We start from the raw sequence: 54,976 nt of genomic DNA on the forward strand, positions 1-54,976 counted from the left end.
AAGACGTTCGCGGGAAATACTGGCGACTTTGTCCAGAGGATCTTTACTGTCAGGTCGTGGCAAGTAGCCGAGACGAACTGGATCAGTTGGCAAAGGACCAAGAGTTCTTAAGGGACTGGTATATGCGAGGTGTGGTAGATCAGGCTTTCCAACGGCTCGGAGCACTCGCTCCCGGGCGAAAGTATTATCTCAAGATTCCCGGTGCACTTGGAGGTGAGTACGGTGGGGATAATCTTGGGACGATATCGTTTGACGAACTCATCAGGGCCTCCGGCCATATTGCTCAGCAGATTGCAGAGCTTCCAGATGGGGCGTCGGTTAAGTTATCCGTTACTGACTAAGGTCCGCAGGTCTTCCACCGCAGGGCTGCTATCGGTCAGATCAGGTCCTTCGTGACAGTCCGCGATTTTTCGGCCCTACCTACCTGCTATGCTGAGCTCAAGGGCCGGGTTCGGCCAGAAGTGGTCCTTCTCTAGCCTGAGCCGCCTCATGAGGAGCAATGTGATTCCCAAGAGCTGTCTGCTTATTGAAAGCAAAAAGTTTCCTGTCTTACCTGGTGAAGATCAGGAGATCACCAACGAGCATATGTATGGAAAGGCTCTCTGCCAGCACCTGCAGTCCGAACTGCCGCTCGTCGGTATCAACGTGCCGACTTATTGTAGCGAAGACTGGGGTTGGTGGCTGGACGTTGAGCGCGGTAACTTTAAGATGGGGCTTTGCATTTATTCTGACCCCGGCGCGACCGGAGACCCAGAAAGGTACGCACTGCTTCCGTCCATACATAAAGCGAAGAAGTGGTCGTGGGCAAAGTTCAAAAAGGTCGACCTCTCCAAAGATGTGTTGGGCGTTATTGATATCGTCGAGCGAGTCCTGAAGAGCGATAAAGGCATTCCAGTTGTATCGCGACACGATGACTATCCGTTTGATTGAACCCGAGACCGGCGTTCGATTTCAGCAATCCGCTTAAAAGATCTTAACTGCGAGCGTCTGCAATGGGTCGTAAGCAGACGCTACAACAGGTCTGCAATCGGCCAAAAGCAGACATATCCAACTTACTCGATAGTCTCAGCAGGGGCTTATCACACCGGCGCTCCTTCGGCGACTGCTCGCCACCCAAGCTTGGCTCATTCGTAGTAGATCGCAATTGCCTTTCCATTGATGTGCTGGACCGGTATGGTCATGCCGTAAATTTTGTGCAAGACGTTGGGACGGACCGTTTCCTCTGGCGTTCCTTGGTGGACGACCTTCCCGTCACGCATTGCGACGATGAAGTCGGAGTAGCAGGACGCAAAGTTGATATCGTGGAGCACGACGACGACGGTTTTTCCCAAGACATGGACGGCATGGCGAAGCTGCTTCATCATCGATTGTGCATGTTTCATATCCAGGTTGTTCAGCGGCTCATCCAGCAGCACGTAATCGGTATCCTGGCACAGGACCATGGCGACGAAAGCCCGCTGGCGCTGGCCACCGGAGAGTTCATCGATGAAGCGGTCCTGCAACTGCTCGAGCCCCATGTAGGTTACTGCCCGGTCGATATGGTCGACGTCATTTGAAGACAGGCGTCCCTCAGAATGCGGGTAGCGGCCGAACGCGACCAGATCCCGTACCGTAAGGCGCGAAACGAGCTGATTGTCCTGGCGTAGGATAGCTAGATGCCTCGATAACAGCCTGGTCGGCGTAGTAGCGACGTCCATGCCATCGACCTGCACCGAGCCGGCGCTCATGGGCATGAGCCGGCTGATCATCGTCAACAGGCTGGACTTGCCTGCGCCGTTGGGCCCGATGATGGAGACGATGCCACTTGCGGGCAGGGTCAGGGTGACATCGTCGACGACTAGCTGGTCGCCGTGTCGCTTGCTGAGTTTCTTTACCTCGATCATCGTGTGGCTCCGCGAATGAGTAGAACAAGAAGGGTCAGGCCGCCCAGAAACTCGACCACGACTCGCAGGCTCGCACCGAATGCGAAGACGTGTTCGAGAACGATCTGGCCAAATGTCAGGCAAATGAATCCCAGCAATGCGGAGGCCGGAAGCAGGAGCGCGTGCCGGTGCGTAGGCATCAGCTGGTAGCTCAGGTGTGCTACCAATAAACCAAAGAACGTCACGGGACCCACTAGCGCGGTCGAGACGGAGACGAGCGCTGCGACAAGCACGAGAATATGCGACACCAGGCGTTGGTAACCGGCGCCGAGGTTGACCGCGATGTCGCGCCCCAGCGCGAGCACGTCGCAGGCCCGTGCGAGGCGCACGACGCACGCCATCGCCAGTACGCTGGCGATGATGGCCATGCCCAGCACGCCGCGGTCGGGATGATTGAAGCTGGCGAAGAAGCGATCTTGGAGGAACGCGAATTCGCTTGGTTGGAGAATGCGTTCGATAAAGCTCGACAGGCTGCGAAACAGGAGGCCGATGACCACGCCTGCCAGCACCAGTTGGTGCAGGCTGCGTCGTCCGGCCGAGAACAAGACCCGATACAAAAGCACCGAGATGAGCATCATCACAGCAACCTGCACGACAAAGAGCCAGCGCGCATCAAGGGCGGCGCTCACGGTGCGACCCCAGGCGAAGGCAATACAAGTGTGGATCAAGAGGTATAGCGAATCGAAACCCATCAGCCCCGGCGTCAGGATGCGATTGCCGGTCGCTGTCTGGAACAAAACGGTCGACATCCCGATCGCGCCGCCGACAAGGAGCAAGGTGGCGAGCTTGCGTGCGCGCAGCTCCAGGATGAATACCGAGGATTCGCTAGCCCCGGCCGTCATGAACAGATAGGCGCACACAGCAGCGATAGCGGCCATCGCAGCCAGGCACAACTGCGGCCCAGTGAGAAGCGGGATATGTGCAGTCGGCCGGGCCCGGCCATTCAGGGAGGTTTCGTGCTTAACCATGCCGGGCTCCGCTCCGCAGCAGCAGGAACAAGAAAAGTGCGCATCCCAAGACACCGGCAACGGTTCCTGCCGGAATTTCGTACGGATACCGGATAGTCCGGCCGATCACGTCGCACGCCAGCACGAACACAGCTCCGGTAACGGCTACCCACGGCATGGTCCGGCGTGCGTTGTCGCCCAGGACTGCCGAAACCAGGTTCGGCACGATCAAGCCGAGGAAGGGCACCATGCCGACCGTGCTTACGACGATGGCGGTGATCATCGCTACCATGCCGAGGCCGAGCGCCATTACGCGGTGATAGTGCAGGCCAAGATTGCGCGAGAACGCTTCGCCCATCCCGGCCACCGTCAGGCGGGCTGCGAGCAGGTAGGCGGCCACCGTCAGGGCCAAACCGATCCACAGCAGCTCGTAACGGCCTTCGAGCACTGCGGAGAAGTCCCCGTTGCTCCAGGCGCCGAGCGATTGCAGCAGGTCGAAGCGGTATGCTAGGAAACTGTTGACGGAATCGATCACGCTGCCCAGCATGATCCCGATGAGTGGGACGATGAGAATCGATTGCAGGCGGATATGGCGCAGGATCTGCAGGAACAGCAAGGTCCCGACCAATGCGAACACTGTGGACACCAGCATCTTCCCCACCACGGGCAGACCGGGTGCGAGCAGTGTGGCGGCCAGCATTCCCAATCCGGCTGATTCGGTGGTGCCTGCCGTGGACGGCTCGGTGAAGCGGTTACGTGCGAGCGCCTGCATGATCAATCCCGCCACACCGAGGGCGGAGCCCGCAAGCACCAGGGAGAGCGTGCGCGGCAGACGGCTTTCGAGCAGGACGATGCGTGCCTGCGAAGCCAGGTCGGGATCGTCCGACACCAGGGCCCTCCAGGAAGCCCCGCTCGATCCGATGAGCAGGCTGAGCAGGCCAAGCCCGCCAAGCATCAGCAGCGCGGCGCCGAAACATGCGGGGTGGGCAAGCTGCCATCGACGGCCGCTCGGGCCGGGGAGGGTGCGCGGCCCCTGGTGGGCGCGCGCAAGGGAACTATCGAACATGGTCGTAAGCCAGGCTGATCTCGCGTACCAGCGCTTCAATGGACTGGATGCCGTTACCGACCAAATAGATATTGACCGGGTCAAGGTAGAGCACCTGCCCCTTGGTCCAGGCCGTTGTCCGGCGGACCAGGGCATTGTCCAGCACCTGTCGTGCCGCTCCCCGCTCGCCGATGGCGGCGTCACGGTCGATGACGAAGAGCCAGTCGGGATTGACTTTCATGATGAATTCCGCGCTGATTGCTTCGCCGTGGAGGCTCTTGGCGAGCGTCGTTACCGCAGGCGGCACGCCGAAGTCGGTATGGATCATCCCGAACCGGGAGCCGGGGCCATACGCACTCATCCTGCCGCCTGAAACAAGCACGATCAGACCCGTGCCACGGCTGTGGGTCTTGGCGTGCAGTGCGGCAACGTTACGCGTGAGCCGGGCCACCAACTCCTGCGCTGCAGTCTCCCGCTTGAATACCGATCCCAGCATGAGCACGTTCGAGACAATGCCTTGCAGCGGTTGCGCGTCGTTCTCGCGCATGTCGATTGTAGGCGCGATCGCCGACACGGCCTGGAATTTCGCACTTGAGCGGCCGCCGGTGATCACAAGGTCGAATCCCATGGCATGGATCTGCTCGAAATCCGGTTCGAACAGGGTCCCCAGCCTTGGGTACTCGGTGCCTGCGTACTTCGCCAGGTGCCCCGGAAAGGCGTCGCCTGCAACGCCGGCAGGCTTTATACCGAGCGCGTCCGCGATGTCGAGCGCGGACGGGTCGAGCACCGCCACCTTGACGGGCTCGTGCGGAATCAGGGTGACCCCTTGTGCATGGGCGATACGCCGCCCATTCAGGTCAGGTTTGTCGCTGTGCGCTGCTGGGCCGGTCGGCGCCGCATGCATTGCCAGCCAGGCTGATCCAACGGCGCCAGTTACCATGGCTGCGAACAGGACGCCCAGTGCAATCTGGAGGCCCCGCTTCATGGTGCGTCGCCACCGGCTTCAGCGGGGGTGCGCTGCCATGCAAACGCCAGGTGCTCTCCCGCGGGCACGAAGCGGAGCAGGTGTTCCTCGACGACGGTTTCGAGTTCGGCGGAGGCCTCATTGTCGGAAATAAGGGTGATGCCGAGGGTGGTCGCCGTCGCGGCAAGGCGGCATTGGGCGTCTCCAAAATCAATAAAACCCTGTTGCTCGTCGAAATCGACATGGAAACGGTGACCCCAATGCTTGCACAGGCGGGTGATATAGCGGCTTGCCGTCGGCGTCGCTATCATGGTGTGTGATTGCAGCATATATATCCTCATGTAGAAAAACTAACTCGTGGTTGTCGCAGGGCTCGGGAACGGAGACCGGGTTATTGGAATGTGGTGGACAATGCTGCGAAGTAGCGGCGTCCCGGCGTGTAGAAATTATTTCCCTCGTCCACACTGCCATTCGGATTGCGGTCGAACACGTTCTTCACGCCGCCCGACAGACGCATCCGCTTGCTCAATTTGTAGTTGAACCCCGCGTCGAACAGCGCGAAGCCATGCGCGATCCGTTGTTCCCCAAATCGCTCGTCATTATTGGCGTTGCGCCAGTCGAGATTGACTTGCTTGCCGGTGAACTCGGCGAGCAGGTAGGCGTCGAGGTTGTCGGAGACCTGCCAGTCCAGGGTCGAGTTGGCCGACCAGCGGGGAACCACGCTCAAGGGCTCGCCTGTCGCCGTGTTCTCGGCTTTGAGCATGTGGGTGAGATTGGTACGCAAGGTGAGGCTCTTGAGCAAGGGCCATGTAACGCCCATTTCGATCCCGCGCGTTTGCGCATTGGCCACGTTTACATATTCCTGCCAGTACATCGGGTTGCCCGGCAGGTAGCCCAGCGCGCGTTCCTGGATCTTGTCTTGGAAGCGGGTGCTGAAGTAGCCGATGTTCGCTTGCCGGCCATCGCTTTCCCAGCTGGCGCCGAATTCCCAGTTGCGCGAGGTTTCAGGCGCCAGTGCTGCACTACCGCGGGTGTAGCATCCACCGCCCTGGTAACCGGACAGGCAGCCGGCGCCAGCTGACTGGCTTACGAAATTCGGGTTCGACTGCCGGAGAGTGGGTGCGCGGAAGGCCTCGGACAATCCTCCCCGCAGCGTCCATGCCTTGGTCGGGTGATACACCATGTAGGCGCGGGCACTCGAGTTGCCGCCGTACCTGTCGTGCTGGTCGCGGCGCAGCCCCAGTGTCAGGCTCAGTTGTTCGAGCAGGAAGATCTGGTCTTCCGCAAATAGTGCGGAAGAGCGCGTTTCCTTGTAAGAAAGCCCGGCGATTCCGTCGGCATTCGGCAAGGATCCGACCGAGTTGGGATTGTCCAGTTGCGAGCGCTGCCATTGCGTGCCGACCGTGAGCATATGCTTGAAGCCATATTGAAGCGGCGCCGACAGGCTGGCGTCGAAAACCAGGTCACCTGCAATCGCCGCGGTGTCGAAACGCTGGTACAAGGGATTACCACGTCGGTCGGTAGCGGGAAGGCCGGCGGTGTCGAGCTCCGGTACCAGGCGGCCATCACGTACCACGGGCGCATCGGTAGCGTTCTGGTAACGCGTCCGACTGAGCGCGACTTTCGAGGACACGTCGCCATGCTGCCCTGCATAGCTGACCGTCGTTGCTTCGCGCCGCATGTTGGCCGGACCGCGCGTGTAGTCCAGGAAGCCCCCAGGATTGCTCCTGTCAGCCGCCGGCCCAGGCAGGGTGCGCCAGGTACCCGCCTGGACGTCGAGCGTCAGCCTGTGTCCGCGAACAGGAAGCCATGTCATTTGTCCACCATACGATTGCAGCTTGCTCCCCTCCCGGCCTCCACCCCAGCGAAACGCGTCGACCCCATGCGGAAGGCGCGTATCGGCCTGCCGGTAACGCTGCTCGCCTTGCGCCCGGATGCGCACGGTTTCGGAGGCCGGCCCGTTCACCGAAAAACCGAGCTTGTAATCATTCCCACGGTACCCGTCTTCGTTGAGCTCGGCTGCAGCCGTCACGCTGCCAGCCCATTTCCGGCTGTTCTGCTTGGTAATGATATTGATGACGCCGCCCATCGCATCGGACCCGTAGACCGATGACATCGGGCCCCGAACGATTTCGATGCGTTCGATCGACTCAACAGGAATCCAGTTCAGCTCGTTGCGGCTGTAACGGTCGAAGGTATCGCTCGCGCTACCCATGCGCTGGCCGTCCACGAGCAGGAGTGTGTACTGCTGGGGCATGCCACGGATCTGCAGACTCGTGCCGCCATCCGGCGTAGTGGCCTGGGACAGGCCGACGGAACGACGCAGGACGTCGTTCAGGTCGGTTGTCGGCATGCGCGCGAGCTCGGCAGCGGTGATCACGGACACGCTTGCCGGTGCATCGTTGACCGACACTTCGGTGGCATTGGCTGCGGCAGTTACCAGCACGACAGGTATCGCCGGCGCTGCGGCCGCATCCGGCTGCGCTTGCGCGTAGCTGGCGAGCATTGCGGTAAGGAGCACGGAAAGGCGGATTTGTGGTGCACGGCAACAGGTCTTGTATGTCATGGTTGGCGTATAGGGGTTACGGAGACCATGCGGGTAGCACGGGCCCGTCCGACCGATCGGACGGATAAGTAAGCGCACTTTAGCATCAACAGACGCGCTTTGTAAATGAGAATCGTTCTTGTTGGGGCGTCTTGCGACGCATGCGCCCTACCGATCACCCGGTCGAGCAGCAAGCACGTCGACGATGAGAAGCTTCACAGGCGGGAGTGTGGCCAGGACGGCCGGACTTCGACAGGGATCAGGTAGGTTCGACTGCGGCCTCGAACACCATCCAGATCGCGTGCAGCCTGCGACGGTATTTCTCGGGACCGCCATACAGGAACTCGGTTTGGAGGCTGTCGATCATGCTCATGTACATCTTGGCGAGCACGTCCGCAGTGAGCCGATGCCTGTTCGGTACCAACGAAGAATTCTCGACCGCACGCCTGATGATGTCTTCCAGGTCATCCATAAAAACGTGCATCGGTTCGAGGACAACATCCAGTAAGTGATTGGGGGGAGCCGTCAACGCGCGTATCCAGAATTGCACACGATAGGAAGCATCGAAACGTTCCTGTATTCCTGCCAGATAGCCGTGCAACTGTTGCTTGATCTGATCTCCGCCTTGCAGCATCGATGCCGCATAGTCGAGTTCCGCGGTAATCAACAGCGGGATAAGTGACAGGTATAGCTCATCCTTATTACGGAAATGCGTATAGACCGAAGGTTTTTTGATACCAACGTCAGAGGCGATTTCGCTTAACGAAGCCGCGTCGAAACCTTGTATCGCAAAGCGGGTAAGCGCGGCTTCCTGCAGACGTAATAATGTTGTATTGGCCACGGTTGAGTAAAGGAAAGGAACTTGACCAGCATCTTAACACCTGAGCCACGTGCAGATCGTTGGACAGAAATGGAACAACGAAGCTCTTGTTCCGACCGACCGGTCGGACGGACTGTGATATGATCTGCTTCCTTATAGACATATTCAGCTCACAAGGCCGGACAGGTATAGCAATGCTTAAAACAATTCATCCTCTTTCTTCGGCATGGCAGGCAGGTGACGCATGACAATACGCAAACCTGTTACCGGGCCGCTGCATTTCGGTCTGATACTTCCTTTAGCACTGGTGACGGCACTGGACGCGATGGCGATCGACATGTACCTGCCAGGCATGCCCGCTATTGCTGCCGGGTTTTCCGTCTCGCCCGGCCGTGTCCAACAAACTCTCGCCGTGTTCTTGGCCGGATTAGCTATCGGACAAGCGATCTATGGTCCACTTCTTGACCGTTTCGGAAGGCGCAAACCACTTTTGATCGGCATTGGCATTTTCGTCCTGGGTTCGGTCGTGGGAGCCCTGGCGCCTTCAGTTGAGTGGTTACTCGCGGCGCGCTTTATCCAGGCACTTGGAGCAGCTGCCGGGCTAGTAGCGCCAAGGGCAATCATCGCCGACACTTGTGACCTTGCCGCGTCCGCACGTGTATTCTCACTTCTAATGCAGGTCATGATGGTCGCGCCTGTCCTGGCGCCCGTGCTTGGCGGATATCTTCTCGGTTTCGGTAGCTGGAGGCTGATCTTCTGGATGCTCGCTGGTCTTGGACTGGCTGGCCTAGTCTGGGCCTACATGGTTATTCCAGACACGCTGGCCGTACGTGAGCGTACTCCCCTGAGTCTACGTGCAGTCGCGAAGGCTTATAAAAAACAGATGCAAGAGCGGGTCTATGTCGCATATGTGTTAGCCGGCGGCTTTGTGCTAGGTTCGCTGTTCCTATACATCAGCGGCTCCGCGTTCGTCCTTACCGGTCACTTCGGCATGAGTCCTGCACAATTCAGCTATGTGTTTGCGGCAAACTCGGTCGCGCTTATTTTTGGAGGTATAGTAAGCGATCAACTGTGCCGCAGCGGGGCAAGTCCGTACCGCGTCATGCTGGGTAGCCTCGCAATTCACATTACGGCCGCTGTTGTCTTGTCTGTTTTCGCGCTGGGAGTGTCAACTGACCCATTCATCTACCTGGCACTACTGGCTTTGGCAGTCGGCGCACTCGGGGGGATATTCGGCAACCTGACGGCGTTGACCATGAATACGGTCAGGCAGCAGGCCGGCATCGCATCTGCCTTGCTGGGAACCTTGCAGTACCTGATCTCGGCAATTGTTGGCTATGGTGCCAGCCTTGGATCACAAGGACCCGCACAGCTACCGTTCGCGCTTGCTCTTTGCGGTGTGATGGCTGCCCTTATATGCCTGCTTGCCAAGAGAATTGAACTGCGATTCGCGCTGCGCGAACAAGCGATTCCGCATTCGCCTCGGAACACAGGTGCTTCTCGTTGAATTCTTGAACAAGTGACACAGTGTCCGATTTCCGGAATCGGCCAAGCCGATGCAGGCTTCGTTTTGCGTCGTAATCGGCTTGGTTGAGTGGATACAAGTTGTCCAGGAAGCACACATAAGTTGGCAGACGCCTGCCCATCCTCTACAACGTCCGCTCCGCGTTGGATCCGGCCCCTCGTGACAGTCTGCGTTTTTTTGGCCGTGGTGCCCTGCTATGCTGAGCTCAGCGGCCGCCTTCGGCCAAGAGCAGGCTCATACTTCCTCACCTAACTTCGTACTGAACAGAGTTATGTTATCTATCGAACAATTCTTTACGTTCCTTGCCGCTGCGCTTCTCATCACCGCTACGCCCGGACCCGACAATCTAATGGTTCTTGGAATGGGTATATCGAAAGGGCAGCGGCGCGGAATCGTGTTCGGTCTAGGCTGTGCTTTTGGTTGCCTCAGTCATACGATTTTAGCAGTGGTTGGCGTTAGTGCATTGATTGCGGCCTCGCCCGCAGCATTTACGCTGCTGAAGATTGCAGGAGGCTTATATCTGATTTGGCTCGGTTACAACGCTCTGCGCAGTTCGGGTTCGGTGAAGATCGAAGCTGTACAGTCCGTAGATGAGTCATTAACCAAGCTATTCTTCAAAGGTTGTTTGGCAAATGCGATCAATCCTAAGGTCGTCCTCTTTTTCTTATCCTTTTTGCCCCAGTTCGTCATTCCCGCGAACGGCCCTGTTGGCCTGCAGCTTGCTAGCCTAGGACTAACTTTTACACTCCAGGCAGCTGTACTGTTCGGACTACTCGGCTACTTTTCCGGCGCAATTGGCCAATGGCTGAGTAAGCGCCCAAAAGCTGGTGTTATCCTCGATCGTATCGCTGGCACAGTGTTCGTGGGCTTGGGCTTGAAGCTCATCGTTTCCCGCTGAGCTTTAGGTCCGCTTCGGGTCGATAGCGGACATACACAGCCGTGCTTCGGCAGCTAAGATGGCGGCCGTGTTCTCAGACGGACTGATGCCATGGCCCAAGCACTTCTCCCCGAAGACCTTTGGTCGCTTGTAGCAGCGCATCTCCCGACCCACAGCAGGTCGCCGAAAGGCGGACGGCCACGTCTCAACGATCGCGCGACCCTGACTGGCATCCTGTGTGCTTAAGACCGGGATACCATGGGAATATTTGCCGCGTGAACTCGGCTGCGGCAGTGGCATGACTTGTTGGCGCCGGCTCCACGAATGGATGAAAGCTGGCGTTTGGCAGCGCGTCCACGAGGCAGTCCTGCGACGGCTGCGCGAGCACGAGCAAATCACGTGGGATCGAGCTTGCGTCGACGCTGCCAGCGTACCCGCCCCTGCGGGTGGCGAGCATACGGGCAGAAATCCCACTGATCGTGGCAAGCTCGGCTGCAAACACCACCTGCTCGTAGATCAACGCGGGTTGCCGCTGGTAGCCAAGATATCGGGCGCCCAAGTACACGACTCGCGTTTACTTGTTCCACTCGTCGAAGCCATCCCAGCGGCGAAAGGGCTTTGCGGCCGTGCGCGTAAACGTCCAGGTAAGCTGCACGCCGATCGGGCATACGCTTCGCGAGCACATCGGGCCTGGCTGCGCCGACGAGGTATCGCAGCACGTATCGCGCGAAATGGTGTGGAGTCGCGAGAAAGGCTCGGCCGATGGCGTTGGGTCGTGAGCGCACCCACCGCTTTCGCAGGTTGCGCATCCGGCAGGAGCGGCGAGCAGACATCCATCAGGCGTTCCTTTCGCTCGCTTGCTCGCTCATCTGTTGGCGGTATGTCGAACGGTCTTGTTAGGCGCTCTAAGCCTACTCATGAAAAACAAAAAGCGCGCCGTGCTCACGCAGGCGCGCTTCTTTCATTCCAGCGTCCAGCTTATTTGGTCGCCAGCACCCATTTCACCAGGCTGCGGGCTTCGGCCTCGCTCACCTGCGGATTGGCCGGCATCGGCACCGGACCCCAGGCGCCTGCGCCGCCCTTGAGCACTTTCTGCACCAGCTTGTCCTCGGCGCCCTTCTGGCCCGCGTATTTTTCGGCGACATCCTTGTAGGACGGACCGACCAGCTTGTTGGAGACTGCGTGGCAAGCCATGCAGTTCTTGGCTTTCGCCAGGTCGGCTTGTGCGAACGCGCCGCTGGACGCGAAGGCCGACATCACCACACACAACAACAACGAGCGTTTCATTTGTTTCTCCTGGTTTATAACAACTGCATTCTACCGTGGATTTTGTGCGCCATCATGCAGCGATACACTCTGTAACGACAGTAACAGCGGATGTTGATGAATTCCGACAATGAAGAAAGTTTTTCCACACAGAAATAATTTTTCTTTGTAATATGCATGTGGAAGGAGTCTCTCATGCCGCTCATCCTCTTGATCGCCGCCCTCTGCGGGCTGCGCATTTTCGAAGTCTGGCGTTTCGCCGACCTGTCGTGGTGGTATGTCGTCGCCCTCATGGTGTTTGCCTTTGTCTGGTTCGAGTTCATCGAAAAGGCACTCGGGCTCGACAGGAAGAAGGAACACAATGTCCTCGACAGCCACCGCCAGGCGCGGGTGAAACAGGCTTTCGGCAAGCGCACGAAGACCTGACAATCCCTTCCCTTCCCTTCCCAGATACGCCCCGCGTAGGTCGATATGTTTGTGTGATATGTTTTGCATATCACCGAGTCCAATCCATACACCGCGCGTATCAATGAACCTCGAACTCCGCCAGCTCCGCCATTTCGTCACGGTTGCCGAAGAACTGCACTTCGGCCGTGCCGCCGAGCGCCTGCACATGACGCAGCCACCGCTCTCGCAGAGCATCGCCGGACTGGAAGAGCTGCTCGGCGCCCCACTGTTCCTGCGCAACCGCCGCCAGGTGACGCTTACCGCCGCCGGCGCCGCCCTGCTGCCAGAGGCGCGCCGCATCCTGATTGATGCCGGCGCCCTGCCCGACCTGGTGCGCCGGGTGGCCGAAGGCAGGGCGGGACGCCTGATACTGGCCTTCGTCTCGACCGCCGACTACAGCGTGCTGCCCGCGATCCTGCAGCGCTACCGCGCCGCCTTCCCGGATGTGCAGCTGGTGCTGCGCGAAGCGACTTCCGACGTGCAGGCCGAGGAATTGCTGGACGGCCGGATCGACGCCGGTTTCGTGATCCCGCCCCTGCCGGGGCCGGCGGGCACGACGCTCGACTACATCAAAGTGCTCGAAGAACCGCTGATCCTGTGCGCGCCCGCAGGGCTCGATGCGCTGCGCAAGAAAGGGCCGGTACGCCTGCGCGACCTGCCGCCGCTGCCGCTCGTGATCTTCCCGCGCGCCGCGGCCCCGGCCCTGCATGACGCCATCCTTTCCTGCTTCCGCGCGGCCGGCGTCACCCCCGTCATCGGACAGGAAGCGCTGCAGATGCAGACCATCGTCAGCCTGGTCTCCGGCGGCATGGGATTGGCACTTGTGCCACAATCCGTGTCGAACCTGATGCGCGCAGGCGTAGAATACCGTGCCCTCGCCGACCCCACGCCGCTGACCGAGCTGGGGGCGGCCTGGCGCCGCGACAACGCCTCGCCGGTGCTCAGGGGCTTCCTGGATTTAATCGAGAAAGAGTAGAACGATGCTAGTACACCCGCAGCCGGATCCCATCGCCTTTGCCATCGGACCGGTGCAGATCCACTGGTATGGCCTGATGTACGTGGTGGCCTTCGCCCTGTTCCTGCTCCTGGGCCGCGTGCGCATCCGCCAGCCGCACATCGCCGCGCAGGGCTGGAAGGCCGAGGACCTGGACGACATGCTGTTCTACGGCATGCTCGGTGTGGTGCTGGGCGGACGCCTGGGCGAAGTGCTGTTCTACCAGCCGCTCTACTTCCTCCAGCATCCGCTCGAGATCTTCATGGTCTGGCGCGGCGGCATGTCCTTCCACGGCGGCTTCCTGGGCGTCCTGATCGCCATGGCGCTGTGGGCGCGCAAGTCCAGGCGCAACCTGCTCGACGTCTACGACTTCATCGCGCCGATGGTGCCGCTCGGGTATGCCGCGGGCCGCCTGGGCAACTTCATCAACGCCGAGCTGCCGGGCCGCCTGGCCGACCCGAGCCTGCCCTGGGCCATGCTGTGGCCGGGCGTCGAAGGCCCGCGCCATCCCTCGCCGCTGTACCAGATGCTGCTCGACGGGATCGTCGTCTTCCTGATCCTGTGGCCCTACGCGCGCAAGCAGCGCCCGCGCCTGGCCGTTGGCGCCATGTTCACCCTGCTGTATGGCTGCGCGCGCTTCACTACCGAGTACTTCCGCGTGCCGGACTGGGAAACCACCGTGCTCGGGATGCCGATCACCTCGGGCCAGGTGCTGTCGCTGCCGATGATCGTCGGCGCACTGATCATGCTGGCCTGGGCTTACCGCCAGCCGGACGGCCGCCCGGCGCACGCCTGATCATCGAGCGTCCAACGCCCGCTGCAGGTCTTCCAGCGTAGCTGGTTTGGTCAGGTGCAGGTCGAAGCCTGCACCGAGCGCCTGGGCCACGTCCGCGCGCTGGCCGTAACCTGTCAGCGCCACCAGCCGCAAGCCCGGCTCCCGCGCGCGCAGGATCGCTGCCAGAGCGTAACCATCCATGTCGGGCAGGCCGATGTCCAGGATCGCGACATCCGGCGGCTGCCTTCTTACCTCGTCCACCGCCTTCATCGCCGTGCCCGCGATGCGCACCCTGTGCCCGAGATGGGCGAGCACCGCGGCCGTCGCGCCTGCGGCATCCAGGTTGTCGTCCACCACCAGCACGTCCAGGGCCTGCGCCGGCGACGCATCGGCGGCCTTGCCTTCCTGCGTTGCCGCCACCCCGAGCGGCAGCACCACCTCGAAGCAGCTACCCTTGCCCGGTCCCTCGCTATGGGCCGATACCGTCCCGCCGTGCAGCTCGACGATGCGACGCACGATCGCCAGGCCAAGCCCGAGCCCGCCGGTATGGCGCGCCAGCGGCTGCGGCGCCTGGAAAAAGGGATCGAAAACGCGTTCCAGCATCTCCCGGTCCATGCCGACGCCGTCATCGCTCACGGCCAGGCGCGCAGCGCCACCCTCGACGCCGAGCCGGACGCGCGTCGTCTCCTTGCCGAATCGCGCCGCGTTCGACAGCAGGTTGTTCAGCACCTGCGTCAGGCGGCTTTCGTCGCCCATGACCCATGCGGCCTCGGGTACCGTCGCCTCCACCGGCCTGCCGGGAAAGGACGCCACGACGTGGCGCACGACTTCGGCCAGGTTGACAGGACGCAGCTCGATCTGCAGTTTGCCGCTGGCGATGCGCGAGACGTCGAGCAGGTCGTCGACCAGGCGCCGGAGGTGGTTGACCTGGCGGCGCATGATGGTCCGCTCGCGCTGGCTCGATGCCTCGTTGCGCATGTCCATCAAATCGAGCGAGGCGACGATGGGACTGAGCGGATTGCGCAACTCATGACCGAGCATGGCCAGGAATTCATCCTTCACCCGGCTGGCATCCCGGCTGTCCTCGAGCGCGCGCTCGAGCGATGCCAGTAGTTGCGAGCGTTCCGCTTCGTGCGCATCGCGCTGCACGGCGGCTGCCTGGAGGGACTGCTGCATCTGGACGATCTCGGTCACACGGGAAGGAGCCACCGTTACCGCCTGTCCCGCTCCGAGGGCCGCGGTACCTCGTTGAAGGTGGCGGAACGAGCGCACGATGCGTCCGGCGAGCAGGCTGGCGACCAGCGCGCACACCAGCAGCGAAGCCGCCAGGCCGGATGCGTAGAACGCGATCCCGTGCAGCGAGGCTGGCGCCAGCGCCGCGCGCGGAACGCCGATCGCCACCGACCAGCCATAGCGCGACCGGATGACGGCGCTCGAGACCGGGTCGCCTTCGAGTGTGACGGTTTCGCCGACGGCCTCCGGCCGGGCGCGCTGCCACAATTCCGCGAGCGAAGGACTGGGCGGCGCGCCGACGGCCTGCTGCTGGCGTTTCGAACGGGCGACGACCCTGCCGGCACTGTCCATGATGGCGATCACGGAACTCGACGGTAGTTTCTGGCGTTCGATCACACGCAGCATGCGGCCAGGCTCGATCACGGCGCTCAGGACATAGTCGCGGCCAGCACCATCCTCGACCGGAATCCGCACCGGGAAGGCGAAGCGCCCACCCTGCCCCCGGATGACGCGGCCTGCAACCGGCGTGCGTCTTTCCGTCGCCAGTCGCAGGCTGTCCGGATCGACGATACGCACTCCCTGCGTGCCAAAAGGATCTGCGGTACGAAACAGCACCGCACCGCTGGCGTCGGTCAGGACGGCTGCCAGCCACTCGGGCTGGGCGGCCACCTGGGTGCGTGCGACTTCATAAAAGGCACGCAGCTCGCCGGACGTCATGGCAGGCATGCGCGCCATGCTGTTGAGCGCGGCCACCGAGCCATCCAGCTCGGCATCGACGGCACTGGACAGCGCGCGGGCGAGGTCGAGCAGGTAGCCCTCCTGCTCGCGCTGCTGGGATTCGCTGACCAGGTGCAGGCCCCATACGCCCAGCAGCGCCAGCGGCAGCAGGCCGAGGGCGGTCAGCAGCACGAGCAGGCGCCGAAGCGAAACGGTGGAGCTTGCAGCGGCCATAACTTGCCTTAAGTCAAAAAGACATTATAGGCATAGTTATGTGACGGCTTCCCGCAAGCTTCGGAAAACCGCGGGACAATTATTCGTCGAAGTCTTCGGCCAGGTTCTTCCAGCCGCGGCTCTTGGCGAAGGCCGCGAATTCCTCGGGCGCCTCGAGCACGATCACCTGGCTCTCCTGCAGACCGGGGTCGCTGTGGCCGAAGTCCGGGCCACGATAGCCGAGCGCGCGCAAGCGGTCGACGAGCTGGCGCACCAGCACCGTGTCCTTGTACGCGCCGGGGTCCAGCCGGGCCTTGAAATCGACATACACGTCGATGATCCCGTAGCCCTCGTCGAAAATGCGGATCGCCTTGACGTCGAGGGTACGGCCGTTGCCGTCCTTGGCCTGGAAGGGGCCGGACAGCTCGATGTCGGAATTGGTCGTCATGGCGCCAGCATACCACCGCCCCGGCCGGGTGGCGTTCAGGACGTGCGCGCCGCCAGGTGATGGGCGACCAGGGCATTCGCATGGCCATGGCCGAGACCGTGTTCGGCCTTGAGCCAGCCCACCAGTTCCATATGCTTCATGCCCGGCTTTCCCTCCAGCAGGCCCAGCCAGTGCGCCACAGGCTGCCCGTATCTTTTCTCGATCGAGGGGAAGTAGGAAGCCGGACCTTGCGGCCTTGTCTTTTCGGTCATAATGCTCTCCGTGCATTGTTGAAGGGTGCCTGCCTTGTCACGACGAACGGCAGGGGCGGGTTTCGACATGCGCCGCACGATATCAATGGGGAGACGATAAGGACATGGAGCGGCCAGGACGCGCGCGGCGCAATCGACGGTGGCTGGCGCTGGCCGCGCTGGCCCTGCTGGCGCTGGCCGCGTTCTTCACCATGTGGCGCCCCGCCCTGCCCGCGCAGGCAGCGCCCGCCCGCTTCGACACCGCGATGGTGGCGCGCGGCGCCAAGCTGTCCAGGCTCGGGATGTGCGCGGCCTGCCACACCGTCGACCCGAGCAAACCCTTCGCCGGCGGCCTGGCCTTGAAGACACCCTTCGGCACCGTCCACAGCACCAACATCACGCCGCACGCAGGCACCGGCATCGGCGGCTGGAGCCTGGAAGCTTTCGACCGCTCGATGCGCCAGGGCGTCTCGCGCGACGGCCGCCTGCTCTACCCGGCCTTTCCCTACAACCACTACACGAAGCTGGCACCGAGCGACATGCGCGCCCTGTACGCCTACTTCATGACGCGTCCGGCCCTCGCCGCCCCGGCGCGCGAGAACCGGATGCGCTTTCCCTTCGGCTTCCGTCCCCTGGTCGCCTTCTGGAACCTGCTTTACCTTGACGAATCCCCCTGGCAGCCGGACGCGCGCCAATCGGCCGAATGGAACCGCGGCGCCTACGTCGCCAACGTGCTGGCCCACTGCAGCGCGTGCCACACGCCGCGCACCCTGCTCGGCGGCCCGGACCTGGAGCGCCGGTTCGACGGCGGCGATGCCGGGGGCTGGTACGCACCCGCGCTCAATGCGCGTTCTCCGTCGCCGCTGCCGTGGACGCGCGAGCACCTGCTGGCCTACCTGCGCACCGGCATCGCCCCCGAGCACGCCGTGGCCGGGGGGCCGATGCAGAACGTGGTCGTCAACCTCGGCCAGGCCGATCCCGCCGACGTCGCCGCCCTCGCCACCTACATCCACGGTTACCTGGCACAAGCCCCGGCCCGCGCGACGCCCGCGCGGCAGGCCGGCCCGCTGCCCCAGCCTGCCGACAATGATCCCGAATTGGCGCGCATGCGCCTCGGCTACGAGACCTATACGATGGCCTGCGCCAGCTGCCACGATGCCGGGCGCGGCCCCAGTTCCGGTGCTGCGCTGCAGCTGCAGAAGGCAGTGGCCCTGTACGACCCGGACCCGCGCAGCCTGGTCCGCATCATCCGCAAAGGCATCGTGCCGCCCGAGGGCGAACCGGGGCGCTGGATGCCGGGTTTTGCCGCGCTGCTGGGCGACGAGCAGGTAACGGCGCTGGCGGCCTACCTGCGCCGCTACGGCGCAGGGGCCGAGCCCTGGCCGGAGCTGGACGATACGGTGAAAGAAACGAGGTAAGAATGGCTAGCTTCACGCTGCAGGTCAACGGCAAGCCGCACGAGGTCGACGTCGACGCCGACACGCCGCTGCTCTACGTGCTGCGCAACGACCTGAAACTCAATGGCGCCAAGTTCGGCTGCGGCCTCGGGCAGTGCGGCTCCTGCACCGTCATGCTCGACAAGGAGCCCGTTATGTCCTGCCTGCTGCCGGTATCGATGGTCGGCAAGCGCGCCGTGCGCACCGTGGAATCCGGCGGCACGCGCTGGGTGCCGAGCGTGGTGCTGCAGCAGGCCTTCATCGAGGAGCAGGCGGCGCAGTGCGGCTACTGCATCGCCGGCATGATCATGCGCGCCACCGCCCTGTTCGAGCAGGTGGCCTCGCCCACCGATGCCCAGATCAAGGCCTGGATGCAGCCGCATTTGTGCCGCTGCGGCACCCACCTGCGCATCCTGCGCGCGGTGCGCCGCGCCGCCGACGTGCTCAAGGCCCAGCCGATCCGGAACTACTGATGACGGCGAACGATCCCACTACGCGCCCGGGCCGGCGCCGCTTCCTGGCCGGCGGCGGCGCCCTGACGCTGTCCTTCGCGCTGCCGCTGCGCGCGGCGCCGGACGCACTGCCGGACGCACTGCCGGGCAGCCTGGAGCGCGAACCCTGGCTCGACGCCTGGATCCGCGTGGGCGCCGACAACCGCGTCACGGTCTTCACCGGCAAGGTCGAGCTGGGCCAGGGCATCAAGACCGCGCTGCTGCAGGTGGCCGCCCACGAACTGCAGATCGATCCCGGGCGCCTGGTGCTGGAAACCGCCGACACCGCGCGCTCGCCCGACGAGGGCTACACGGCAGGCAGCCACTCGATGCAGGACAGCGCCACCGCCATTCGCCACGCGGCCGCACAGGTGCGCGCCCTGCTGCACGAGCGAGCCGCCGCGCGTCTCAAGGTGCCGGCCGCCACGCTGGTGCAGGACAACAGCGTGTTCCGCACCCCCGACGGCCGGCGCGTGAGCTTCAGCGAACTGGTGGCCGGCAGCGATCAGCACGTGCGCGCCGCCAACGCCCTGCCGCCGCGCAGTCCCGAGGCGCGGCGCCACATCGGCGTGACGCTGCCGCGGGTCGACATCCCGGGCAAGCTGAAGGGATATGTGGCCTACGTGCAGGACCTGCGCCTGCCCGGCATGATGCATGGCCGCGTGGTGCGCCCGCCCTCCCCGCATGCGCGCCTGCTGGGCCTCGACAAGGCCGCGGTGGCGCGCCTTCCCGGCGTGCTGGAAATCGTGCACGACGGCCGCTTCCTGGCCGTGATCGCCGACGAGGAATACCGCGCGGTGAAGGCCGCCAGGGCGCTGGCGCGCGCCGCGCGCTGGGAAGTCCCGGCCAGCCTGCCCGCCGGACGCGACCTGGCCGCAACGGTGCGCAGCCTGCCCTCGACACCGCAGCAGGTCCTGGCCCAGGGCAAGCCCGGCGCGTCCGGCAGGCGCGTACGCGCCAGCTACACCCGCCCCTTCCAGCTGCATGCCTCGATCGGCCCCTCATGCGCGATCGCACTGCTGGAGGAAGGCCGTTACACGGTATGGACGCACTCGCAGGGCGTGTTCCCGCTGCGCGGCGCGCTGGCCGAGCTGCTGGGGGCGCCCGTCGAGGCAGTACGCTGCATCCACGCCGAGGGTTCCGGCTGCTACGGCCACAACGGGGCCGACGACGTCGCCGCCGACGCGGTGCTGATGGCGCGCGCCTTTCCCGGCCTGCCGATCCGGGTGCAGTGGATGCGCGAGGACGAACACGCCTGGGAACCCTTCGGCCCGGCCATGGTGGCGGACGTCGCGGCCACGCTCGATGCGGCGGGCGCCATCGTCGACTGGCAGTACGAAGTCTGGAGCCAGCCGCACAACACCCGGCCCGGCAAGGCCGGCAACCTGCTGGCGGCCACCCTGCTGGCAAAGCCCTTCGCGCCGCCCACGCCGACGCCGATCCCGCAACCCCAGGGCAGCGGCGACCGCAATGCCATCCCTTATTACGTGCTGCCGAACGCGCGCGTGACCCACCGCTTCCAGCCGGCCGGGCCCTTCCGCACCTCGGCGCTGCGCTCGCTGGGCGCCTATTGCAACGTGTTCGCGATCGAAAGTTTCATGGACGAGCTGGCACATGCGGCCGGCCTGGACCCGGTGGCCTTCCGCCTGCGTCACCTGGCCGATCCGCGCGCCATCGAGGTGGTCAAGCTGGCCGCGGCGAAGTTCGGCTGGAACGGCTACAGGAAGACCGCCCGGCGCGGGCGCGGCTTTGCGTTTGCGCGCTACAAGAACCTGGCCGCCTTCTGCGCCATCGCGCTGGAAGTCGAGGTGGCGCTGGACACCGGCTTCGTGCGCATCGTGCGCGCGGACGCCGCCGTCGATTGCGGCGAAGTGGTGAGTCCCGACGGAGTGCGCAACCAGATCGAGGGCGGCATCATCCAATCAAGCAGCTGGACCCTGCTGGAGCAGGTCCGCTTCGATGCCGGCCAGGTCCTCAGCCAGGACTGGGCCGGCTATCCGATCCTGCGCTTCAACGGCGTGCCGGACCGCGTCAGCGTGCACCTGGTCGACCGTCCGGGCCAGCCTTTCCTCGGCACCGGCGAGGCGGCCCAGGGGCCGGCCGCGGCGGCCTTGGCCAATGCGGTGGCGGATGCCTGCGGCAAAAGGGTGCGCGATTTGCCGCTCAATCGTGAGCGCATGCGCCGGCTGGCTACGTAGACATGGATTTTCGTAGGGTGGGCGGCTTTGCCGCCCACGCGGCGATCGTTTTCGGGCAAGAAGTCGTGCGCGGTGATCTTGCAGCTGCTTGAACGCGCGGGCGGGAGACCGTGATCTGGTCCACTGGACCGTGATCTAGTCCACCGGACTAGATCACCCCCTACGGGTTGACCGCCTTCCAGAACATGTAGGCCGCAAGCAGGTACAGGATCACCGCGAACACCTTCTGCAACTGGCGCACCGGCATCTTGTGCGCGGTGCGCGCCCCGACCGGCGCCATCGTCACGCTGGCCAGCACGATGATGGCCAGCGCCGGCAGGTAGATGAAGCCGAGCGAGTAGGCCGGCAGTCCCGGCTCGCCCCAGCCGAACCAGATGTTCGACAGCGTTCCCGACAGCGCGATCGGAAAGCCCAGCGCCGCACTGGTGGCCACCGCATTGTGGATGCGCACCCCGCACCAGGTCATGAAGGGCACCGACACGAAGCCGCCGCCCGCGCCGACGATGCCCGACAGGGTGCCGATCAGGCCACCGGCCGCGAACATGCCCGGCGTGCCCGGCAGCTCGCGCGCCGCGGCGGGCTTTTTCCCGATCAGCATCTGGGTCGCCGAGAAGGCGACGAACAGGCCGAAGAAGGCTGCCAGCACGGTGGAATCCATCTGCTTGCCGATCCAGGGCCCGATCCAGGAACCGATCAGGATGCCGGGCGCCAGCAGCTTCACCACCGGCCACAGGACCGCGCCATGCTTGTGGTGGGCGCGCACCGAGGAGAGCGACGTGAACAGGATGGTCGCGAGCGAGGTGGCGATCGCCATGTGGATGGTCAGTTCCGGCGCAAAACCGCGCGCGGTGAAGATCATCGTGATGAAGGGGACCAGCACCATGCCGCCGCCGATGCCGAGCAATCCGGCCGCGAAGCCGCCGAAGGTGCCCATCGCCAGCAGGGCCAGGATCATCATCGGGTCCATCAGCGCTTCTCCCCGCGAATCAGGGCGACGATGGCGTTCCATTGCCCCGGCGTCACCGGCGACACCGACAGCCGGCTGCCCTTCTGCAGCAGCACCATGTCTTCCAGCGCCGCAATGGTGCGCAGCTCGCCCAGGGGCAGGTAGCGTCCCGCTTCGAGGGCACGCACGTCGACCGAGATCCAGCGCGGGTTTTCCTGCGTGGCTTTCGGGTCGTGGTAGGGAGAGGAAGCGTCGAACTGGGTCGCATCCGGATACGGACCGCTTGCCACTTCGGCGATGCCGGCCACGCCGGGCACCGCGCAGCTGGAGTGGTAGAACAGGATGCCGTCGCCGACCGACATCGCGTCGCGCATGAAGTTGCGCGCCTGGTAGTTGCGCACGCCGAACCAGGACACGGTTCCCTGCGGCGCGGCCAGCACATCGTCGAAGCTGACTTCGTCCGGCTCCGATTTCATTAACCAGTATCGCATCCGATCTCCATCGACGTAGGGCGGTCGGCGGAGCCGACCACCCTGCAAAACCATGAACAATAAAAAAGCGGCTGCGTACCGAAGTGCGCAACCGCTCGTGTATGTAGCCCCGCCTGTGTCGTTATTGCCGGCATCCCGAACCAAAAGGCTCAAGGTGGTCGCAGTCAGCTCGATTTCGGGTTCGTCAGACTAGTGACGCTCGCGCCCACCAAGCATGTCCCACAACCTATGCGAATGAATGGTTCAAGGAATATATGACAAATCTCGAACACCGCAGGGTAGTGCGCAGTTTACTCCGTTGGCCGAGCATGTCAACCCAATCCAGACTTCAGGACAAATTTTCCTGCGGCGACAGGGCCTTGTCGAGAACGGTGTGCATCGCCTCCAGTTTCTGCTTGACTTCCAGGATCGACATGTCGGACAGCGGTCCCTGGGGCGATTTCACCGACAGGAATTCCGCGGCCACGCTCAGCGCCGCCATCACCGCGATGCGGTCGGTGCCCCTGACCTTGCCCGAGTCGCGCAGCGCGCACATCTTGCCGTCAAGGTAGCTGACCGCTTCGCGCAAGGTGCGCTCTTCGCCTTCGCGGCAGGCCAGGCGGTAGGGCTGGCCCATGATGGTGCAATCGAGATGGATCATTGGCTTGCCTCGTTCGGCTCGCCGGCGTCAAGACCGGCATCGTCCCCATCGCCTGCGGGCGCGGGCAACTGCTCGAGCAGCGCCTCGACGCGGCGCTGTGCCTCGACCAGGCGCTCCTTGAATGCGATGTTCTCCGCGCTCAGCAGGGTGTTGGCCTGGCGCAGCAGGTAGTTCTCGGCACGCAGCGACTGGGTCAGCTGGGCGAGCCGGTCGATCTTGTCAGAGAGGTCTTGAAATTCGGAAATCATTCGACACTATAGGACTGAGATGGTTTTTCCGTCAACCGAATCGCACGTCCATCCGGGAGAGGACGGCGTCCGCACTGCAGAGTATAAAAACATTGGCAGCCATGCGGCATCCGTGCGGCATCCGTGCGGCGCCCCCGGCACCATCCGGTGTACCCTGCCCGGCGCTTGTCCCGAATGCCGCTACCGACAGTGTACAACCCATCCATTGAATTGTGTTTTCGCAAAAAAGTCGGTTCGGTTCCACACATTCCCGCTTGAAATGGGGTGTTATCGTCCCTATAATCATGTTCGTGTTAGCACTCGTCAGGCTAGAGTGCTAACAGACTGAAGCACCCATTTTCCCTGCCGCCGCCACCGTACGGCGGCTTTGAACAGCTAGTCAAACCACTGAAAAATAAGGAGTTTTGCATGAACCTTCGTCCTCTGCACGATCGCGTAATCGTGAAGCGTCTCGATCAGGAAACCAAAACTGCATCCGGCCTGATCATCCCTGATGCAGCCGCCGAGAAGCCGGACCAGGGTGAAATCCTCGCCGTGGGCAACGGCAAGGTGCAGGAAAACGGCCAAGTCCGCGCGCTGGAAGTGAAGGTCGGCGACCGCGTCCTGTTCGGCAAGTACTCGGGCCAGGCCGTCAAGGTCGATGGCCAGGAACTGCTGGTCATGCGCGAAGAAGACATCATGGCCGTTGTGGCCCTGTAATCGTCACGCATTCCTTAATACACACGAATTCATTCGGAGAACAGAACATGGCAGCTAAAGAAGTAATTTTCGGCGACGCAGCGCGCGCCAAGATGGTCGAAGGCGTCAACATCCTCGCCAACGCAGTCAAGGTCACCCTGGGCCCGAAAGGCCGCAACGTGGTGCTGGAGCGCTCGTTCGGCGCCCCGACCGTCACCAAGGACGGCGTCTCGGTCGCGAAAGAGATCGAACTGAAGGACAAGCTCCAGAACATGGGCGCGCAGATGGTCAAGGAAGTCGCGTCGAAGACCAGCGACAACGCCGGTGACGGCACCACCACCGCGACCGTGCTGGCACAAGCCATCGTCCGCGAAGGCATGAAGTTCGTCGCCGCCGGCATGAACCCGATGGACCTGAAGCGCGGCATCGACAAGGCCGTCGCCGCCACCGTCGAAGAACTGAAGAAGATCGCCAAGCCGACCACCACCTCGAAAGAGATCGCCCAGGTCGGCGCCATCTCGGCCAACTCGGAAACCTCGATCGGCGAGCGCATTGCCGAGGCGATGGAAAAAGTCGGCAAGGAAGGCGTCATCACCGTCGAAGACGGCAAGTCGCTGAACGACGAGCTGGACATCGTGGAAGGCATGCAGTTCGACCGCGGCTACCTGTCGCCGTACTTCATCAACAACCCGGACAAGCAGGTTGCCGTTCACGAGAACCCGTTCGTCCTGCTGTGCGACAAGAAGATCTCGAACATCCGTGACCTGCTGCCGGTGCTGGAGCAAGTCGCCAAGGCCGGCCGTCCGCTGGTCATCATCGCCGAAGACATCGAAGGCGAAGCGCTGGCAACCCTGGTGGTCAACAACATCCGCGGCATCCTGAAGACCGTCGCCGTCAAGGCCCCGGGCTTCGGCGACCGCCGCAAGGCCATGCTGGAAGACATCGCCATCCTGACCGGCGGCCAGGTCATCGCCGAAGAAGTCGGCCTGACCCTGGAAAAGGTCACCCTGAACGAGCTGGGCCAGGCCAAGCGCGTCGAAGTGGGCAAGGAAAACACCATCATCATCGACGGCGCAGGTTCGGCTGAAGCGATCGAAGCGCGCGTCAAGATGGTCCGCGTCCAGATCGAAGAAGCGACCTCGGACTACGACCGCGAAAAACTGCAAGAGCGCGTGGCCAAGCTGGCCGGCGGCGTTGCCGTGATCCGCGTCGGTGCAGCCACCGAAGTCGAGATGAAAGAGAAGAAGGCACGCGTGGAAGACGCGCTGCACGCAACCCGCGCTGCCGTGGAAGAAGGCATCGTCCCGGGCGGCGGCGTGGCCCTGCTGCGCGCTCGCGCCAACCTGGACATCAAGGGCGACAACCCGGACCAGGACGCAGGTATCAAGATCGTCCTGCGCGCCATGGAAGAGCCGCTGCGCATGATCGTCCAGAACGCCGGCGACGAGCCGTCGGTCGTGGTCGCCGCCGTCCTGAACGGCACCGGCAACTACGGCTACAACGCTGCCAACGGCACCTATGGCGACATGGTCGAAATGGGCGTGCTGGATCCGGCCAAGGTCACCCGTTCGGCTCTGCAAAATGCAGCCTCGATCGCCGGCCTGATGCTGACCACCGACTGCATGGTCTCGGAAGTCGTTGAAGACAAGCCGGCCGGCGGCATGGGCGGCATGGGAGGCATGGGCGGCATGGGCGGCATGGACGGCATGATGTAATAGTCCACGCCCTGCATGGGAAGGCTGGCGCCGGTTCTTCCGGCGCCGCCCTTCCCGAAAAAGCCTGTAAGGTTGACTTGCAGGCTTTTTTCTTTTTGGAGGCAAGCATGGCGACCGTGAATGCGGACGAACTCGAGAACGCGATGATCCTGGCCGACCCGCCGCGCGCCGGCAGGGCCTGGGTCTGCCCTGCCAGTGGCGCGGTGCTGGTCTATGCGGACATGGTCGGCAGCCATGCGCCGCTGCCGGAGGACATCCATGACGAAGCCCGATACATCCCGGTGCCGGGCGCGGCCCGACTCGGCCTGGGCCCGGCGCAGGTAGCCGACTTCGTGCGCCTGCACATGCCCGGCGACGAGGAAGGCGTGGCTGCGCTCTTGCGCGGCGCCGGCGGCTTCGAGCGCTTCGCCAGGCTGGCGCAGCAACGTGGCCTGCTCCCCGCCTGGCACGCCTTCCGTCAGGAGCGCACCCTGGCTGCGCTGCGCACGTGGTGCGAAGCGAAGGGCTTGCGGCTGGCTGCCTGACGCGCCGGTCCGGCCCGCAGCGCGGCGGCGCCGTCGCCAAGCCTGACATGCAGCAGCGTCGCCATCATCAGGATCGCCGGATACAGCCAGCCGCCTCCCGGAACGGCGGCGGTCCAGCCGTTGCCGGTGTGCGCGAGCAGGGCGCCGGCCAGCAGCGGCAGCAGCGCCGTCGATGCCACCCGGCCGTGGATGCCGAGGACGATCAGGATGCCGCCCGCCAGTTCCAGCAGCGCCACCGGCCAGGCCACCGGGGTCGGCATGCCTGCCGCATTGAGGAAGGCGCCAACTGCGGGCATACTGAAGGCCGCCAGCTTCAGGAAAGCGTGGGACAGCCAGGCGGCGCCGAGCGCAAGGCGCAGCAGCATGGCGGCATAAGGAACGACGCGGTACGTATTCATGATCTGCCTTTGCGGTGATGGTGGGAATGCCCTCACTCTAGCCACGCAGGGGCGCCATTAAAATAAGCAGCCATGAAAACACCCCCTGCAACACTGCCGACGAAGCTGGGCCTGCCCGACCTGGAGACCATCCTCGCCCTGCACCGCGGCCGTACCCTGGCGCGCGCCGCCGAACGCCTGCGGGTGGATGCGTCCACGGTGTTCCGCGCAGTGCGCCGCATCGAACGGGACATCGGCGACGTGCTGTTCGACCGCGGCCGCCACGGCTACACCGCCACCGCGCTCGGACGGGCGCTGGCCGCGCACGCGGAACGCATCGAGCAGCAGCTCGAGGCAGCCCGCGAGACCGCTTTCAACCAGGATGCCGCGCCGTCCGGCCTGCTGCGCATCACGCTCACCGAGACGCTGTTCCACACCGTGCTGCTGCCGGTGCTGCCCCGCTTCGCTGCCGCCTACCCGCACATCGCGCTCGAGCTGGTGACGTCGAACGCCATCGCCAACCTGGGGCAGCGCGAGGCCGACATCGCCATTCGCGTCACCAATGCGCCGCCCGAGCACCTGGTGGGCATCCGGCTCGGCACCGTGCGCTCGGCGGTGTGGGGCGGACGGGACTACCTGGCCGCGCAGCCGGCGGGCATGCAGATCGAGGAGTTGGACTGGATCTCGCTGGACGACAGCCTGCCGGAACACCCTTCCCGGATCTGGCGCCGCGACGCCCTGCCGAAGGTGGCGCCGCGCTACAAGGTCGGCAACCTGCTGGCGGTGGCGGGCGCCGTCGTGAACGGCCTGGGCGTCGGCGTCGTGCCGCTGGCAGTCATGCGCGGCCATCCGCAGGTGGAGATGATCGGGGAACCCTTGCCGGAACTGGACATCGGCCTGTGGGTGCTGGCGCATCCCGACACGCGCTACCTGGGGCGCATGAAGGCGATGTTCGATTTCCTGCGCACGGCCGTCAAATTGCCGGGAGATGCGGATTGAGTCCGGTCTTCTTTGCCGATGCCGCAGCCTTCCGCGCCTGGCTGGCGGCACATGCGGCCACGGCGACCGAGCTGCTGGTGGGCTTTCACAAGGTAGGCAGCGGGCGGCCCTGCATGAGCTGGTCGGAGTCGGTCGACGAAGCCCTGTGCTTCGGCTGGATCGACGGCGTGCGCCGGCGCATCGACGACGATACGTATTCGATCCGCTTCACGCCGCGCAAGCGCGACTCGATCTGGAGCGTGGTGAACATCGCCAGGATGGACAAGCTGCGTGCCGACGGAAGAATGACGCCAGCCGGCGAGGCCGCCTTCGCCCACCGGTCGGCGGCGAAGTCCGGCGTCTATTCGCACGAGCGGCTCGATGCGCCCGAACTGACAGACGAAGAGCTGGCCCGCTTCCGGCAGGACGCGGCCGCATGGGCTTATTTCGAGGCCGTGCCGCCGGGCTACCGCAAGACGGTGCTGCACTGGATTACGGCTGCGAAGAAGGCGGAAACGCGCGCAGGCCGGCTGGACAAGCTGATGCAGGCCTGCGCGGCCGGTAGGCGCCTAAGCTAGCGCGGTTTCCCGCACGAGGATGCGGGCCAGGACGCCGCCGCGCTTGAGGATGAAGGCATGCAGGCGCTGCGGATAATCGCTGGCGACCGCGCTTTTCACCGAGGGACGCGCAGACACCGCCGCGCGCCATGCCGCTACCTCGCGCAGCTCCCGCGCGATGACATGCACCCCATACGCATCGAACAGGTCGAGGTAGCGGAACACCGGCCCGAACGCCGCATCCACCAGCGAGAAGCGGGCGCCGCCGAAGTAAGGCCCCTCCTCCAGCACCGTCTCCAGGTGAGCGAAACGCTCGCGCAGCAGCTTGATGGCCGCATTGAAAGCCGCCTCGTCCTGCGCCCCATACAGGCTGCCGATCATGTTCAGCACCGAGGACGCATATTCGATCCAGCCGCGATGGCGGGCGCGTGCCAATGGATCGAGCGGATGCAGGCGCGGCGGCAGCACGTCGTCGAGGTATTCGCAAATCACCGCCGACTCGAACACCGGCTGCGCGTCGGCCAGTAGCACCGGCGTCTTGCCGAGCGGCGAGATCTCCAGGAACCAGGCCGGCTTGTCGGCCAGGTCGATGTCGATGCGCTCGTACTGCGCGCCCTTTTCCTCGAGGGCGATGACGGCCCGCTGTACGTAGGGGCACAGCGGGTGGCTCACGAGCTTGAGGCTCATGCTGCCGCCTTCAGCCCTTCCGCCGCCATCGCGGCCTGCACCGCCGGACGGCCGGCCACGCGTGCGCGGAAGGCCTGCAGGGCCGGCCAGCGGTCGAGCTTGATCCCGAGGTAGCCTGCCCAGTTGGTGGTCACGAACAGGTAGGCATCGGCCACCGTGAAGCGCTCGCCCATCAGGTAGTCGTTCTGGGACAGGTGGCGCTCGACGAAGTCGAAGCGCTGGCCCAGCCCCTCGACGAACAGGGCCTTGGCTTCTTCCGGCATGGCCGGCTTGAACAGCGGCGAGAAGCCCTTGTGGATCTCGGACGTGATGAAGTTCAGCCACGACTGCAGCTGGTAGCGCGCCGGCGTGCCGTTGGCGGGCGCCAGCTGGGCGCCCGGCGCCTTGTCGGCGACGAGCTGCATGATGGCCGGGCCTTCGGTCAGCACGAAACCGGGTTCGATTTCCAGCGCCGGCACGTAGCCGTTCGGATTGATGGCGCGGAAGTCCTCGCCGCCGGCGGTGCGGCGGGTAGAAATGTCGACCTTCTCGAGCTCGAAGGCGATGCCGGCCTCGCGCAGGGCAATGTGGGGAGCCAGCGAGCAGACGCCTGGGGAGTAGTACAGTTTCATGGTGTGCCTCTTTCAGGATGGTTGCAGGATTCCCCGTTCGGGAATGTCACCACTCTATCTATGCGAAAATGCAATTAAAATAGGCAACCATGAAACCATCCTATGCAAGAACGCAATCGAAACTCGACCTGCCGGACCTGGAACTGATCCTGGCCCTGCATCGAGGCCGCAACCTCGCCGGCGCCGCCGAACGACTGCAGGTCGATACCTCGACGGTATTCCGCTCGATCAAGCGCATCGAGAAGGACCTCGGCGAGCTGCTGTTCGAGCGCAGCCGCCAGGGCTATGCTGCGACCGAGCTGGGACTGGAACTGGCGGGCTACGCCGAGCGCATCGAGTCTCAGCTGGAGCAGGCCAGGGAAGCGGCGCTCCACACCGGCACCAGTCCTTCGGGCACGCTTCGCATCACCACCACCGACTCGGTGATGCAAAGCGTGCTGCTGCCGGCCATGGCGAAGTTCACCCTGCTCTACCCGGAGATCGAGCTCGAACTGGTCGCCTCGAACGCGCTCGCCAACCTGAGCCACCGCGACGCCGACATCGCGATCCGCGCGACCAGGCAGCCGCCCGAGCACCTGATCGGCATCCGGCTCGGCAAGCTGCAAGCCGCCGTGTATGCCAGCAAGGCCTACCTGGAGGCGCACCGGCACATCCCCGACTACCGCGACATGGACTGGATCGCGCTCGACGCTACCCTGCCCGACCATCCGTCGCAGCGCTGGCGCCGCCAGCACCTGCCGAATGTGGTGCCGCGCTACCGCATGAACAGCGTGCTGTCGGTGGCCGGCGCCGTCATCCACGGCATGGGCGTGGGCGTGGTGCCGCTTGCGGTGTTCCGCGACAATCCGCTGGTCGAGATCGTGGATGGCCCGATCGCGGAACTCGAGACCGAGCTGTGGGCACTGGCCCATCCCGACACGCGCCAGCTGCAGCGCATGAAGGTGATGTTCGAGTTCCTGCGCACCGCGCTCGGCCTGCCCGCCTGACGCCTCAGGAGCGCAGGCGCGCCGCCACGCCCGCTTCCAGCCGTTCGCAGGCCAGCCGCACGCCGTCTTCCTCGCGCAGGCGCGCCGCCAGCGCCAGGGCATTGGCGCGGCACGCCGGCGTGGACGCATCTGCGAACAGCTGCGCAAGCAGGGCTGCGTCCAGGCGCGCGGCATCGGCGCTCGCGGCGGCGCCGAGTTCGCACAGGCGCTGCGCCCAGAAGAACTGGTCGCCCGCGAACGGGAGGACCACCGACGGCACGCCCGACCGCGCTGCGGCGTGCACGGTGCCGGCGCCGCCGTGGTGGACAATGAGCGCGGTGCGCGGAAACAGCCAGTCGTGCGGCGTGTCGCCGAGCACGAAGAAGTTGGGCGGCAGCTGCGCCGCATCGATACCGCTCCAGCCGGGGTAGAACAGCGCGCGGCGCCTACCGACCGCGCTTGTCAAGGCAGCCAGCAGCGCGCCGCGGTCGAAGCCCGCCATGCTGCCGAAGCCGATGTAGAGCGGCGGCTCGCCCGCATCCAGGAAGCGCTGTAGTGCCGGCGGCGGGCACCATTGCTCCTGGGGAAGATGCCAGGCGCCGCACAGCTCGACCCCGGGCGCCCAGTCGCGCGGACGCGGCAGCAGGGCCGGCGAACAGCCGTACAGGATCGGGTAACCCTGCCACATCCGGTAGCGCGGCGCCTGGCCGAACACCGCTTGCCGGCCTTCGTTGATGGCCGGCCGGAACAGGCTCCAGGTCAGCCGGCCGACAGCATGGTGCGACAGGCGGTTGGCCCAGCGCGGCAGGCGCGGCGTGCGCAGGAACAGCGAGGCGAAGTCGCCGGTGGGCGTCATCGGCCACAGGCCGGCGCCCACGCAGGGCAGGCCGAGTCCGTCCGCCACCGCCAGGCCGGCGTAGCTGGCCAGTCCGGAGAACACCAGCACGTCGCTGTCCCGGGCCGCCTCGCGCGCGGTGCGCATCCACGCCACGGTCTGGTCGCGCGCCGACTGCGCGAACGCCCGTGCCAGCGTCGCGGCGCCGCCCTTGCCCGCCACGACATCGGCGAGCGCCCCGCCCGGCGCCAGCGTGTCCTTCATGCTGCCGGCCAGCGCGGTGAAGGCGACGCCATGCGCGTGCGCGCTGCCGGCCGTGGCGGCGTCGGCCAGCAGGTGGACGGCATGCCCGCGTGCCGCCAGGGCGCGGGCCAGGGCGACCAGCGGGCGCGTATCGCCTTCGGTGCCGTAGGTGAGGAAGGTGAATTTCATGGTGCGGGAATCCAGAGAAATGCCGGATTCTGGCACCGCGGGCTCAACGCGTATTGAAGAAACGCGACATGGCGGCCTGCGCCTATTCGATCCGGTAGGCCCAGTAGTCCGGGTCTTCCTGCACCGCACGGAGCAGGCGCGCCGGCGGCAGTCCGGTCAGGGCGCGCGTCTCGCGCGTGAAGTGGGCCTGGTCGGCATAGCCGAGACTGGCCGCGAGCCCGGCCAGGTCGGTGTCCTCGCCCGTCCTGAGCCGCGCCAGCGCGTCTTCGATGCGCGCGAGTCGCTGCAGCTGGGCCGGTCCGAGGCCGGCCAGCGCGCGGCTGCGGCGCTGGCGCTGGCGCGGGCCGACGCCTGCCTCCTGTGCCTGCAGGGCGTGGCGTACGCCCTCCCAGCGCGGCGCCAGCCATTCCGTCATCCAGGCGAACTGCGCGTCCGGATCGCCGGCGCGTGCCGCCAGCTCAAGCGGCCACGCCTGCCACTCGGCCGGGAGCCAGTCCGCGGCCGCCTCGTCGCGGTCGCGCAGCAGCGCCGGCTCACAGCCGGTCAACAGGCGGAACGCGGGAGCATGGAAGATCGCGGTGATGCAGCGCAGCGGCGCCAGCGTGCTCGATGCCACCGGGCGCGTACGCGGTCCGAAGATCAGCCAGTGCGGCGCGGCCGTGCCGTCGCCGTCGAGCAGTGCCACCGCGCCTTCGGTGATCAGGGTCAGTCCGCAGAAGGGCATCGCCGGGAAACGGTTGAGCCCTCCGGCGGCAGGATCCGGCGAATCGAGCTTCGATACGGCGACGAAGCCGCGCACCGCTTCGGCCAGCTCGCCTTCGGGCAAATACAGCTTGTGGAACACCGCGCCCCCCTCCTGTTATGGACGGCGCATATTGTACGCCGGACCGCCCATGCATCTGACGGCATGATGGTGCACGGCCACCTGACCCTGCCCCGGGCCTGCCGGCGCACACCCTGCCTCTGCTTGCCATCGTCCATGGCGGCCCCTGGGGCCACGCCGGCGGCCAATGGCGCCCTGGCGCCTTGATCCGGCCCGCCGAACCGTTGCCGCTGAAACACACGGGGTGTAGACTTGCTGTTCACACTACGAGGCGCCCCATGTCGATTCGCACTGCACTCCGTCCTACCCTGCCCCTGCTGGCTGCCGCCCTTGCCCTTGCGGTAACGGTGGCCGGCTGCAAGCGTGCCGAACGCGAGGAACCGAAACCGGCGCCCCCGGCCGCCGTCAAGGAAGCCCCGGCGCGTACCAAGGAACAGGCGATGACAGCCCTGCTTGCCGTACCGGAGCTGAAGGCCTGGTCGGATCAGATCGAGAAGCGGTCGAAGGGCAAGGCGCATGGCGCGGTGATCGAGGACGATCCGGTGCCGCGCGAGATCAACGGCAAGAAGTATTACCAGTTGAGCTTCGTGGAGAACCGCGCCGAGGACGTGCGCCGCCGCGAGAGCTTCCTCGTCTCCCAGCAGGGCGACGAGATCGTGGTGGAAGACGCCGAGACCGATACCCTCCTGAGCCTGCAGGAGTGGCGCCGCAACATCAAGCGCGTCGAGCTCAAGAGCGCTGACTGATTGCCCGGGCCGGCAGGCGCAGCACGTCCACCCGCTGCAAGGACGCGCTCGACATGTACCAGTCGTTGATCGCCAGTTCCAGCGCGTCCACGCGCATGCTGCCGAACGGCGCATTGCGCAACTCCTCGAGCATGGCCGCAAAGCGCGCCGGATGCCGCAATGCCGTGGCAAAGCGCAGCAGCGTCGAATGCGCCGTCACCAGCCGGTAACGCTGGTCCAATGACGCATCCAGGCCGCGCGCCCTCAGCTGGTCACGCAGGCGTCCGCGCAGGGTTTCCAGTGCACCGCCTTGCGGGTAGCCGCATGCCATGACGGCGCCGCGCGACAGCGTGATGCCCTCGAAACCGATTTCGAATGCCTCGATGCCCCCCACTGCCGCATGCACCGCTGCACGATAGGCATCGCGCTGCGCCAGCTGGGCGGCCGGGTTCTCGGTGACGGTGAACAGCGACAGGACGGTGAGGTGCATGTCCGCCGCAGGATGGCGGTACTGCCCCGGTTCGGCAGCCGCCAGGCGGTCGAGCAGCGCATCGAAACGCGCCGCCAAGGCCGGGCCGGGGCGCGCGATCAGGGTCAGGCCGCGGCGCGGGTCGGGCCCTGCCAGGACCCGCTCGTCGCGGTCGATGTCGCCGGCGGCGATCGCGCCGTGGGCGCGCGTCCACATGGCGTCGTAATGGGCTTGCAGGCCGGCCGATCGGGAATCGCTTCTGCTCATCCCTTTATTTTCGCTCAAACCGCGAATGCGGTCGACATCAGCTGTCCAGGTGCGAGATCAGCAGCCTGCGCGCGTCGTTCCCCTGCGCCGCATGTTCTCCGTTGTGCTGGCCATCCACGGAGATCCCCACCGCCAGGATGTCGATCAGGAGCAGCTGCAGGATGCGCGAGATCATCGACAGGAAGCTGGTGCTGTCCTCTGCATGGTCCACCGCCAGGCACACGGTCGCCTTGCGCGCCAGCGGCGACTGGCTGTTGCTGATGGCGATCACGTCGGCGCCAGCGGCGCGGGCGGTGTCCACCGCCGCCAGCAGCTCGGCGATGCTGCCCGAGTTGGATACCGCGATGACGACGTCGCCCGGCTGGAGCAGCTCGGCCGCCAGGCGGAAGAGGTGCGAGTCGCCATACAGCGAAGTGGGAATGCGGAAGCGGAAGAACTTGTGCTGCCCGTCCAGCGCCACCGCGCGCGAATTCCCCATCGCGAAGAACTCGACGCGGCGCGCCCGGCTCACCAGCTCGATGGCGCGGTCGAGCGCGCGCACGTCCAGCTGGTCGCGGAAGCGCAGGATCGCCGACACCGTGTTGTCGATCACCTTGGCCGACAGGTCGTGGGTGCTGTCGCTGATGCGCACCTGGCTGTGGCGCACGGGAATCGAGCCGGTCAGGCTGCTCGCGAACTTGAGCTTGAAGTCGGCCAGGCCCTGGAAGCCGAGCGAGCGGCAGAAGCGGATCACGGTCGGCTGGCTCACGTCGGCCAGGCGTGCGATCTCGGCGATCGGCTCGTTCAGCACCAGGCGCGGCTGCTCCAGCACCAGGCTGGCGACGCGCTGCTCGGCCGGCGTGAGCTCATGGCGCAGCTGCAGGACCCGTTCCATCAGCGTGTTGGCCCCGCTGCGCCCACGCAGGTGTTCGGCGAGGATGGTCGCCACGCCGTGGAAGGCCGGGTAGGGCGTGGTGATGACGTAGGTCGGGATCTCGGCCAGGTAGCTTGAAAAGCGCCCCTTGGCTTCGAAGCGGGCGCGGAAGGGGGATTGTGCGAACCACTCGCCCATGCGCGGCACGATGCCCCCGCCGATGAAGATGCCGCCAAAGGCGCCCAGCGTCACCGCCAGGTTGGCGGCAGCCGCGCCCAGCATGCCGCAGAAGCATTCCAGGGTTTCCAGGCACAGCGGGTCCTGCTCGTCCAGCGCGCAGGCGATGATCTCGGCCGCCTTGCGCGGCGGCGCCTGCTCACCGACCAGGCCGTTGCGTCCGGCCAGCGCGCGGTAGATGATTTCCATGCCCGGCCCGGAGATCAGGCGCTCGTTCGAGACGTGCTGCCACTCCTTCCAGGCGGTCTGCAGGATGGCAAACTCGCGCTCGTCGCCCGGCGCGAAGTTGACGTGGCCGCCTTCGCTGCCGAGGGTGACGAAACCGTCGGCGGTCGGAATCACGCCGGACACGCCCAGGCCGGTGCCCGGTCCCAGCACGCCGATCACGGCGTTCGGCGCCGGGGCGCCCTGCCCCACCTGCATCAGGTCGCCCTGGGTCAGGCCGGGAATGGCCATGGCCAGCGCGGTGAAGTCGTTGACGATCAGGAGCGTCGTCAAGCCCAGCTCGCGCCGTACCGCGTCGGTGGAAAACTGCCAGTCGCGGTTGGTCATGCGGACGAAATCGCCGCTGATCGGGTTGGCCACGGCCAGCGCCGCGTGGTTCAAACGGATGTCGGCGTGGTCCTTCAGGTAGAAGCGCAGCAAGGACACGATGCCGTCGAAGTCCTCGCACAGCAGCACCCGTACGGCAGTGAACACGCCGGGTGCGGCCTGCAGCGCGAAGCGCGCGTGCGTCGCGCCGATGTCGGCCAGCAGGCGCGGCCCGTCGGCGAAGGCCATGCGTGCGGATTTTTCCGCGAAGCTTGCCGCTTCCTGCTGGCTGCCCATTATTTGCCGGCGCCCGCTGCGATGCTGCCGAACCAGGCGCCGTACGGCGGCAGCGTAAGCCTCCCGCCGGCGGCTTGGCCCGGCAGGCCATGGGCATCAAGCTGCTGTGCGGCGGCACTGTCCGGCCAGTCGAAACGCACTTCGCGATCGGACAGGTTGAAGGCGGCCAGCACGCTGTCCATGCCATCGACCTCGCGACGCAGGGCCAGCACCGGTTCCGGCGCGTCGAAGAAAGCGATCTCGCCGCGGGTCAGTTGCGGCATCGTCTTGCGCCAGGCGATGAAGCGGCGCTGGAAGTTCAGCATCGAGTCCGGGTCCTGGTCCTGCCGTTCGACGCTGCTCGCCAGGTGCGGCCCGGCCACCGGCAGCCAGGGCGTGCCGGTGGTGAAGCCGGCGTTCGGCGCTTCGCTGGTCCAGGGCATCGGCGTGCGGCAGCCGTCGCGGCCCTTGAACTCGGGCCAGAAGGTGATGCCGTACGGGTCCTGCAGCAGTTCGAAAGGCACATCGGCCTCAGGCAGGGCCAGCTCGTCACCCTGGTACAGGCAGGGCGTGCCCTTGAGCGAGAGCTGCATTGCCAGCACCAGCTTGCCCAGGGCCGGGGTCGGGTTTTGTCCGCCCCAGCGGGTCATCACGCGGATGGCGTCGTGGTTGCCGACCGACCAGGAGGCCCAGCCGTCCTTGACGCGCTCCTTGAAGTCCTCGACCTGCTTGCGGATGTGGCTTGCGGTGAATTCCGGCGTGAGCAGGTTGAAACTGTAGGCCATGTGCAGCTTGTCGCCGCCTTCGGTGTATTCGGCCATCTGGGCCAGCGCGTCGTCCGAGCTGACTTCGCCGATCGAGACCGCACCGAACTCGTTGAGCTGCGCGCGCACGCGCTGCAGGAAGGCGATGTTCTCCGGCTGGGTCTTGTCGTGGATGTGGGCCTGCATGCCGTAGGGGTTGACGTCCGTGACGGTCGAGGTATCGCGCACCAGGGCCGGCGGGTTGCTGCGCAGCTGGCGATCGTGGAAGTGGAACACGCAGGCGTCCATGCGCACGCCGTCCACGCCGCGCTCGAGCCAGAAGCGCTGCGCATCCAGGTGGGCCTGCTGCACTTCCGGGTTGTGGAAGTTCAGCTGCGGCTGGCTGACCAGGAAGTTGTGCATGTAGTACTGCTTGCGGCGGGTATCCCACTGCCAGGCCGAGCCGCCGAACACCGACAGCCAGTTGTTCGGCGGGCAGCCGTCCGGCAGTGGGTCGGCCCACACGTACCAGTCCGACTTCGGATTGTCGCGGCTCTTGCGGCTCTCGACGAACCAGGGATGGGTGTCGGCGGTGTGCGACATTACCTGGTCGATCATGATTCTCAAGCCCAGGCTGTGCGCGCGGGCGACCAGCTTGTCGAAGTCGGCCAGGGTGCCGAACAGCGGGTCGACGTCGCAGTAGTCGGCGATGTCGTAGCCGAAGTCCTTCATCGGCGACTTGAAGAAGGGCGACAGCCAGACGATGTCCACGCCCAGGCTCGCGATGTAGTCGAGCTTGTCGGTGATGCCCGCCAGGTCGCCCACGCCGTCGCCGTTGGTGTCGAGGTAGCTGCGCGGATAGACCTGGTAGATGATGGCTTCTTTCCACCAGTTCGGATTGTCGGTCGTCGAGATCTGGGTCATGGCTGGCTCGTCAGGAAGGATCGGAATTCTAGGCAATATACAGGATGAGCTAGAACTTTACAATTGGTCAATGCGAGCAAGTCGATGATCATATTCGTTTAGATTCAATCACTTAGCATAAATTGCCATTTATGTGGCAAGACAAGAAAGTAGCTAAACTACGCGTCATTTGTATCTGTTATGTTTCGCATCCATATTTTTATTGCAAAGTAACTCAGCCTCGGCATAGGATCGCGTCTGTTTCGATTTTTCGAGGAAGCCATGACTTCTCCAGTCAGTGAAGCCAAGAGTGAAGTAAAGAGCAGCGGACGCATGCCGCGCCAGATTCCCTATATCATCGCCAACGAAGGCTGCGAGCGTTTCAGCTTCTACGGGATGCGCAACATCCTGACGCCTTTCCTGATCTCGACGCTGCTGCTGTTCGTGGCCCAGGACCAGCGCGCCAGCGAAGCCAAGCACGTGTTCCACACCTTCATGATGGGCGTGTACTTCTTTCCGCTGCTGGGCGGCTGGCTGGCCGACCGCTATTACGGCAAGTACAACACCATCTTCTGGTTCAGCCTGGTCTATTGCGCCGGCCACGCCTGCCTGGCCATTTTCGAGCACAGCGTCAACGGTTTTTATTTCGGGCTGTTCCTGATCGCCTTCGGCTCGGGGGGCATCAAGCCGCTGGTGGCCTCCTTCGTGGGCGACCAGTTCGACAAGACCAACAAGGACAAGGCGAAGATCGTGTTCGACGCCTTCTACTGGATCATCAACTTCGGCTCCTTCTTTGCCTCGCTCCTGATGCCGGTCCTCCTGCGCGACTACGGTCCCTCGGTCGCCTTCGGCGTTCCGGGCATCCTGATGTTCATCGCCACCATGGTCCTGTGGAGCGGCAAGAAGAAGTACGTGCATGTGCCGCCCGCGCCCGCCAACCCGCATTCCTTCCTGCACGTGGTGCGTACCGCCGTGCTGGCAACCCAGCCGGGCGCCGGCCGTCCCGGCCTGTTCGTTGCTGCTGCCGGCGTGCTGGGCGCACTGGCAGCGCTGGCAATGACGCCGAGCTGGGGCTTCGTCATCGCGGCCTGTACCGCCCTGGTGCTGCTGCTGGCCTGCGTCGGCATCGGCGCCTCGATGCAGCTGGACCGCGCCCGCGGCATCCACCCCGATGACGCCGTGGACGGCGTGCGCGCCGTGCTGCGCATCCTGATCGTGTTCGGCCTGGTGACGCCGTTCTGGTCGCTGTTCGACCAGAAGGCGTCGACCTGGATCGTGCAGGCCAATACGATGTCCACCGAAGTCAGCCTGCTGGGCTGGACCTTCGAAGTCATTCCGGCCCAGATGCAGGCCCTGAACCCGCTGCTGGTGATGCTGCTCATCCCGTTCAACAACCTGGTGCTGTTCCCGCTGCTGAACAGGATGGGCCTGGTGCCGACCGCCCTGCGCCGCATGACCGCCGGCATCGCCTTCTCGGCGCTGGCCTGGATCGTGGTCGGCAACCTGCAGGTGCAGCTCGACGCGGGCGACACGGTGTCGATCGCATGGCAGATCCTGCCCTATGCCCTGCTGACCCTGGGCGAGGTGCTGGTCTCGGCCACCGGCCTCGAGTTCGCCTACAGCCAGGCCCCTGCATCGATGAAAGGCGTGATCATGGCGCTGTGGTATCTCGCCGTCACCGTCGGCAACCTGTGGGTCCTGATCGTGAACGCAGGCGTGAAGAACGAGGCGGTGATCGCGCATATCGAAAACTCCGGTGTGGGCGTGATCGCCTTCCAGATGTACTTCTTCGCCGCATTCGCCTTGCTGGCGGCGCTGGCCTTCGGCCTGTACGCCAAGCGCTACAAGATGGTCGACCACTACCGCGCCTGACGCGGCGCCTCGTGGGCGGGCGCTTTTCCTGCGCCCGCCCTGTTTCATCCCACTTCCTCGCCACGATGACCCGACTCCATTACGCCGCATTCGCCGCGGCCGCCCTCGCCTCGTCCGCCCACGCCGCCGTTCCCCTCGCCGCCTGCGACAATCCCTCGTTCCAGGAGGTCTTGAACGCCTCCAGCGCCACGCTCGAGGCCCGCGCCGTCTGGCTCGACCGCCGCCTGCTGACCTGGCCCGGCGCCGTGGCAGGGTCGACCTTCCGCCTCTACCACTCGAGCACGGCCGCGATCGTCGCCAAACCCGGCACGAAGGTCGAGGGCGCCGATGGCGCGCTGGCGCTCGAAGCCTCTTCTGCCAAGCTGCCCACGCGCTTCAAGTACGTCGCCGCCGGACCCGTGCTGTCGGTGCGCGCGCAAGACCTGCCGCGCCTGAAGGACCTGCACCGCGGCCAGCTGGTGCTGGTGCAGGAGGCCGCGGACGGGAGGGTAGCCGCGGCGACCCGCATCCAGGTCGCCGCTGCGCTTGACGACCTGTACGCGGCGGCGGGCGAGCTTCCCGACATGGGCGCCACGCCGAAGAAGGGCCGCACGGCTTTTCGCCTGTGGGCGCCGACCGCGCGCAGCGCTGCCGTCTGCACCTACGACAGCGCCAGCGGCAAGGCGGGCGCGGTGCACCAGATGGCCTTCGATGCACGTACCGGCGCCTGGAATACGCAAGTGGCGCGCGACCTCTCGGGCAGCTATTACCGCTATGCGGTGGACGTGGCCGTCGACGGCATGGGCCTGGTGCGCAACCTCGTCACCGACCCCTACTCCGTCAGCCTCACGACCGACTCGAAGCGCAGCTACGTCGCCGACCTGGGCGCGCCGAACCTCAAGCCGAAGGGCTGGGACGCCACCCGCGCACCAGACACGGTCAAGGCCCAGACCGACATGGTGATCTACGAACTGCACGTGCGCGATTTCTCGATCAACGACCCGAGCGTGCCGGGGGATAAACGCGGCAAGTACACGGCCTTCGGCGAAGCGAATTCGAACGGCATGCGCCACCTGAAGGCGCTGGCCAGGGCCGGCCTGACCGACATCCACCTGCTGCCGGTCTATGACCTGGGCAGCGTGCCGGAAAAGGATTGCGCCGTGCCCCTGCCTTCCGGCACGCCGGACGGCGAGAGCCAGCAGGCCCTCACCCGCAAGACCGCCCATACCGACTGCTTCAACTGGGGCTACGACCCCTACCACTACAACGCCCTGGAAGGCAGCTACGCTTCCGATCCCTCGGACGGCGCCCGCCGCATCCTCGAGTTCCGCCAGATGGTGATGGACCTGCACCGCGCCGGCCTGCGCGTGGGGGTGGACGTGGTCTACAACCACACCTTCATCGCCGGCCAGGACGAGAAATCGGTGCTCGACCGCGTGGTGCCGGGCTACTACCACCGCCTCAATAGCACGGGGGCCATCGAGCGCTCGACCTGCTGCGACAACACGGCCACCGAAAACCTGATGATGGCCAAGCTGATGATCGATTCAGCCGAGCTGTGGACGCGCCACTACAAGATCGATTCCTTCCGCTTCGACCTGATGGGCCACCAGCCGCGCGCGGCGATGGAGCGCCTGCAGCAGCGCGTGAACAAGGCAGCCGGCCGCCACGTGCAGCTGATCGGCGAAGGCTGGAACTTCGGCGAGGTGGCGGACGGCGCCCGCTTCGTGCAGGCCTCGCAGCTGTCGCTCAACGGCTCCGGCATCGGCACCTTCAGCGACCGCGCGCGCGACGCCGTGCGCGGCGGCTCGGCGGGCGACTCGGGCGAGGCGATGGTTCGCCGCCAGGGCTATATCAACGGCCTGGTCTATGACCCTAACGCGCTGGGCGGCGAGCACAGGGGAGTCGACCTCCTGCGCGCGGCCGACATGATCCGCGTCGGCCTGGCCGGCTCGGTGCGCCGGTATGCCTTCCAGACCTTCGAAGGCCAGCTGCGCAGGCTGGAAGACATCCCCTACGGCAACCAGCCGGCAGGCTATGCGAGCCAGCCGGGCGAAGTGGTGAACTACGTCGAGAACCACGACAACCAGACGCTGTTCGACATCAACGTGCTCAAGCTGCCGCTGGACACGCCCCCCGCCGAGCGCGCCCGCGTGCAGGTGCTGGGCATGGCGATCAATGCCTTCAGCCAGGGTGTGGCCTATTACCACGCGGGCATCGACACGCTGCGCTCGAAGTCGCTGGACAAGAACAGCTTCAACTCGGGCGACTGGTTCAACCGCATCGACTGGACCTACCAGGACAATTACTTCGGCACCGGCCTGCCGCAGCAGGACGACAACGGCAAGGACTGGCCGCTGCTCAAGCCCTACCTGGCCAAGGCGGCAGAGATCAAGCCGGCTGCCGCGGACATCGCGTTTGCCCGCGACGCCTTCCGCGACCTGCTGGCCATCCGCGCCAGCTCGACGCTGTTCCGCCTGCGTACCAGCGAGGACATCGTGCAGCGCCTGCGCTTCTTCAATACGGGACCGCGGCAAGAGGCGACCGTGCTGGCGGCCTGGATCGACGGCCGGGGCTACCCGGGCGCACGGTTCGCCGGCATCAGCTACCTGGTGAATGTGGACAAGGTGGCGCACACGGTGAGCGATAATGCGCTGCGCGGCAAGCGCCTCCAGCTGCATCCGGTGCATACGGCTGCGGGCGCCGCGGACAAGCGTGCCCTCCAGGCGCACTTCGACGGCGCGAGCGGCAGCTTCACCGTGCCGCCGCGCACCGCGGTCGTGTTCGTCGCCGAGCAAGAAAATTGAGGACGATCAGCCCGCCGGTCCGAACAGATGGGCGATCTCCACTGAGCCCTTCTCGTCGAAGATCGGGCACAGCTCGGCCAGCCGGACCGCTTCGTTGAAGTCGGTTGCGGTGATGACGGAGTAGCCCGACAGCGAGGCGGTGTTGATTTTCGGGCCGCGCAGGCGGCTCGGGACCTCGACACTGCCCTGCGCCAATGCGCCACGGTCCACCAGCGCGGCGCCGAGCGAGTCGAACCAGGTCGCCCAGCGCTGCGGGTCGTGCTGCGGGCCTTCCGCCTCGTCGACGGTCGCTCCGCGGTAAACGATCAGGTATCGTTCCATGCCGGCTCCTCTGCAGTATGTACAGCCGAACCTTAGCAGAAGCATTGTGCGGGCGACGCACATCTCGGCAGCGAAAGAGTTGGTGACTTTCCGACGGACGAGCTTCGCTATACTGCCCAGTTATGGCCAGCTTCCCGCTTTCCCCTGCACGCCCTCCCCGCATGCCAGTGACGGCCGACCGCCGCCTGGCCGGCATCCTGGCCACCGTGCTGGTCCACGCGGCCCTGGTCCTGGGCTGGCAGGTGGCGCGCACCTTGCCCCCGGCGGAAGCGGAGAGCCCGGTAATGCAATGGATCCAGCTGCCCGCTCTGGTGCCTGAGCTCGCGCCGCCCCCCGCGCTACCGCCCCCGGAGGCGCGCCGGCCCGCGCGTCCGGTGCCCGGCCACCCTGCCCCTTCCACGCCCGCCGTCACGGCGCCGGCCCTCATTATCGAAGAACCCGCGGCGGCTCCCTCGCCTGCCGCGGAGCCACCTGCCAGGCCCAATGCGGCCAGCATCCTGGAAAACGCGCGGCGCAGCGTCGCCGGCATCGACCGTGCACTGCGCAAGGAAAGCAAGCCGCTCATCATCGCGCCCCCGGACAGTCCCGAACTGCGCATGCGCAGGGGCATGGAAGAGGCCCATGCCCTGGCGCCGCCGCGCCTGTGGGAAGCCCCGAAAGTAGAGGAACTGGTGAACAACACCGGCGACGGCGCACGCCGCACCCGGGTCATCACCGGCCGCCGCACCTATTGCATCACCGAGCGCTCACCGGCAACCAATGTCGAGATGATCGAGATGCACGGCAAGATCAGGCTGACCAATTGCCCGACCCCTGAAGAACCTGCCAAGCGGCAGGAATGGCGCACGGCAAGAGACTGAATGACGTGGCGAAGGAAATACCGGCAACGACGCGGCCTTCGCCCAAGTACGTTCGTGGAGATTTGCTACAAGCCGAGCTGCGCCAGGATCGCGTCCTTGGTCTCCTGCAACTCGGGCAGCGACACCTTGCGCGGATGCGCCTGTCCGATCGGGAACACCGACTGGACCGTGGTCGGACGCGGCGACAGCACCACCACGCGGTCGGCCAGGTAGATCGCCTCTTCCACGTCGTGCGTGATCAGGATGACCGTGTGGTTCTCTTCGCGCAGCACGCGCAGCAGTTCGTTGCGCATCTTCAGGGCGGTGAGCGCGTCGAGCGCCGAGAACGGTTCGTCCATCAAGAGGATGTCGGGCTTGACAGCGAGCGCCCGCGCGATCTCGACGCGTTTCAGCATGCCGCCCGAGAGCTCATGCGGATAGGCCTTTTCGAAGCCCTTCAGGCCCACCATGTCGGCGTAGTGGTCGGCCGTCGCCGCCTTGGCGGCATCGTCCTTGCCGGACAGGCCGAACATCAGGTTCTCGCGCACCGTCAGCCAGGGAAAGACCGAACCGTGCTGCGAGATCACGATCGCGTTCGGCGACGGCTTCGTCACCGGTACGCCGTCGATCGATACCGAGCCGCCGTCGGGATGCTCGAAGCCGGACAGCAGTTTCATGAGGGTCGACTTGCCGCAGCCGGAAGGGCCGACGATGGCGATGAACTCGCCCGGTGCGACGTCGAGGTCGATGTCGCCCACCACCTGCAGCGCCTTGAAGCCCTTGCGTAGCGAACGGATCGCGATTTTCGTGCCGGCCTTGATCGCCACCTTAGCGTCCATAACGCCACCTTACCTGTTTGAGGCCTTCGAGGCGGCGCATCAGGGCGTCCAGCCCCAGGCCGATGAGACCGATGATGATCATGGCCGCCACCACCAGGTCGTAGCGGTTGCCGGCATTGCGCGCGTCCATGATCAGGAAACCCAGCCCCGAGCTGCGCACGATCATCTCGGCGGCCACCACCACCAGCCAGGCTACCCCTAAAGCGATGCGCATGCCGGTCAGGACTTCGGGCAGGACGGCCGGCACGATCACCTGGCGGAACAGCTTGGCGCGCGGGACGCCGAAGTTCTCGGCCGCGCGCAGGTAGCGCCCGTCGATGGCGTGCACGCCCGCCGAGGTCTGCACGATCAGCGGGAACACCGCGGCCAGGAAGATCAGGAACACCGGCGCGACGTCGCCCACGCCGAACCACAGGATCGCGATCGGGATCCAGGCGATCGGCGAGATCGGACGCATGATCTGGAAGATCGGATTGAGCGTGCGGTAGGCGCCGTCCACCCGCCCCATCCACAGGCCGAGCGGCAGCGCCACCACCAGCGCCAGCAGGAAGCCGGTGGCCACCCGCACCAGGGAGGCGGCGATGTGCTGCCACAGCGTGCCGTCCCGGGCCAGCTCCAGCGCACCGGCGGCCACCTGCTGTGGCGAGGGGAAAATCAGGCTGCCGCTATGCGCGATCGCCGCCCACCAGAGCAGCACGATGGCGGCAAGCACCAGCAGCGGGGGCCATATCCTGTTCAGTCTATCCATGGTTCATGTGTTGCTGTCGATGAGGGAATGCAGGCGCCAGCGCAGGCGCTCCAGGCCGGGGGCCGGCATCTCGTCGACCACCACCGTCATCTTGCCGCTGGCGTGGGCGGTGCAGTCGAAAGGATGCTCGCCGGCCTGGGCAAACGGCAGGCGGAAGTCCTGGCCCGGCATGATCAGTACCGGGCCGAAGATCTGCGGCACCGTGTCGCTGTTGCGCAGCAGGAGCACGTCACGCAGGCCCAGGGTCAGGGTGATTTGCTCGGGCAGGATGCTGGTCTTGTCGCCTTTCATGCGGCGCTCCCAGGTGCCCTTCGGGATCTCGAACAGCTGTTCGCGCTGCCCTTCGTCCTGCTCCGCCTGCAGCGGCGCGAAGGCAGCCCAGGCAAACGACGACGCCAGCACAGCCACCACGAAGGCAGTCGCGATCCGCTTCTTCATTCGGCCGCCAGCACGTTCACGTCGTGCACCATCTCGTCGGCCGGACGGCCGAAAGGCATCATTGCGCGCAGCATGCCCTTCTTGTCGATGAAGTACAGGTAGGACGAGTGTCCCATCTGGTAGCCGCCCTGCCCTGCCGGCGCGGCGAACTTCGTCGCGGTGATGCCGTAGTCCTTGCGGATCGCCGCCATCTGCGCCAAGGTGCCGGTCAGGCCGATGAAACTCTCGTCGAACTGGGCCAGGTAGGATGTGAGGCGTGCCGGCGTGTCGCGTTCCGGGTCGACCGAGATGAAGACCACCTGCAGCCGGCCGGCCTGCGGCCCCAGCTTCCGGCGCGCCTGCGCCAGCATGGCCAGCGAGGCCGGGCACACGGCCGGGCAATGGGTGAAGCCGAACTCCAGCACCACCACCTTGCCGCGCAGCGCGGACAGGCGGAAATCCTTGCCGTCGGCGGACGTCAAGGCGATCTCGGGCGCCGGGCGCGCCGGCGAGAAGGTGCCGGATTTGAGAGCCGGGGCGGCCTGCCCCGCCACGGCGGCGCACAGCAGCAGGCCTGCGAGCAAGCCGCGCTTCATAGCGCCACCTTCACGGGGCGGATGTTCCTGACGAAGCTCTCGTCCACGTACTGTTCGTAGCGTACCGGACGCTTGAGCGTGCCGGCCTGCACCGACAGCTGCATCAGCTCGTCGAACTCGGCGCGCAGCATGCGCAGGTCGCCGTAGGTCACGCGGTCGGACGGGTTGTTCATGACGAAGCGGATGATGTTCGGGTCCTGGTTGAAGAACTTGCGGTTGGCGGCGATCACGGCTGCCTTGTCGCGGTTGGCAGGCCCGGCGTCGAGCCAGTTGCCGGCCGCCTGCACGTAGTTGACCAGGTCCTGCACCAGCGGGCGGTTGGTGTCGATGAGTTCCTGACGCACGGTCAGCACGCAGCAGATGTAGTTGCGCCACTCGTCGCGCGTCATCGAGAGCGGGCGCGCATAGCCGGCGCGCTGGGCCGCGGCGCCGAAAGGCTCGCCGGTGCAGTAGCCGTCCACGGCCCTGGCGTAGAGCGCGGCCGGCATGTCCGGCGGCGCCATCTCGATGATCTCGATGTCCTTGGGCGACATGCCTTCGCGCGCCAGCATCTTGCGCAGGAACAGGTAGTCCACCGCGAAGCGGCTCGGGATCGCGATGCTCTTCCCCCGCAGGTCGGAGAATTTCCGGAACGGCGAATCGGTGCGCACCATGATGACGGCGCCCGAGCGGTGCCCGAGCGAGACGATCTTCAGCGGAATGCGCCAGTCGGTCAGGTCCATGACCAGGGGCGCCAGCATGTAGGCGGCCTGGATGCGGCCCGTCATCAAGGATTCCTTGATCTCCGGCCAGCCCGAGAACTTGTTGTACTCGAAGGCGGTGAAGGCTGCCTCCGGCTTGCCGTCGGCTGCCGCCTTCGCCTTGCAGGCGACCGGCAGCGTCAGGTTGCAGGTGACGGGCAGGCCGCCGACCTGCAGCGGCCGCGCGATGTTGGAAGCAGCGGGGACCGGTGCGGCGCTCGCGCCTGGGCCCAGGCCGGCAAGCGGCAGGGCCAGGGCGCCGCCTAGCAACTGGCGCCGGCGCGGGGAATGCTCATGCATGGAAACGCTTCCAAAAACCTATAGGTAGGCCAATTCTAGCATTGTATTAACCTAGATCAACCCCTTGCCAACGGCTGCATCTTCCTCAAATGTCGAGGTGCGAGATCAGCATCCGGCGCTCGGCATCGCCCTCGCCCGCTTCGCCATGGCCATTCTGGTTGCCGAGCGAAATCCCGACCGACATGATGTCGATGAGGAGCAGCTGCAGGATGCGCGAGATCATCGACAGGAAGGTCGTGCTGTCCTCGCTGTGGTCCACCGCCAGGCAGACGCTCGCTTTCTTCGCCAGCAGCGACTTGCTGCTGGTGATGGCAATGACGTCCGCCCCTGTGGCGCGGGCGGTATCGACCGCCTCGAGCAGTTCCGGCAGCTGGCCGCCGGTGGAGATCGCGATCACCACGTCGCCCGGCCCGAGCAGGCCGGCGGCCAGCGTGAACAGGTGCGAGTCGCCGTACAGCGCAGCCGGGATGCGGAAGCGGAAGAACTTGTGCTGGCCATCCAGCGCCACGGCGCGGGCATTGCCCATCGCGTAGAACTCGACCCGGCGGGCGCGGCGCAGCAGCTCGATGGCGCGGTCGATCGCGTGCACGTCGAGCTGGTCGCGGAACTTCAGGATCGCCGACACCGTGTTGTCGATCACCTTGGCCGACAGGTCGTGGGTACTGTCGCTCATGCGCACCTGGCTGTGGCGCACCGGGATGGTCCCGGTCAGGCTGCCGGCGAACTTGAGCTTGAAGTCGGCCAGGCCCTGGAAGCCGAGCGAGCGGCAGAAGCGGATCACGGTCGGCTGGCTCACGTCCGCCAGGCGCGCGATCTCGGCGATCGGCTCGGACAGCACCTTGCGCGGGTGCTCCAGCACCAGGGCGGCGACACGCTGCTCGGCGGGCGAGAGCTCGTGGCGCAGCTGCTGCACCCGGTCCATCAGGGTGTTGGCGCCGCTGCGGCCGCGCAGGTGTTCGGACAGGATCGCCGACACCCCGTGCAGGGCCGGGTTCGGCGTCATGATGACATAGGTCGGGATCTGGGCGATGTAGTCGGTGAAGCGGCCCTTGGCCTCGAAGCGGGCGCGGAACGGCGATTGTGCGAACCACTCGGCAATACGCGGCACGATGCCGCCGCCGATGAAGATGCCCCCGAAGGCGCCCAGCGTCACCGCCAGGTTGGCGGCCGCGCCGCCCAGCATGCCGGCGAAGGTTTCCAGCACCTCCAGGCACAGGGCGTCCTTCTTCTCCAGCGCGCCGCTGACGATGTCGGCGGTGCTGCGCGCCGGCGCATCCACGCCGTTGCGCTTGGCCAGCGCGCGGTACATCAGCTCGATGCCGGGGCCGGAGATCAGGCGCTCGTTCGACACGTGCGGCCATTCCTGCCATGCGTACTGCAGGATGGCGAACTCGCGCTCGTCGGCGGGGGCGAAATTGACGTGCCCGCCCTCGCTGCCGAGGGTGACGAAACCGTCGATGGTGGGGATCACGCCCGACACGCCCAGCCCGGTGCCCGGGCCGAGCACGCCGGCCACGGCATGGCTCTGCGGCGCGCCGCCGCCGACCTGCATCAGGTCCTTCGGCTCGAAGCCCGGCAGCGCCATCGCCAGCGCCGTGAAATCGTTCACGATCAGGAGGGTCGACAGGCCGAGGGTACGGCGCACCTCGTCGGTCGAGAACTCCCAGTCGCGGTTGGTCATGCGGATGTAGTCGCCGCTGATCGGGTTGGCGAGGGCAAAGGCGGCGTGGTTGATGCGCACGCCGCCGGTCTGGGCCAGGTAGGCGTGCAGCAGCGGCACGATGCCGGGGTAGTCGTCGCAGTGCAGCACCGACACCTGGCGCAGCACGCCGGGTGCGGTCTCGAGGCCGAAGCGCGCATGGGTGGCGCCGATGTCCGCGAGCAGGCGCGGGCCATCGGCGAAGGCGGCGCGGGAAGGTTTCAGTTCGGTGTCGGGTTCAACGGTCATCGCGATTCAAGCCTGAGCGGGAGCACGGTCCCGGATCGCGTTAGGATACCATTGAACGATTGGCAAGAATACGCCTGCTGCGCGACTGGTGTACCGTAGGGTGGGCGGGAGACCCGCCCACCCTGCGCAAAGCAGCGTCCTGGTCAGCGCACCAGGCCTTTCAACAACTCACGGTGGAAGCGCGCCGGATCCTGCATCTGCGGCGCGTGACCCATGTCGGGGAAGCTTACCAAGGTCGCCTTCGGGATGCTCCTGGCCGTCTGCTTCGCGAGCTCCGGATAGTTGCCGAGCGTCGGGCGGATCTCCGCAGGCGCCGCATCCTTGCCGATCGCGGTCGTGTCCTTCAGGCCGATCAGCAGCAGCACCGGCATGGTCAGGCGCGGGAATTCATACACCACCGGCTGGGTGTAGATCATGTCGTACAGCAGCGCCGAGTTCCACGCAACGATCTGCTTGCCCGGCCCACGGTACATCCCGGCCAGCATCTGCACCCAGGGCTCGTACTCCGGCTTCCAGGTATTCACGTAGTAAGTCGATTTCTCGTAGTTGCGAATACGCTCCGCCGTGGTCTGCAGCTCGCGCTCGTACCACTTGTCCACGCCCAGCGAAGGCACGCCCACGGCCTTCCAGTCCTCCAGGCCGATCGGGTTGACCAGCACCAGCTGCTCGGACTGCTGCGGGTACATCAGGCCGTAGCGCACCGCCAGCATGCCGCCGGTCGAGTGGCCCATGACGATGGCGTTCTTCACGCCGATCGACGCCAAGAGGGCATGCGTGTTCTGGGCCAGCTGCTGGAAGCTGTACTGGTAGTGGGCGGGCTTGGTGGACTTGCAGAAGCCCACCTGGTCGGGCGCGACCACGCGGTAGCCGGCCCCGCTCAGCTCCCTGATCGTGCCTTCCCAGGTGGCCCCGCAGAAGTTCTTGCCGTGCATGAGCACCACGGTGCGGCCGTTCGGCTTGGCCGGCTTGACGTCCATGTAGGCCATCTGCAGCTTCACGCCTTGCGAGGTGAAAGCGAAGCGCTGGATGGGATAGGGATATTCGAAGCCTTCCAGTTCGGGGCCGTAGGAAGGCTCGCTAAGTGGCTCGCTAAGTGGCTCGCTAAGCGGCTGGGCAGCAACGGTGGGAGCGAAGATGAATACCGCGCACAGCAGCGCGCCGGACAAGCGTGTCGGTACAGTCATGGTGGGATAGGCTGGGTTGACGGAACAACAAGAATAGCGGAAATGCATGACGCTTGCCTGACGCCCGCCTCAAGAGCGCATCTCAGGGCTTGCCGGGCATCTCCGGCTGCTCGGGCCGCTCGCGCCGTCCCTGTTCCGCCTCCGGCCTGCGCAAGGGTATGCGCACCGTGAACTCGCTGCCCTTGCCCGGGCCTTCGCTGCGCACCTCGACCGTCCCCTGGTGCAGCGAGACGATCTCTTTCACCAGCGCCAGGCCGATGCCCAGCCCGGCGCCGCGGTCGGCGCGCCCGCTCTCGGCTTGCGTGAACACGTCGAAGATCTTGGGCAGCAGCTCCGGCTCGATGCCCTTGCCGCTGTCCTTCATGTAGCAGATCAGGTGGGTCTGGTCGACGGTCGCGGTCAGCCACACGTCGCCACCCTGGGGCGTGAACTTGACGGCGTTGTTGAGCAGGTTGACGAAAACCTGCTGTATCCGGCGCGCATCGACTTCGATCTCGATCGGCACGGGAGGGAAACTGCGGTGGATGGCGATGCCCTTGAACTGCGCCGCTGTCGCGCAGCTGTCCACGGCGTCGCTCAGCAGGGCCTGGTATTCGACCCGCTCGTAGCTGATGCTCATCTTGCCCGAACTGACCCTTGCCACGTCGACCAGGTCCTCGACCAGGCGCTCCAGCAGGCCGAGCTGGCGCTCCATGACCTGCAGCGGGCGGTCCAGGGCGGCGGCATCAACCGCCTGCATGCGCATCAGCTGGACCGCCGTCTTGAGCGGCGACAGCGGGTTGCGCATCTCATGGGCGATGGTTCCCAGGAATACGTCGCGCTTGGACTCGCGTTCGCTGGAGGCTTTCAGTTCGTTCTCGAGATAGCGCGTGCGCACGCGCAGGTGGGTGGCGTCGCGGAAGATCTTGACGTAACCGGTCACCCGCCCGCCCTCGCGGTGCAGCGGCAGGCTGATGCCGCTCGACCAGAACCAGGAACCGTCGCGCCGCAGGTGCCAGCGCTCGTCTTCCCCCGCCCCGACCAGGGCGGCCGTATTCGCCTCGTGCTCGTCGAGCTTGCGCTCGCGGTCCTCGGGAACGAAGAGCATGGCGGTCGGCTCGCCCAGCACCTCGCTTGCAGTCCAGCCGGTGATGAACTCGGCGCCGGAATTCCAGCCCGTGATGCGCAGCTCGGCATCGTAGAACATGATGCCGTACTGGCGGGTCTTTTCGAGCAGCAGGCTTTGCAGGGCCTGGGCGTCCTCATGCTTCCAATACAGGGGTCCGGTGTCGGTCATGTCGACGTTCAGTTCAGTCTTCTCGGAACCCTATTGTAGCGGGCTGGGGGCCGCGCACGGCAGGGCCGTGGCGGCTTTTGCAGCGCTTAGTCCTGGGCGATCAGGGCCACCGGTGCCGGGGTTTCGAACTGGACCTTGCCGTCCTTGACCACGGCCGACTTGCCCGAATACCAGTCGCGCACGGTCTGGCCGTCGTTGAACACGCCGGCGACCGAGATCGGCACCGCCTTGTCGTTCGGCAGGTCGAGCGCCACGACCACGCGGTCCGACACCCCATCCTTCTGCCAGGTGCGCTTGAAGGTGTAGGGGTTGGAGGCCAGCATCTGGTGCACGCCTGCGCCCACGGCCGGGTGGGCGGCGCGGAAGCGGCCGAGCTTGGCCCAGTGTTCGCGCACCTCGGCCACGCGGTGGATGCCGCGCTGCGCGTTCGCGGCCAGCTCGTCCCAGTTCATGAAGGAGCGCAGCTTGGCGTCGCCTTCGGCGCCTTCGATGTTGAGCAGGCGGGCGGTCTCGTCGCCGTAGTAGATCTGGGCCGAGCCCGGCGCCAGCATCAGCTTGTTGGCCGATTCGATCGGGCGCTGGCGCGCCGGGTCGAAGGGGCTGCCGTCGTCGTGCGAGCTGATGTAGTTCAGCACCGAGTAGCCCTTCATCGGGCCCTGCAGCGCTTTCGAGTAGCTTGAAAACAGCTTCTCATAGCCCTGGGCCGCGTCGGACTTCATGCTGAAGTTGATCATGCTGTCGAAGCCGTTGGCGAGCCAGTCGACCTTGACGTTGCCGCCCATGTCGTAGCTGCGGCCATGATTGATTGCATAGCCGTAGACTTCGGAGGTCATGAAGAACGGCAGGTTGCCGAGGCGCTTGGACGGGTTGGCGCGCTTCCACTCTTCAAAGGCCAGGCTGGCTTCCTGCTTGAGTTCCTTCCACACGCCCGGCTCGGTGTGCTTGACGGTGTCGGCGCGGAAGGCGTCGATGCCGTACTTGCGCACCCAGTCGGTGTGCCACTTGATGAGGTAATAGCGCGGCGCGCGCGGATAGCCGGTGCGCTTGAAGAAGTCGTCCAGCTCCTTCACCTCGCGCTCGTAGCGCCCTTCCTTCTTCCACTTCGCCACCAGTTGCGGCGGCAGTGCCACGTTGGCATTGCTGCCGGTCCTGATGTCCGGCAGGTTCTCCACCAGCGTGCAGTCGACCGTGGTCGGCACATCCTTGTAGGTGCACTTCGGTGACGTGCGCACCCAGTCCTTCGGCCAGACCGGGTCGCTTGCCGTGACCGGGCCGGTATGGTTCATCACCACGTCGAGGATCACGCGGATGCCGTTGGCGTGCGCGGTCTCGACAAACGTACGGAAGTCCTTCTCGGTGCCCAGGTTGGCGTCCACGGCAGTGAAATCCTTGGCCCAGTAGCCGTGGAAACCGTAGGACTTGCCGGTGCCCTCGTCGGTCGAGGCGTGGATCTGCTCGACCGGCGGGGTGAGCCAGATGGCGTTCACGCCGAGCTCCTTGAAATAACCGTCCTTGATCTTGGCCGTGATGCCGGCCAGGTCGCCACCCATGAAGCCGCGCAGCTTGGCCGCGTCCATCTTGCGGCCGTATGCGAGATCGTTCGTCTTGTCGCCATTGTTGAAGCGGTCCGTCAGCAGGAAATAGACGGTGGCGTTCTCCCAGACGAAAGGCTTGCCGGCCGGCTGGCCGACGGTTGTCTGTGCGGCTGCGCTGGAGCCGGGGCCAGTCATGGCAACTGAGGCGAGCAGCATGGAGGCGGCAAGGACGGGTAGTTTCATGCGGGTTCCTGTGTGGTGGGTGAATAAGTCAGGTAATCACGGTCGGACGCTCGCGGCCGGTGCGCTGGCGCAGTTCCGCCACGCTGTCGGCGATGGCGATCAGTTCGGAAAGCGCCTGCTGGGTGTCGAGCTCGTGGCGTGCGGGGTCCGCTTCGTAGCGTTCGAGGTAGAGGCGGATGGTCGCGCCTTCGGTGCCGGTGCCGGACAGGCGGAACACGATGCGCGAGCCGTCCACCATGATGATGCGGATGCCCTGGCGCGTCGCCACCGAACCGTCGACCGGGTCGTTGTAGACGAAGTCGTCGGCCTCGGCCACGCGGAAGCTGCCCAGCGTCCGGCCGGCCAGGTCCGGCAGCCGGGCGCGCAGCGCCGCCATCAGCGCGTCGGCGGCGCCGGCGTCGACGGCTTCGTAGTCGTGGCGCGAGTAGTAATTGCGGCCGAAGCGCGCCCAGTGTTCGCGCACGATGTCGTTCACCGATGCATTTCCTGAATCCTTGCGTGCGGCCAGCAGGTTCAGCCAGAACAGCACGGCCCACAGGCCGTCCTTCTCGCGGATGTGGTGCGACCCGGTGCCGTAGCTCTCCTCGCCGCACAGCGTGGCCAGGTTGGCGTCCATCAGGTTGCCGAAGTACTTCCAGCCGGTCGGGGTCTCGAAGCAGGAGATGCCGAGGGCCTCGGCCACGCGGTCGGCCGCCTGCGACGTGGGCATCGAGCGCGCGATGCCCGTGATGCCCTTGGCGTAGCCCGGCGCCACGGTGGCGTTGGCCGCGATGATGGCCAGGCTGTCCGAGGGCGTCACCGCCAGGCCGCGCCCGACGATCATGTTGCGGTCGCCGTCGCCGTCCGATGCGGCGCCGAAGTCGGGCGCATCGGGACCGTCCATGTGGGCGATGAGGTCGGCCGCGTTGACGGGGTTCGGGTCCGGGTGGCCGCCGCCGAAGTCTTCCAGCGGGTCGCAGTTCACCACCGTGCCGGCGGGCGCGCCCAGCATGCCTTCGATGATGGCCTTGGCATAGGGACCGGAGACCGCGTGCATGGCGTCAAAGCGCATGCGGAAACCGCGGGCGAACAGCGCACGGATCGCCTCGAAGTCGAACAGGCGCGCCATCAGCTCGCTGTAGTCGGCCACCGGATCGATCACCTCGACCACCATGTTTTCCAGACGGGTAGGTCCCAACCGGTCGAGGTCGACCGGGCCGGCGTCGCTGATGCGGTAGGAAGCCAGGGCCTGGGTGTTGGCGAAGATCGCCTCGGTGATCTTCTCGGGCGCCGGGCCGCCGTTCTCGATGTTGTACTTGATGCCGAAGTCGCCGTCCGGGCCGCCTGGATTGTGGCTGGCCGAGAGCACGATGCCGCCAAAGGCCGCGTGCTTGCGGATCACGCAGCTCACGGCCGGCGTGGACAGGATGCCGCCGCGTCCCACCAGCACGCGCGCGACGCCGTGGGCGGCGGCCATGCGCAGGATGGTCTGGATCGCTTCGCGGTTGAAATAGCGGCCGTCGCCGCCGACGACCAGGGTGCGGCCGGGGCCCTCTCCCAGGGTCATGAAGATGGCTTCGACAAAATTCTCGAGGTAGCCGGGCTGCTGGAACTCGGTCACCTTCTTGCGCAGGCCCGAGGTGCCGGGCCGCTGTCCGGCGAACGGCGTGGTCGGGACGGTCTGGATGGTCATGCTTCGCTCCTGTCGTGATAACGTGGTGCAACATTAGACAATGTTGATAAAACGTT

Annotated in this window: 54 protein-coding genes, 1 other RNA gene and 1 pseudogene (1 of these 56 only partly in view); 21 read left to right on the forward strand and 35 right to left on the reverse strand. The window is 65.4% G+C overall.

Going from position 1 to position 54,976, the window contains the following annotated elements; all coding sequences use genetic code 11:
- Together MA09_RS01650 and MA09_RS01655 are read left to right on the forward strand one after the other, a co-directional pair.
- Positions 1–341: the 3' portion of a T6SS immunity protein Tdi1 domain-containing protein gene (locus tag MA09_RS01650; RefSeq protein WP_036244686.1), read on the forward strand. The gene continues 97 nt to the left of window position 1, outside the view; the window shows 341 of its 438 coding nt (coding positions 98–438); its start codon lies beyond the left edge, outside the window; the stop codon is at positions 339–341.
- Between the two features lie 160 nt (positions 342–501).
- Positions 502–930 carry a hypothetical protein gene (locus MA09_RS01655; protein ID WP_152594522.1) on the forward strand — a complete coding sequence of 143 codons (429 nt, stop codon included), beginning with the start codon at positions 502–504 and terminating at the stop codon, positions 928–930.
- A gap of 194 nt (positions 931–1,124) precedes the next feature.
- Here MA09_RS01655 and MA09_RS01660 read toward each other — a convergent pair whose 3' ends face one another.
- From MA09_RS01660 to MA09_RS01690, 7 genes are all read right to left on the reverse strand, one after another.
- Positions 1,125–1,883 (reverse strand): ABC transporter ATP-binding protein, encoded by a 759-nt coding sequence (locus tag MA09_RS01660; RefSeq protein WP_036244693.1) that lies wholly within the window; start codon positions 1,881–1,883, stop codon positions 1,125–1,127.
- On the reverse strand, positions 1,880–2,890 hold the full coding sequence (locus tag MA09_RS01665) for an iron chelate uptake ABC transporter family permease subunit (protein ID WP_081897365.1): 1,011 nt from the start codon (positions 2,888–2,890) through the stop codon (positions 1,880–1,882). The genes MA09_RS01660 and MA09_RS01665 overlap by 4 nt, the downstream gene beginning before the upstream one ends.
- Positions 2,883–3,824, reverse strand: a complete 942-nt coding sequence (locus tag MA09_RS01670; RefSeq protein ID WP_036244898.1) for an ABC transporter permease — start codon at positions 3,822–3,824, stop codon at positions 2,883–2,885. Before MA09_RS01670 ends, MA09_RS01665 begins: the two co-directional genes overlap by 8 nt.
- 100 nt (positions 3,825–3,924) lie before the next feature.
- Positions 3,925–4,899, reverse strand: coding sequence for a siderophore ABC transporter substrate-binding protein (locus tag MA09_RS01675; RefSeq protein ID WP_036244696.1), 975 nt, complete (start codon positions 4,897–4,899; stop codon positions 3,925–3,927).
- Complete coding sequence (locus MA09_RS01680; RefSeq protein WP_036244698.1) at positions 4,896–5,207, reverse strand: DUF2218 domain-containing protein; 312 nt, start codon at positions 5,205–5,207, stop codon at positions 4,896–4,898. The genes MA09_RS01675 and MA09_RS01680 overlap by 4 nt, the downstream gene beginning before the upstream one ends.
- 62 nt (positions 5,208–5,269) lie before the next feature.
- Positions 5,270–7,444, reverse strand: coding sequence for a TonB-dependent receptor domain-containing protein (locus tag MA09_RS01685; protein ID WP_081897367.1), 2,175 nt, complete (start codon positions 7,442–7,444; stop codon positions 5,270–5,272).
- A gap of 238 nt (positions 7,445–7,682) precedes the next feature.
- Positions 7,683–8,264: a TetR/AcrR family transcriptional regulator gene (locus MA09_RS01690; protein WP_036244701.1), complete on the reverse strand. Its 582-nt coding sequence runs from the start codon at positions 8,262–8,264 to the stop codon at positions 7,683–7,685.
- A gap of 223 nt (positions 8,265–8,487) precedes the next feature.
- On the opposite strand from MA09_RS01690, the gene MA09_RS01695 reads away from it, so the two are divergent.
- The 3 genes and pseudogenes from MA09_RS01695 to MA09_RS23955 all read left to right on the forward strand — a co-directional run bounded on the left by MA09_RS01695 (position 8,488) and on the right by MA09_RS23955 (position 11,545).
- Positions 8,488–9,750 (forward strand): multidrug effflux MFS transporter, encoded by a 1,263-nt coding sequence (locus tag MA09_RS01695; RefSeq protein WP_051933076.1) that lies wholly within the window; start codon positions 8,488–8,490, stop codon positions 9,748–9,750.
- A 289-nt stretch (positions 9,751–10,039) separates the two neighbouring features.
- Positions 10,040–10,666, forward strand: coding sequence for a LysE family translocator (locus tag MA09_RS01700; protein WP_036244702.1), 627 nt, complete (start codon positions 10,040–10,042; stop codon positions 10,664–10,666).
- Positions 10,667–10,756: 90 nt separating this feature from the next.
- A pseudogene (locus MA09_RS23955) lies at positions 10,757–11,545 on the forward strand (IS5 family transposase).
- Between the two features lie 78 nt (positions 11,546–11,623).
- On the opposite strand, the gene MA09_RS01710 reads toward MA09_RS23955, so the two are convergent.
- Positions 11,624–11,932, reverse strand: coding sequence for a c-type cytochrome (locus MA09_RS01710; RefSeq protein ID WP_036244706.1), 309 nt, complete (start codon positions 11,930–11,932; stop codon positions 11,624–11,626).
- Between the two features lie 174 nt (positions 11,933–12,106).
- On the opposite strand from MA09_RS01710, the gene MA09_RS01715 reads away from it, so the two are divergent.
- From MA09_RS01715 to lgt, 3 genes are all read left to right on the forward strand, one after another.
- Entirely contained in the window at positions 12,107–12,337 is a 231-nt protein-coding gene (locus MA09_RS01715; protein WP_036244708.1) for a TIGR04438 family Trp-rich protein, read from the forward strand.
- A gap of 103 nt (positions 12,338–12,440) precedes the next feature.
- The gene (locus tag MA09_RS01720; protein ID WP_036244709.1) at positions 12,441–13,334 is read left to right on the forward strand and encodes a LysR family transcriptional regulator; all 894 of its coding nucleotides are present in this window, start codon (positions 12,441–12,443) and stop codon (positions 13,332–13,334) included.
- Positions 13,335–13,338: 4 nt separating this feature from the next.
- Complete coding sequence (lgt, locus tag MA09_RS01725) at positions 13,339–14,148, forward strand: prolipoprotein diacylglyceryl transferase (RefSeq protein WP_036244710.1); 810 nt, start codon at positions 13,339–13,341, stop codon at positions 14,146–14,148.
- Here the strand turns inward: lgt and MA09_RS01730 are convergent, their stop codons facing one another.
- The 3 genes from MA09_RS01730 to MA09_RS01740 form a co-directional block, all read right to left on the reverse strand.
- On the reverse strand, positions 14,149–16,311 hold the full coding sequence (locus MA09_RS01730) for an ATP-binding protein (RefSeq protein ID WP_036244711.1): 2,163 nt from the start codon (positions 16,309–16,311) through the stop codon (positions 14,149–14,151).
- A gap of 79 nt (positions 16,312–16,390) precedes the next feature.
- Positions 16,391–16,738: a hypothetical protein gene (locus MA09_RS01735; protein ID WP_036244712.1), complete on the reverse strand. Its 348-nt coding sequence runs from the start codon at positions 16,736–16,738 to the stop codon at positions 16,391–16,393.
- Between the two features lie 35 nt (positions 16,739–16,773).
- Entirely contained in the window at positions 16,774–16,989 is a 216-nt protein-coding gene (locus MA09_RS01740; protein ID WP_036244714.1) for a DUF4287 domain-containing protein, read from the reverse strand.
- A gap of 104 nt (positions 16,990–17,093) precedes the next feature.
- Between MA09_RS01740 and MA09_RS01745 the strand changes: the two genes are divergently transcribed.
- The 3 genes from MA09_RS01745 to MA09_RS01755 are packed head-to-tail and all read left to right on the forward strand — an operon-like array spanning position 17,094 to position 21,093.
- On the forward strand, positions 17,094–18,386 hold the full coding sequence (locus MA09_RS01745) for a c-type cytochrome (protein ID WP_036244716.1): 1,293 nt from the start codon (positions 17,094–17,096) through the stop codon (positions 18,384–18,386).
- A 2-nt stretch (positions 18,387–18,388) separates the two neighbouring features.
- The gene (locus MA09_RS01750; protein WP_036244718.1) at positions 18,389–18,877 is read left to right on the forward strand and encodes a (2Fe-2S)-binding protein; all 489 of its coding nucleotides are present in this window, start codon (positions 18,389–18,391) and stop codon (positions 18,875–18,877) included.
- Complete coding sequence (locus tag MA09_RS01755) at positions 18,877–21,093, forward strand: molybdopterin cofactor-binding domain-containing protein (RefSeq protein ID WP_036244719.1); 2,217 nt, start codon at positions 18,877–18,879, stop codon at positions 21,091–21,093. Before MA09_RS01750 ends, MA09_RS01755 begins: the two co-directional genes overlap by 1 nt.
- 160 nt (positions 21,094–21,253) lie before the next feature.
- On the opposite strand, the gene MA09_RS01760 is transcribed toward MA09_RS01755, so the two are convergent.
- From MA09_RS01760 to MA09_RS01775, 5 genes are all read right to left on the reverse strand, one after another.
- Positions 21,254–22,060 carry a sulfite exporter TauE/SafE family protein gene (locus tag MA09_RS01760; protein WP_036244721.1) on the reverse strand — a complete coding sequence of 269 codons (807 nt, stop codon included), beginning with the start codon at positions 22,058–22,060 and terminating at the stop codon, positions 21,254–21,256.
- Positions 22,060–22,530: an EVE domain-containing protein gene (locus tag MA09_RS01765; RefSeq protein ID WP_036244724.1), complete on the reverse strand. Its 471-nt coding sequence runs from the start codon at positions 22,528–22,530 to the stop codon at positions 22,060–22,062. The genes MA09_RS01760 and MA09_RS01765 overlap by 1 nt, the downstream gene beginning before the upstream one ends.
- A 102-nt stretch (positions 22,531–22,632) precedes the next feature.
- Positions 22,633–22,813: non-coding RNA, 6S RNA (gene ssrS, locus MA09_RS23960), on the reverse strand.
- Positions 22,814–22,858: 45 nt separating this feature from the next.
- A complete protein-coding gene (locus MA09_RS01770; RefSeq protein ID WP_036244725.1) occupies positions 22,859–23,170 on the reverse strand; it encodes a cell division protein ZapA in 312 nt (103 codons plus the stop codon).
- Complete coding sequence (locus tag MA09_RS01775) at positions 23,167–23,418, reverse strand: hypothetical protein (protein ID WP_036244727.1); 252 nt, start codon at positions 23,416–23,418, stop codon at positions 23,167–23,169. Before MA09_RS01775 ends, MA09_RS01770 begins: the two co-directional genes overlap by 4 nt.
- 408 nt (positions 23,419–23,826) lie before the next feature.
- Between MA09_RS01775 and groES the strand changes: the two genes are divergently transcribed.
- The 3 genes from groES (at position 23,827) to MA09_RS01790 (ending at position 26,335) form a co-directional block, all read left to right on the forward strand.
- On the forward strand, positions 23,827–24,117 hold the full coding sequence (gene groES / locus MA09_RS01780) for a co-chaperone GroES (protein ID WP_036244728.1): 291 nt from the start codon (positions 23,827–23,829) through the stop codon (positions 24,115–24,117).
- A 47-nt stretch (positions 24,118–24,164) separates the two neighbouring features.
- Positions 24,165–25,811, forward strand: coding sequence for a chaperonin GroEL (gene groL, locus MA09_RS01785; RefSeq protein WP_036244729.1), 1,647 nt, complete (start codon positions 24,165–24,167; stop codon positions 25,809–25,811).
- A 107-nt stretch (positions 25,812–25,918) separates the two neighbouring features.
- Entirely contained in the window at positions 25,919–26,335 is a 417-nt protein-coding gene (locus MA09_RS01790) for a hypothetical protein (RefSeq protein ID WP_051933078.1), read from the forward strand.
- Here MA09_RS01790 and MA09_RS01795 read toward each other — a convergent pair.
- The gene (locus tag MA09_RS01795) at positions 26,269–26,733 is read right to left on the reverse strand and encodes a DoxX family protein (protein WP_081897368.1); all 465 of its coding nucleotides are present in this window, start codon (positions 26,731–26,733) and stop codon (positions 26,269–26,271) included. The genes MA09_RS01790 and MA09_RS01795 overlap by 67 nt on opposite strands.
- Positions 26,734–26,805: 72 nt before the next feature.
- Between MA09_RS01795 and MA09_RS01800 the strand changes: the two genes are divergently transcribed.
- Positions 26,806–27,711 carry a LysR family transcriptional regulator gene (locus tag MA09_RS01800; protein ID WP_036244731.1) on the forward strand — a complete coding sequence of 302 codons (906 nt, stop codon included), beginning with the start codon at positions 26,806–26,808 and terminating at the stop codon, positions 27,709–27,711.
- Entirely contained in the window at positions 27,708–28,268 is a 561-nt protein-coding gene (locus MA09_RS01805) for a YdeI family protein (RefSeq protein ID WP_036244732.1), read from the forward strand. The genes MA09_RS01800 and MA09_RS01805 overlap by 4 nt, the downstream gene beginning before the upstream one ends.
- Here MA09_RS01805 and MA09_RS01810 read toward each other — a convergent pair.
- Positions 28,260–28,934, reverse strand: coding sequence for a glutathione S-transferase family protein (locus tag MA09_RS01810; RefSeq protein ID WP_036244734.1), 675 nt, complete (start codon positions 28,932–28,934; stop codon positions 28,260–28,262). The genes MA09_RS01805 and MA09_RS01810 overlap by 9 nt on opposite strands.
- A complete protein-coding gene (gene gstA, locus MA09_RS01815) occupies positions 28,931–29,545 on the reverse strand; it encodes a glutathione transferase GstA (RefSeq protein WP_036244736.1) in 615 nt (204 codons plus the stop codon). The genes MA09_RS01810 and gstA overlap by 4 nt, the downstream gene beginning before the upstream one ends.
- An 89-nt stretch (positions 29,546–29,634) precedes the next feature.
- Here gstA and MA09_RS01820 point away from each other — a divergent pair, with 89 nt between their 5' ends.
- Complete coding sequence (locus tag MA09_RS01820) at positions 29,635–30,531, forward strand: LysR family transcriptional regulator (protein WP_036244737.1); 897 nt, start codon at positions 29,635–29,637, stop codon at positions 30,529–30,531.
- 4 nt (positions 30,532–30,535) lie between these two features.
- On the opposite strand, the gene MA09_RS01825 is transcribed toward MA09_RS01820, so the two are convergent.
- Together MA09_RS01825 and MA09_RS23535 are read right to left on the reverse strand one after the other, a co-directional pair.
- The gene (locus tag MA09_RS01825; protein ID WP_036244741.1) at positions 30,536–31,777 is read right to left on the reverse strand and encodes a glycosyltransferase; all 1,242 of its coding nucleotides are present in this window, start codon (positions 31,775–31,777) and stop codon (positions 30,536–30,538) included.
- Between the two features lie 82 nt (positions 31,778–31,859).
- On the reverse strand, positions 31,860–32,621 hold the full coding sequence (locus MA09_RS23535; RefSeq protein WP_051933079.1) for a helix-turn-helix domain-containing protein: 762 nt from the start codon (positions 32,619–32,621) through the stop codon (positions 31,860–31,862).
- A gap of 257 nt (positions 32,622–32,878) precedes the next feature.
- On the opposite strand from MA09_RS23535, the gene MA09_RS01835 reads away from it, so the two are divergent.
- Positions 32,879–33,346 carry a hypothetical protein gene (locus MA09_RS01835; protein ID WP_036244742.1) on the forward strand — a complete coding sequence of 156 codons (468 nt, stop codon included), beginning with the start codon at positions 32,879–32,881 and terminating at the stop codon, positions 33,344–33,346.
- On the opposite strand, the gene MA09_RS01840 is transcribed toward MA09_RS01835, so the two are convergent.
- From MA09_RS01840 to MA09_RS01850, 3 genes are read right to left on the reverse strand one after another with little or no spacing between them, the layout of a single operon-like run.
- Entirely contained in the window at positions 33,330–34,061 is a 732-nt protein-coding gene (locus tag MA09_RS01840; protein WP_081897369.1) for a 2'-5' RNA ligase family protein, read from the reverse strand. The two genes, MA09_RS01835 and MA09_RS01840, sit on opposite strands and share 17 nt — an antisense overlap.
- A 37-nt stretch (positions 34,062–34,098) precedes the next feature.
- A complete protein-coding gene (locus tag MA09_RS01845; protein WP_036244748.1) occupies positions 34,099–35,979 on the reverse strand; it encodes a glucokinase in 1,881 nt (626 codons plus the stop codon).
- A complete protein-coding gene (locus MA09_RS01850) occupies positions 35,979–37,625 on the reverse strand; it encodes an alpha-glucosidase (RefSeq protein ID WP_036244750.1) in 1,647 nt (548 codons plus the stop codon). The genes MA09_RS01845 and MA09_RS01850 overlap by 1 nt, the downstream gene beginning before the upstream one ends.
- A gap of 312 nt (positions 37,626–37,937) precedes the next feature.
- On the opposite strand from MA09_RS01850, the gene MA09_RS01855 reads away from it, so the two are divergent.
- Both MA09_RS01855 and MA09_RS01860 read left to right on the forward strand, forming a co-directional pair.
- Positions 37,938–39,476, forward strand: a complete 1,539-nt coding sequence (locus MA09_RS01855; protein ID WP_036244753.1) for an oligopeptide:H+ symporter — start codon at positions 37,938–37,940, stop codon at positions 39,474–39,476.
- A 65-nt stretch (positions 39,477–39,541) separates the two neighbouring features.
- The gene (locus tag MA09_RS01860; protein WP_036244755.1) at positions 39,542–42,262 is read left to right on the forward strand and encodes an alpha-1,6-glucosidase domain-containing protein; all 2,721 of its coding nucleotides are present in this window, start codon (positions 39,542–39,544) and stop codon (positions 42,260–42,262) included.
- A 6-nt stretch (positions 42,263–42,268) separates the two neighbouring features.
- Here the strand turns inward: MA09_RS01860 and MA09_RS01865 are convergent, their stop codons facing one another.
- The gene (locus MA09_RS01865) at positions 42,269–42,583 is read right to left on the reverse strand and encodes a hypothetical protein (protein ID WP_036244757.1); all 315 of its coding nucleotides are present in this window, start codon (positions 42,581–42,583) and stop codon (positions 42,269–42,271) included.
- A gap of 161 nt (positions 42,584–42,744) precedes the next feature.
- On the opposite strand from MA09_RS01865, the gene MA09_RS01870 reads away from it, so the two are divergent.
- Positions 42,745–43,443 carry a hypothetical protein gene (locus tag MA09_RS01870; RefSeq protein ID WP_036244759.1) on the forward strand — a complete coding sequence of 233 codons (699 nt, stop codon included), beginning with the start codon at positions 42,745–42,747 and terminating at the stop codon, positions 43,441–43,443.
- A gap of 65 nt (positions 43,444–43,508) precedes the next feature.
- Here MA09_RS01870 and MA09_RS01875 read toward each other — a convergent pair whose 3' ends face one another.
- From MA09_RS01875 to MA09_RS01920, 10 genes are all read right to left on the reverse strand, one after another.
- Positions 43,509–44,261 (reverse strand): ABC transporter ATP-binding protein, encoded by a 753-nt coding sequence (locus MA09_RS01875; RefSeq protein ID WP_036244760.1) that lies wholly within the window; start codon positions 44,259–44,261, stop codon positions 43,509–43,511.
- Complete coding sequence (locus MA09_RS01880; protein WP_036244762.1) at positions 44,251–45,009, reverse strand: ABC transporter permease; 759 nt, start codon at positions 45,007–45,009, stop codon at positions 44,251–44,253. Before MA09_RS01880 ends, MA09_RS01875 begins: the two co-directional genes overlap by 11 nt.
- Before the next feature lie 3 nt (positions 45,010–45,012).
- The gene (locus MA09_RS01885; RefSeq protein ID WP_051933080.1) at positions 45,013–45,447 is read right to left on the reverse strand and encodes a hypothetical protein; all 435 of its coding nucleotides are present in this window, start codon (positions 45,445–45,447) and stop codon (positions 45,013–45,015) included.
- The gene (locus tag MA09_RS01890; RefSeq protein WP_036244763.1) at positions 45,444–46,022 is read right to left on the reverse strand and encodes an SCO family protein; all 579 of its coding nucleotides are present in this window, start codon (positions 46,020–46,022) and stop codon (positions 45,444–45,446) included. The genes MA09_RS01885 and MA09_RS01890 overlap by 4 nt, the downstream gene beginning before the upstream one ends.
- A complete protein-coding gene (locus tag MA09_RS01895; RefSeq protein ID WP_036244765.1) occupies positions 46,019–47,062 on the reverse strand; it encodes an ABC transporter substrate-binding protein in 1,044 nt (347 codons plus the stop codon). The genes MA09_RS01890 and MA09_RS01895 overlap by 4 nt, the downstream gene beginning before the upstream one ends.
- Positions 47,063–47,147: 85 nt before the next feature.
- Positions 47,148–49,010, reverse strand: coding sequence for a glucokinase (locus tag MA09_RS01900; protein WP_036244766.1), 1,863 nt, complete (start codon positions 49,008–49,010; stop codon positions 47,148–47,150).
- A gap of 143 nt (positions 49,011–49,153) precedes the next feature.
- Positions 49,154–50,194, reverse strand: a complete 1,041-nt coding sequence (locus MA09_RS01905) for an alpha/beta fold hydrolase (protein ID WP_036244768.1) — start codon at positions 50,192–50,194, stop codon at positions 49,154–49,156.
- Positions 50,195–50,276: 82 nt separating this feature from the next.
- Positions 50,277–51,470 carry a PAS domain-containing sensor histidine kinase gene (locus MA09_RS01910; protein WP_051933081.1) on the reverse strand — a complete coding sequence of 398 codons (1,194 nt, stop codon included), beginning with the start codon at positions 51,468–51,470 and terminating at the stop codon, positions 50,277–50,279.
- An 86-nt stretch (positions 51,471–51,556) separates the two neighbouring features.
- Positions 51,557–53,248, reverse strand: a complete 1,692-nt coding sequence (locus MA09_RS01915; protein WP_036244769.1) for an alpha-amylase family glycosyl hydrolase — start codon at positions 53,246–53,248, stop codon at positions 51,557–51,559.
- Positions 53,249–53,276: 28 nt separating this feature from the next.
- Positions 53,277–54,920 (reverse strand): alpha-D-glucose phosphate-specific phosphoglucomutase, encoded by a 1,644-nt coding sequence (locus MA09_RS01920; RefSeq protein ID WP_036244771.1) that lies wholly within the window; start codon positions 54,918–54,920, stop codon positions 53,277–53,279.
- Positions 54,921–54,976 lie beyond the last annotated feature (56 nt).

The sequence above is a fragment of the Massilia sp. BSC265 genome, assembly GCF_000740675.1.
Classification (GTDB): Bacteria; Pseudomonadota; Gammaproteobacteria; order Burkholderiales; family Burkholderiaceae_D; genus Telluria.

Bases quoted from the DNA above. Each gene is read 5' to 3' on its own strand.
- MA09_RS01880 (WP_036244762.1), bottom strand. From the start codon at position 45,009: ATGGATAGACTGAACAGGATATGGCCCCCGCTGCTGGTGCTTGCCGCC.
- MA09_RS01920 (WP_036244771.1), bottom strand. From the start codon at position 54,920: ATGACCATCCAGACCGTCCCGACCACGCCGTTCGCCGGACAGCGGCCC.
- MA09_RS01855 (WP_036244753.1), top strand. From the start codon at position 37,938: ATGCCGCGCCAGATTCCCTATATCATCGCCAACGAAGGCTGCGAGCGT.
- MA09_RS01745 (WP_036244716.1), top strand. From the start codon at position 17,094: ATGGAGCGGCCAGGACGCGCGCGGCGCAATCGACGGTGGCTGGCGCTG.
- gstA (WP_036244736.1), bottom strand. From the start codon at position 29,545: ATGAAACTGTACTACTCCCCAGGCGTCTGCTCGCTGGCTCCCCACATT.
- groL (WP_036244729.1), top strand. From the start codon at position 24,165: ATGGCAGCTAAAGAAGTAATTTTCGGCGACGCAGCGCGCGCCAAGATG.
- MA09_RS01680 (WP_036244698.1), bottom strand. From the start codon at position 5,207: ATGCTGCAATCACACACCATGATAGCGACGCCGACGGCAAGCCGCTAT.
- MA09_RS01665 (WP_081897365.1), bottom strand. From the start codon at position 2,890: ATGGTTAAGCACGAAACCTCCCTGAATGGCCGGGCCCGGCCGACTGCA.
- groES (WP_036244728.1), top strand. From the start codon at position 23,827: ATGAACCTTCGTCCTCTGCACGATCGCGTAATCGTGAAGCGTCTCGAT.
- MA09_RS01895 (WP_036244765.1), bottom strand. From the start codon at position 47,062: ATGCATGAGCATTCCCCGCGCCGGCGCCAGTTGCTAGGCGGCGCCCTG.
- MA09_RS01860 (WP_036244755.1), top strand. From the start codon at position 39,542: ATGACCCGACTCCATTACGCCGCATTCGCCGCGGCCGCCCTCGCCTCG.
- MA09_RS01750 (WP_036244718.1), top strand. From the start codon at position 18,389: ATGGCTAGCTTCACGCTGCAGGTCAACGGCAAGCCGCACGAGGTCGAC.
- MA09_RS01905 (WP_036244768.1), bottom strand. From the start codon at position 50,194: ATGACTGTACCGACACGCTTGTCCGGCGCGCTGCTGTGCGCGGTATTC.
- MA09_RS01795 (WP_081897368.1), bottom strand. From the start codon at position 26,733: ATGAATACGTACCGCGTCGTTCCTTATGCCGCCATGCTGCTGCGCCTT.
- MA09_RS01900 (WP_036244766.1), bottom strand. From the start codon at position 49,010: ATGACCGTTGAACCCGACACCGAACTGAAACCTTCCCGCGCCGCCTTC.
- MA09_RS01875 (WP_036244760.1), bottom strand. From the start codon at position 44,261: ATGGACGCTAAGGTGGCGATCAAGGCCGGCACGAAAATCGCGATCCGT.
- MA09_RS01675 (WP_036244696.1), bottom strand. From the start codon at position 4,899: ATGAAGCGGGGCCTCCAGATTGCACTGGGCGTCCTGTTCGCAGCCATG.
- MA09_RS01670 (WP_036244898.1), bottom strand. From the start codon at position 3,824: ATGCTTGGCGGGCTTGGCCTGCTCAGCCTGCTCATCGGATCGAGCGGG.
- MA09_RS01910 (WP_051933081.1), bottom strand. From the start codon at position 51,470: ATGACCGACACCGGACCCCTGTATTGGAAGCATGAGGACGCCCAGGCC.
- MA09_RS01735 (WP_036244712.1), bottom strand. From the start codon at position 16,738: ATGACGACCAATTCCGACATCGAGCTGTCCGGCCCCTTCCAGGCCAAG.
- MA09_RS01870 (WP_036244759.1), top strand. From the start codon at position 42,745: ATGCCAGTGACGGCCGACCGCCGCCTGGCCGGCATCCTGGCCACCGTG.
- MA09_RS01885 (WP_051933080.1), bottom strand. From the start codon at position 45,447: ATGAAGAAGCGGATCGCGACTGCCTTCGTGGTGGCTGTGCTGGCGTCG.
- MA09_RS01755 (WP_036244719.1), top strand. From the start codon at position 18,877: ATGACGGCGAACGATCCCACTACGCGCCCGGGCCGGCGCCGCTTCCTG.
- MA09_RS01720 (WP_036244709.1), top strand. From the start codon at position 12,441: ATGAACCTCGAACTCCGCCAGCTCCGCCATTTCGTCACGGTTGCCGAA.
- MA09_RS01825 (WP_036244741.1), bottom strand. From the start codon at position 31,777: ATGAAATTCACCTTCCTCACCTACGGCACCGAAGGCGATACGCGCCCG.
- MA09_RS01835 (WP_036244742.1), top strand. From the start codon at position 32,879: ATGTCGATTCGCACTGCACTCCGTCCTACCCTGCCCCTGCTGGCTGCC.
- MA09_RS01715 (WP_036244708.1), top strand. From the start codon at position 12,107: ATGCCGCTCATCCTCTTGATCGCCGCCCTCTGCGGGCTGCGCATTTTC.
- lgt (WP_036244710.1), top strand. From the start codon at position 13,339: ATGCTAGTACACCCGCAGCCGGATCCCATCGCCTTTGCCATCGGACCG.
- MA09_RS01685 (WP_081897367.1), bottom strand. From the start codon at position 7,444: ATGACATACAAGACCTGTTGCCGTGCACCACAAATCCGCCTTTCCGTG.
- MA09_RS01760 (WP_036244721.1), bottom strand. From the start codon at position 22,060: ATGGACCCGATGATGATCCTGGCCCTGCTGGCGATGGGCACCTTCGGC.
- MA09_RS01660 (WP_036244693.1), bottom strand. From the start codon at position 1,883: ATGATCGAGGTAAAGAAACTCAGCAAGCGACACGGCGACCAGCTAGTC.
- MA09_RS01700 (WP_036244702.1), top strand. From the start codon at position 10,040: ATGTTATCTATCGAACAATTCTTTACGTTCCTTGCCGCTGCGCTTCTC.
- MA09_RS01865 (WP_036244757.1), bottom strand. From the start codon at position 42,583: ATGGAACGATACCTGATCGTTTACCGCGGAGCGACCGTCGACGAGGCG.
- MA09_RS01695 (WP_051933076.1), top strand. From the start codon at position 8,488: ATGACAATACGCAAACCTGTTACCGGGCCGCTGCATTTCGGTCTGATA.
- MA09_RS01770 (WP_036244725.1), bottom strand. From the start codon at position 23,170: ATGATCCATCTCGATTGCACCATCATGGGCCAGCCCTACCGCCTGGCC.
- MA09_RS01790 (WP_051933078.1), top strand. From the start codon at position 25,919: ATGGCGACCGTGAATGCGGACGAACTCGAGAACGCGATGATCCTGGCC.
- MA09_RS01915 (WP_036244769.1), bottom strand. From the start codon at position 53,248: ATGAAACTACCCGTCCTTGCCGCCTCCATGCTGCTCGCCTCAGTTGCC.
- MA09_RS01710 (WP_036244706.1), bottom strand. From the start codon at position 11,932: ATGAAACGCTCGTTGTTGTTGTGTGTGGTGATGTCGGCCTTCGCGTCC.
- MA09_RS01730 (WP_036244711.1), bottom strand. From the start codon at position 16,311: ATGGCCGCTGCAAGCTCCACCGTTTCGCTTCGGCGCCTGCTCGTGCTG.
- MA09_RS01740 (WP_036244714.1), bottom strand. From the start codon at position 16,989: ATGACCGAAAAGACAAGGCCGCAAGGTCCGGCTTCCTACTTCCCCTCG.
- MA09_RS01845 (WP_036244748.1), bottom strand. From the start codon at position 35,979: ATGGGCAGCCAGCAGGAAGCGGCAAGCTTCGCGGAAAAATCCGCACGC.
- MA09_RS01765 (WP_036244724.1), bottom strand. From the start codon at position 22,530: ATGCGATACTGGTTAATGAAATCGGAGCCGGACGAAGTCAGCTTCGAC.
- MA09_RS01850 (WP_036244750.1), bottom strand. From the start codon at position 37,625: ATGACCCAGATCTCGACGACCGACAATCCGAACTGGTGGAAAGAAGCC.
- MA09_RS01840 (WP_081897369.1), bottom strand. From the start codon at position 34,061: ATGAGCAGAAGCGATTCCCGATCGGCCGGCCTGCAAGCCCATTACGAC.
- MA09_RS01820 (WP_036244737.1), top strand. From the start codon at position 29,635: ATGAAACCATCCTATGCAAGAACGCAATCGAAACTCGACCTGCCGGAC.
- MA09_RS01775 (WP_036244727.1), bottom strand. From the start codon at position 23,418: ATGATTTCCGAATTTCAAGACCTCTCTGACAAGATCGACCGGCTCGCC.
- MA09_RS01890 (WP_036244763.1), bottom strand. From the start codon at position 46,022: ATGAAGCGCGGCTTGCTCGCAGGCCTGCTGCTGTGCGCCGCCGTGGCG.
- MA09_RS01800 (WP_036244731.1), top strand. From the start codon at position 26,806: ATGAAAACACCCCCTGCAACACTGCCGACGAAGCTGGGCCTGCCCGAC.
- MA09_RS01810 (WP_036244734.1), bottom strand. From the start codon at position 28,934: ATGAGCCTCAAGCTCGTGAGCCACCCGCTGTGCCCCTACGTACAGCGG.